Annotated in this window: 37 protein-coding genes and 3 pseudogenes (1 of these 40 running past the window's edge); 14 read left to right on the plus strand and 26 right to left on the minus strand. The window is 60.6% G+C overall.

Annotation, left to right across the window (positions count from 1 at the left end; all coding sequences use genetic code 11):
• Positions 1-487: 487 nt before the first annotated feature.
• From JMY28_RS24395 to JMY28_RS39005, 6 genes and pseudogenes are all read right to left on the minus strand, one after another.
• Positions 488-2,098: a choice-of-anchor tandem repeat GloVer-containing protein gene (locus JMY28_RS24395; protein WP_201698466.1), complete on the minus strand. Its 1,611-nt coding sequence runs from the start codon at positions 2,096-2,098 to the stop codon at positions 488-490.
• A 1,345-nt stretch (positions 2,099-3,443) separates the two neighbouring features.
• A complete protein-coding gene (locus tag JMY28_RS24400) occupies positions 3,444-6,461 on the minus strand; it encodes a CHAT domain-containing protein (protein ID WP_201698467.1) in 3,018 nt (1,005 codons plus the stop codon).
• Positions 6,462-6,622: 161 nt separating this feature from the next.
• Complete coding sequence (locus JMY28_RS24405; protein ID WP_201698468.1) at positions 6,623-9,526, minus strand: CHAT domain-containing protein; 2,904 nt, start codon at positions 9,524-9,526, stop codon at positions 6,623-6,625.
• Positions 9,527-10,112: 586 nt separating this feature from the next.
• A complete protein-coding gene (locus JMY28_RS24410) occupies positions 10,113-12,977 on the minus strand; it encodes a CHAT domain-containing protein (RefSeq protein WP_201698469.1) in 2,865 nt (954 codons plus the stop codon).
• A gap of 380 nt (positions 12,978-13,357) precedes the next feature.
• The gene (locus JMY28_RS24415; protein WP_201698470.1) at positions 13,358-13,879 is read right to left on the minus strand and encodes a hypothetical protein; all 522 of its coding nucleotides are present in this window, start codon (positions 13,877-13,879) and stop codon (positions 13,358-13,360) included.
• Positions 13,880-14,911: 1,032 nt separating this feature from the next.
• Positions 14,912-15,010: pseudogene (locus JMY28_RS39005) on the minus strand (IS5/IS1182 family transposase); the annotation flags it as partial.
• 37 nt (positions 15,011-15,047) lie between these two features.
• Here JMY28_RS39005 and JMY28_RS24420 point away from each other — a divergent pair.
• The 3 genes from JMY28_RS24420 to JMY28_RS24430 all read left to right on the plus strand — a co-directional run bounded on the left by JMY28_RS24420 (position 15,048) and on the right by JMY28_RS24430 (position 22,644).
• Positions 15,048-17,915: a CHAT domain-containing protein gene (locus tag JMY28_RS24420; protein WP_201698471.1), complete on the plus strand. Its 2,868-nt coding sequence runs from the start codon at positions 15,048-15,050 to the stop codon at positions 17,913-17,915.
• A gap of 231 nt (positions 17,916-18,146) precedes the next feature.
• The gene (locus JMY28_RS24425) at positions 18,147-20,960 is read left to right on the plus strand and encodes a CHAT domain-containing protein (protein ID WP_201698472.1); all 2,814 of its coding nucleotides are present in this window, start codon (positions 18,147-18,149) and stop codon (positions 20,958-20,960) included.
• 547 nt (positions 20,961-21,507) lie between these two features.
• Positions 21,508-22,644 carry an IS110 family RNA-guided transposase gene (locus tag JMY28_RS24430; protein ID WP_201698473.1) on the plus strand — a complete coding sequence of 379 codons (1,137 nt, stop codon included), beginning with the start codon at positions 21,508-21,510 and terminating at the stop codon, positions 22,642-22,644.
• A 637-nt stretch (positions 22,645-23,281) separates the two neighbouring features.
• Here the strand turns inward: JMY28_RS24430 and JMY28_RS24435 are convergent.
• The 9 genes and pseudogenes from JMY28_RS24435 to JMY28_RS24475 all read right to left on the minus strand — a co-directional run bounded on the left by JMY28_RS24435 (position 23,282) and on the right by JMY28_RS24475 (position 34,584).
• Entirely contained in the window at positions 23,282-23,764 is a 483-nt protein-coding gene (locus JMY28_RS24435; RefSeq protein WP_201698474.1) for a hypothetical protein, read from the minus strand.
• Positions 23,761-25,146 (minus strand): hypothetical protein, encoded by a 1,386-nt coding sequence (locus JMY28_RS24440; RefSeq protein WP_201698475.1) that lies wholly within the window; start codon positions 25,144-25,146, stop codon positions 23,761-23,763. The genes JMY28_RS24435 and JMY28_RS24440 overlap by 4 nt, the downstream gene beginning before the upstream one ends.
• Positions 25,147-25,796: 650 nt before the next feature.
• Positions 25,797-27,241 (minus strand): annotated as a pseudogene (locus JMY28_RS24445) (IS1182 family transposase).
• 647 nt (positions 27,242-27,888) lie between these two features.
• Entirely contained in the window at positions 27,889-29,112 is a 1,224-nt protein-coding gene (locus tag JMY28_RS24450) for a trans-sulfuration enzyme family protein (protein WP_201698476.1), read from the minus strand.
• Between the two features lie 3 nt (positions 29,113-29,115).
• On the minus strand, positions 29,116-30,570 hold the full coding sequence (locus JMY28_RS24455; RefSeq protein ID WP_201698477.1) for an aldehyde dehydrogenase family protein: 1,455 nt from the start codon (positions 30,568-30,570) through the stop codon (positions 29,116-29,118).
• A gap of 82 nt (positions 30,571-30,652) precedes the next feature.
• Positions 30,653-31,528: a PhzF family phenazine biosynthesis protein gene (locus tag JMY28_RS24460; protein ID WP_201698478.1), complete on the minus strand. Its 876-nt coding sequence runs from the start codon at positions 31,526-31,528 to the stop codon at positions 30,653-30,655.
• A 69-nt stretch (positions 31,529-31,597) separates the two neighbouring features.
• A complete protein-coding gene (locus JMY28_RS24465) occupies positions 31,598-32,323 on the minus strand; it encodes a transporter substrate-binding domain-containing protein (RefSeq protein WP_201698479.1) in 726 nt (241 codons plus the stop codon).
• A 129-nt stretch (positions 32,324-32,452) separates the two neighbouring features.
• Positions 32,453-33,325 (minus strand): fumarylacetoacetate hydrolase family protein, encoded by an 873-nt coding sequence (locus tag JMY28_RS24470; protein ID WP_201698480.1) that lies wholly within the window; start codon positions 33,323-33,325, stop codon positions 32,453-32,455.
• Positions 33,326-33,342: 17 nt separating this feature from the next.
• On the minus strand, positions 33,343-34,584 hold the full coding sequence (locus JMY28_RS24475) for a pyridoxal phosphate-dependent aminotransferase (protein WP_201698481.1): 1,242 nt from the start codon (positions 34,582-34,584) through the stop codon (positions 33,343-33,345).
• 156 nt (positions 34,585-34,740) lie between these two features.
• On the opposite strand from JMY28_RS24475, the gene JMY28_RS24480 reads away from it, so the two are divergent.
• Positions 34,741-36,195, plus strand: a complete 1,455-nt coding sequence (locus JMY28_RS24480) for an aminotransferase-like domain-containing protein (protein ID WP_201698482.1) — start codon at positions 34,741-34,743, stop codon at positions 36,193-36,195.
• A gap of 771 nt (positions 36,196-36,966) precedes the next feature.
• Here JMY28_RS24480 and JMY28_RS24485 read toward each other — a convergent pair.
• Positions 36,967-37,719, minus strand: a complete 753-nt coding sequence (locus JMY28_RS24485; RefSeq protein ID WP_201698483.1) for a hypothetical protein — start codon at positions 37,717-37,719, stop codon at positions 36,967-36,969.
• A 1,456-nt stretch (positions 37,720-39,175) separates the two neighbouring features.
• On the opposite strand from JMY28_RS24485, the gene JMY28_RS24490 reads away from it, so the two are divergent.
• A complete protein-coding gene (locus JMY28_RS24490; protein WP_201698484.1) occupies positions 39,176-42,457 on the plus strand; it encodes a WD40 repeat domain-containing protein in 3,282 nt (1,093 codons plus the stop codon).
• Between the two features lies 1 nt (position 42,458).
• Entirely contained in the window at positions 42,459-43,703 is a 1,245-nt protein-coding gene (locus JMY28_RS24495; protein WP_201698485.1) for an NACHT domain-containing protein, read from the plus strand.
• Between the two features lie 412 nt (positions 43,704-44,115).
• On the opposite strand, the gene JMY28_RS24500 is transcribed toward JMY28_RS24495, so the two are convergent.
• Together JMY28_RS24500 and JMY28_RS24505 are read right to left on the minus strand one after the other, a co-directional pair.
• Positions 44,116-44,592: an NUDIX hydrolase gene (locus tag JMY28_RS24500; RefSeq protein WP_201698486.1), complete on the minus strand. Its 477-nt coding sequence runs from the start codon at positions 44,590-44,592 to the stop codon at positions 44,116-44,118.
• A pseudogene (locus JMY28_RS24505) lies at positions 44,586-44,900 on the minus strand (GNAT family N-acetyltransferase); the annotation flags it as partial. The pseudogene JMY28_RS24505 and the gene JMY28_RS24500, both read right to left, overlap by 7 nt.
• Before the next feature lie 144 nt (positions 44,901-45,044).
• Here JMY28_RS24505 and JMY28_RS24510 point away from each other — a divergent pair.
• Positions 45,045-45,662, plus strand: coding sequence for a hypothetical protein (locus JMY28_RS24510; protein WP_201698487.1), 618 nt, complete (start codon positions 45,045-45,047; stop codon positions 45,660-45,662).
• Positions 45,663-46,502: 840 nt separating this feature from the next.
• Complete coding sequence (locus tag JMY28_RS24515; protein WP_201698488.1) at positions 46,503-47,474, plus strand: response regulator transcription factor; 972 nt, start codon at positions 46,503-46,505, stop codon at positions 47,472-47,474.
• Here the strand turns inward: JMY28_RS24515 and JMY28_RS24520 are convergent.
• Both JMY28_RS24520 and JMY28_RS24525 read right to left on the minus strand, forming a co-directional pair.
• Entirely contained in the window at positions 47,471-48,265 is a 795-nt protein-coding gene (locus JMY28_RS24520; protein WP_201698489.1) for an alpha/beta fold hydrolase, read from the minus strand. The two genes, JMY28_RS24515 and JMY28_RS24520, sit on opposite strands and share 4 nt — an antisense overlap.
• A 71-nt stretch (positions 48,266-48,336) precedes the next feature.
• Positions 48,337-48,615 carry a hypothetical protein gene (locus JMY28_RS24525; RefSeq protein ID WP_201698490.1) on the minus strand — a complete coding sequence of 93 codons (279 nt, stop codon included), beginning with the start codon at positions 48,613-48,615 and terminating at the stop codon, positions 48,337-48,339.
• Between the two features lie 848 nt (positions 48,616-49,463).
• Here JMY28_RS24525 and JMY28_RS24530 point away from each other — a divergent pair.
• Positions 49,464-50,351 carry a beta-propeller domain-containing protein gene (locus tag JMY28_RS24530; RefSeq protein ID WP_201698491.1) on the plus strand — a complete coding sequence of 296 codons (888 nt, stop codon included), beginning with the start codon at positions 49,464-49,466 and terminating at the stop codon, positions 50,349-50,351.
• A gap of 537 nt (positions 50,352-50,888) precedes the next feature.
• On the opposite strand, the gene JMY28_RS24535 is transcribed toward JMY28_RS24530, so the two are convergent.
• Positions 50,889-51,251: a hypothetical protein gene (locus JMY28_RS24535; RefSeq protein WP_201698492.1), complete on the minus strand. Its 363-nt coding sequence runs from the start codon at positions 51,249-51,251 to the stop codon at positions 50,889-50,891.
• A 249-nt stretch (positions 51,252-51,500) separates the two neighbouring features.
• Here JMY28_RS24535 and JMY28_RS24540 point away from each other — a divergent pair, with 249 nt between their 5' ends.
• Both JMY28_RS24540 and JMY28_RS24545 read left to right on the plus strand, forming a co-directional pair.
• Positions 51,501-51,737: a type II toxin-antitoxin system ParD family antitoxin gene (locus tag JMY28_RS24540; protein WP_201698493.1), complete on the plus strand. Its 237-nt coding sequence runs from the start codon at positions 51,501-51,503 to the stop codon at positions 51,735-51,737.
• Positions 51,734-52,072, plus strand: a complete 339-nt coding sequence (locus tag JMY28_RS24545) for a type II toxin-antitoxin system RelE/ParE family toxin (protein ID WP_201698494.1) — start codon at positions 51,734-51,736, stop codon at positions 52,070-52,072. Before JMY28_RS24540 ends, JMY28_RS24545 begins: the two co-directional genes overlap by 4 nt.
• A 188-nt stretch (positions 52,073-52,260) precedes the next feature.
• On the opposite strand, the gene JMY28_RS24550 is transcribed toward JMY28_RS24545, so the two are convergent.
• Positions 52,261-52,611 carry a hypothetical protein gene (locus JMY28_RS24550; protein WP_201698495.1) on the minus strand — a complete coding sequence of 117 codons (351 nt, stop codon included), beginning with the start codon at positions 52,609-52,611 and terminating at the stop codon, positions 52,261-52,263.
• Positions 52,612-53,144: 533 nt separating this feature from the next.
• On the opposite strand from JMY28_RS24550, the gene JMY28_RS24555 reads away from it, so the two are divergent.
• Positions 53,145-53,348, plus strand: a complete 204-nt coding sequence (locus JMY28_RS24555; RefSeq protein ID WP_042293433.1) for a cold-shock protein — start codon at positions 53,145-53,147, stop codon at positions 53,346-53,348.
• Here the strand turns inward: JMY28_RS24555 and JMY28_RS24560 are convergent.
• Positions 53,335-53,859 carry a hypothetical protein gene (locus JMY28_RS24560; RefSeq protein WP_201698496.1) on the minus strand — a complete coding sequence of 175 codons (525 nt, stop codon included), beginning with the start codon at positions 53,857-53,859 and terminating at the stop codon, positions 53,335-53,337. The two genes, JMY28_RS24555 and JMY28_RS24560, sit on opposite strands and share 14 nt — an antisense overlap.
• A 201-nt stretch (positions 53,860-54,060) precedes the next feature.
• Here JMY28_RS24560 and JMY28_RS24565 point away from each other — a divergent pair, with 201 nt between their 5' ends.
• Together JMY28_RS24565 and JMY28_RS24570 are read left to right on the plus strand one after the other, a co-directional pair.
• Complete coding sequence (locus tag JMY28_RS24565) at positions 54,061-54,363, plus strand: RNA-binding protein (protein ID WP_175198068.1); 303 nt, start codon at positions 54,061-54,063, stop codon at positions 54,361-54,363.
• 510 nt (positions 54,364-54,873) lie between these two features.
• Positions 54,874-56,241 (plus strand): hypothetical protein, encoded by a 1,368-nt coding sequence (locus tag JMY28_RS24570; RefSeq protein ID WP_201698497.1) that lies wholly within the window; start codon positions 54,874-54,876, stop codon positions 56,239-56,241.
• A gap of 247 nt (positions 56,242-56,488) precedes the next feature.
• Here JMY28_RS24570 and JMY28_RS24575 read toward each other — a convergent pair whose 3' ends face one another.
• The 3 genes from JMY28_RS24575 to JMY28_RS24585 all read right to left on the minus strand — a co-directional run.
• Complete coding sequence (locus JMY28_RS24575) at positions 56,489-56,809, minus strand: hypothetical protein (protein WP_201698498.1); 321 nt, start codon at positions 56,807-56,809, stop codon at positions 56,489-56,491.
• 187 nt (positions 56,810-56,996) lie between these two features.
• Positions 56,997-57,365, minus strand: coding sequence for an HVO_A0114 family putative DNA-binding protein (locus JMY28_RS24580; protein WP_201698499.1), 369 nt, complete (start codon positions 57,363-57,365; stop codon positions 56,997-56,999).
• A gap of 1 nt (position 57,366) precedes the next feature.
• Positions 57,367-57,671: the 3' portion of a toxin-antitoxin system TumE family protein gene (locus JMY28_RS24585; protein WP_236597016.1), read on the minus strand. 58 nt of this gene lie beyond the right edge of the window; 305 of the gene's 363 nt are visible here — the last part of the coding sequence; its start codon lies off the right edge, out of view; its stop codon occupies positions 57,367-57,369.

Below are 57,671 nucleotides of genomic sequence, written 5' to 3' on the forward strand. Positions count from 1 at the left end.
GATGGGCTCGTTGAAGGACCATAACCGCCACATCGTGGAGCAAGCACGCCTGTGGCTGGTAGCGACCACTGACGACCAACTCGTCGCTGTGCAAAGCCGCTTCGCTGCGGCCAGGAGTACCACGCCGGGCAATGCGAAGCCCTGACCGAAGTCGGCTGGGAAACTCGCAGTCGGCCGGGCGGACGAACATCGCGGTACGCCTCGCCCCAGGCGCAATCAGGCCGAGTACGGCCATGAAGCGACGGTTGCGTACTGCCGATCTATGACTCTTCGTTGGCTGACAGCAGACAGACGCGTCCAGGACAGGCGCTACAAAACCGGGAACTGCGCGCTCGCTTTTCAGATGGCCATCTGTTGCCCGCGATTCTCAGTTTGCGTATCACAACGGGCGTGGCGTCCTGCTGCACAGGCGGAATTAAGGCGGCCCTCTGCCGCCTCTGGTCCGCCCGCTCACCCGCTTCCGGCGCCTGTGCTGGCGCCAGAATGGTCAGTTCAGTTCGAACACCGTGCCCCAGCGGCCGCTGCCGCCGCCCACGGAGGTCGTGCCAAACAGGCTGCCCTGGCTGTTCATGAGGAGCGCCGCGTACGGGCCGGATCCCTCACCGGCGATGAAGGCATGCAACTGGGTCGCGAGCGCGGCGTACGTCCCCACGCCGGTGCTCTTCACCTCAAAGATCGTGCCAAGGCCGTTGCCGCCGCGCACGGTTGTGCCAAACAGATTGCCCTCGCGGTCCATGATCAGCCCCGCGAACGGAGTGCTTCCGCCACTGCCCGTCTGGAAGGCATACAGCGTGGTCAAGTTCGAAGCGTACGTACCCGCGCCCGTGGACTTCAGCTCGAAGACCGTACCACCGGTGTTCACGCTGCCGCCCCAGCTATTCGTTGTGCCAAGCAGGTTGCCCTGGCTGTCGATGATGAGTCCGCCGTTCGGGCTGTATCCGTCGCTGCCCCCCTGGAAGGAGTACAGCGTGGTCACGTTCGTTGCGTAAATGCCCGCTCCCGCGGACTTGAGCTCGAAGACCTTGCCATCGTCGATGCCGGACCCGGTGCTCGTCGTGCCAAAGAGGTTGCCCGCGCTATCCATGAAGAGTCCCCCGTTCGGGGAGGATCCGTCGCTGCCCCCCTGGAAGAAATACAGCACGGTCACGCTCGTTGCGTACGTGCCCGCTCCCGTGGACTTCAGCTCGAAGACCGCGCCGTAGCCGAGGCCCCCGCCCCCCGGGCCACCGATCCAGGTCGTACCAAACAAGTTGCCCGCGTTGTCGATAACGAGGTCCCCGTTCGGCATGCCTCCGTCGCTGCTCCCCCCGTGGAAGGAATACAACGTGGTCAGGTTCGATGCGTACGTGCCCGCTCCCGTGGACTTTAGTTCGAAGACCGTGCCACTACCGTATGCGCCCGCTAAGCTCGCCGAGCCAAACAGGTTGCCCTGGCTGTCCATGACGAGTCCGCCGCTCGGGAGGGATCCGTCGCTGCCCCCCAGGAACGTATACAGCACCGTCTTGGTGTACCCTCCGCTCGCATTAGGCGTCAACTCGAAGAGCGTACCGCTTCCGCCTGCGCCGCCGTCCTCGGTCGTGCCAAACAGGTTGCCCATGCTGTCCATGATGAGCCGCCCGCGCGGGTTGAATCCGTCACCGGTCGTGCCAACCACACTGCCTGTGAAGGCGTACAGCGTGGTCAGTTGCGGCGCCTGACAAGCGACGGCGACGTTGCTGACATTGGCCGATACCGTGCCCGAGCCGTTGCTCACCTGGCAGGACAGCGCACCGGTTCCGGCGGAGATGCTGCTTACCGTCACGGCATAGCTGCTGCCTGCCGACACCGGCGTACCGAAACTGAAGGGCACCGCACCCGTGCCTGAGGCCGGACCGTTGACTACCGTGGCTTGCCCTCCGTTAAGCGCCACCGTGACGCTCTGGCCCGTCGTGAGACCGGATACTGTGCCCCCGATCGCATACGTCGTCACGGGCGAAACAGAAGTGCCTGGCGTAGCTGGTTTGCCGTCGCCACCGCCACAGGCGGTCAGTGCGATGGAAAAGGTGGCCGTGCAAAGCAGTCGCGCCGCAAGGGCGGATCGGGTAATGATGTCAGGCATGGGGAAAGGTCTCAATGGCGTGCGTAATAATGATTCAGGCTGGACTGGGCCAGCTCTTTGTTCGAAGGACTATGAGTTCGCTTGTTGCGAGCGCATCTATCTACTTTTTTACGTACACGCGTCCACAGGACGAACCCCGCTAGTTCAGCTGGTTCGCGCATGACCATGCTTTCACGTTGTTGAAATAACAACTTGCACGTGAGCAGACTCGCGCCGAGCTAACGCGCAATTCGCGAGATCGTCGTCTTGAGCAACGAACGATGGGCTTCCAAAAGTGCATGAGGCGGCTTTTCTCATTCTTCTAGTCAGGCGACGTCATGCACTCATCACGAGAAAGGAGTTCGTGAGCGTGAAATCGGTTTGCCGAGGCTGCCCTCAGTCCGACGTGAACGATGGTCATATCTGGGTGCTTAATCAATCACGATGGAGGTGATTTTTAACTAGTTGCACAGTCCGCCGTCACATGCATGCGGCTCCCCGGACTGGTTGATTAACTGACGGCCTGATGGCGAGGTCATCCGTGCAACGGCGCGAATCTTGCCCGGGTAATCAAACTTCGATTTTGTCCAGGCTACATGGACTTGGCTTTGCCGTGCGTCTCAGAATTCGTGCGTTTCGCGCAACAGCGTCGCCTCGCGAGGTACTGTTGTATCCGTCGAATCTCGAAGGCACGCCGGCATTGGGTCCGATTCCGTCTCGCGCGACCTCGGCACAACACCCACTCTCGAATAAGAAGGGGGCGATCGGGTCATGACCGTCGAATGGCCGCAATGCAGCGACGTTGCGACCTTTGGGGAAGACCGCCGAAAGGCCGGTACGGGTCGATATGACCCATTCGCTCTCCCCTAAACGCGACATCGGCATTGCAACTGGAAACGTCCGCACCGACGCACTCACCAAGACGTTCGTCTAGCGAATCTCAACATTACAGCCCAACACTCGGCATGGAGAAGGCTCACTGTACCGTTCAGCCTTCCAAGGGACAATCCTGGGGAAAACTGTCGCCTGCCCAATGTATCGTCGCTGAAGAGGGTCGGACAGTGCCCAGCTCCGGTCGGGCCACGACAGTGAATTTAGCCACGATTCATCCTACTCGGCTCGACGCCTTGGTCGTTCGAGACGTCTCGCATGTCGTTCAATTGCCGAATCAAATCGCAACGGCACAACGGCTGCGCGTTGTTGAAGAACCGAACGTCGGTATCCGTTGCACCCGATAGTTGTGTCCGGAAAAACGACACGGTGAAAGGCAAGGAACTCGCTTACGCCGCTATCGGCGGAGCGTCGTCCATTTGGGCACTCGCGTCGATCACCTTCTTCGGCATGGGGCAGGTGCGGACAGCGGAACCTAACGTCTCCCGTCGCCTGCCAGGAAATACGCCCCCCAGAAATATGGATGCCGATAAAGCGAGCCATCCTTGCCCGCTGCCATCGCACGCTCGGCCTGTGCGAGCGCATCGGCTTTCGAGAGCGCCGGATCGCGCGCATAGGCCTCGAATAGACTGGTCGTGACAAGTGCGGCCGAGCGCGATTCAACGGCCCATTGCGTGACGAGCAGTGTGCGCGCACCCGCCGAGAAGAACGCGCGCGTCAGCGCCGAAACCGAGTCGCCGGCCCCTCCGGTCGCCAGCCCTGTGTTGCATGCTGAAAGCACGACCCAGTCAGCGTTCAGCCGCAGCGTGACGATATCGTCGGCGGTCAGGACCGAGTCGGGCAGTCCGCGGCCCTCATAGGCAAGTGCGAGGCCTGAATTACGCAAACCCGGCACCTCGCCCGGTAATACGCCGTGTGTGGCGAACAACACGACGCGCTCATTCGAGAGATCCTGCGCAAGCACGTGGCTGCGCGAGGCGGCCAGGCCCGAGATTACGCTGTCTTGCGATGCGCCCAGCGCCTTCGCGATCGCGTTGGCTTCGCCGAGCGTCTCCGGCAGGGGCGCGACGCGCCGATAATCGAACGAGAGCGTGCGCACATCGACGGGAAATGCACGCGCGCCAGCCGTCGCGACCGTGTCACTGTTCGCCACACCTGTTTGGGGCGCCGTCGCGCTACCGTCGAAGCTCGGATCGGCGAATGCGACGAGGGCGTCGCTCGCGTGCGCACCGCGCACGGCACGCGCGCTCACGAGCGCCGACGCACTCGGCACGCGCGCCGGCGTCGTGCTGTTAATCCACCAGTCGGCGCCGGCGAGATTCAACGCGGGGCGACGCAGCAGAACTTCATAGGGAATACTGGATAAAATCCCGCTCGTCGAAAGATAGACCGTCTTTGCCCCTTGCAGGTCCGATTCGATCGGCGCGATCAGTGCGCGATAAAGCTGCGCAGCGGCCACTAGGTCGAAGCCCGCGAGATCGCCGGGCTGCTCAGGCGGTGTGGCTGCATCGAACGCCGCGCGCAGCGCCGCGACCTGCCGCGCGATCGCCTCGCGCGTCACGGGCAAAACGACCGCATGCAGCGGCGCATCAGACCGCACCACAAATGCATAGCTCGCGTCACGCCCAGCGTAGAGATCGATGTAAGCTTCGTTCGTATGTAACACTCCGGCGACGTCTTCGGGTTTCGGGATCGCAGGCGCAATTAGTTGCTGATAGCGCGGAAACTCCGCAACGATCCGGGCATGCAACGCCCGCAGCTTGTCCTCCGTACCCGGCGACGGCGTCGCGCTCGTGGCGAGCTGGTAGCGCAACGTCGCTTCCTCCTCGACGAGCGCGCGCAATCCTGGCGTCTGCGCCGCGAGGCGCGCCGCCCCGTCGTTCATCGCACCCTGCGTCGCGTTCGAATGGAGCAGCTCGGCTACGCGGAACGCCAGCGCGCCGCCCTGCACGCCTTTGCTCATGAGGCGCGCCATCGAGAGCGCGAGCACGCCGTCATCGATGGTGCCACCACGTGTGTTGTCATCGTCCCAGTCGTCGTAGCTGTTGAACCAGGGATCGACGTAGTCGGCGATTTCGGCTGCGCTCACCCCGCCTCGCGGGTCTTCGAGGCGATAGAGCATCGCGAGCGCGGAGCGGAACTTTATCCCGGCACGGTTGGTGGCGGACCACGCGTTGTGTTTCTGTCTTCGGTAGCTCATCGAATTGCCAGAACTCATGTTGAGTTGCGGCTCTGCGGCTATGCTCCGTTGCGCGCCAGTCCAGTCACCATTCACAGCGAACGCGAGCGACCGGTCAATTACCACGCTGGTGGCTGTGCCTTCCAGCGGGTTGGCTGAGGCGGCTACTTGCAGGCCAGCCAGATCCGCGCGGTAATCGCCGATGCGTTCCATCGCAAGTGCGATTAACAGGCGCAGCCGCAACGACTCCGCATATTGCGTGGAGGCCGGCGTCAGCCCGGCCGCCCGAAAGCCCTCGATGGCTGAATTGATCGACGCGAGCGCGGCGTCGTAGTCGTCGAACGCGGTCAGCGCGATCGCCCGTGCGCGCGCGACCTCGGCGCGTTGCAACGGCGTGGAATGGGGTGAAGAGCCGTTGTCAAGATCCCAGCGTAGCTCGTCGACTTGGCTTAGTGCTTCCGCAGCCCGGTTCCAGCGGATCAGCATGCTGACTTCGCGCGGCGCGGCGCTGGTCAGCTCGTTGACGGCAGCCTCGCGGCGCGCGGGACTCAGCGCAGAATTGGCGAGATCCCGCCAGCCGAGGTCGGTCGCCTCGCGGCCCAGATGCAACGCGACGTCGTACTGACCGCGAAAGCGCCACGCGAGCTCCGCTTCAGCGTGTAGCGCCGCGAACGTAGGATCGAGGGGAAGATGTTCGCGCTCCGAGTCCTTGACTTCGTCCGCATATCGCTTTGCGTCATCGATCATGCGTCCACCGCGAGCTAACTCGCCTTCGGCCAGATAAAACTCAGCCAGCTCCGATGCCGCGAGCGAGCGACGTCCCGGTGAGATCGCGCCGTCGCTCTCAATCAGATCGAGCACGTGGTAATAATCGACCATGCGGCCCGCGCGCTCGTCCTCGCGCGCGACGCCGTCGAGTAGCGCGAAGCGTACCTCGCAATCAGGTGTCTGCGCCAGTTGCTGCCGTACGACGTGTTCGCCTGCCGCGTCGCGCGTCTCTTCGTGGTGGCTGCCGTTGCCGAGGTGATGGCCCTTGCGGCTGTGGGCGACGCTGTCAGCGTCGAGCGTCTGGCACGCGACACAGAGCAGCGCGAGCGCCAGCATCGCAAAGCCACGCGCGGCCAGTTGAGCACGCGGTCGATGGCGGGGCCTGATGGTGCTCCCCTCATCGCGCGATGTAATGAATGGCCGGTCGATCGAACAAAGGATCTGACGGTGTAAGGTCATCATAAACCCCACGGCTCGCATGCGGGCTGTCATGGATACCGAGTAAAGCAACGTAACCGGTGCCGGTCTACTGCGAAACCAAGCCAACGTCAACGCATTCGTCAGGAGGTTCGCTGTGTCGCCTGATTGACCGGCCAGGCACGACTGTGCGATGAGCCGTGCGTCCGTGAGCCAGTCCCCTGCGCTTAACCAAGTCGGAAAGCGCTTGCAATTGTCGACGCACTACAAACCACCGCGTCATCGACGTATTAGCGGCCAGCATCACCGACCAAGGCATATGCACCCCAGAAGTACGGATGCCGATAGAGGGGCCCTTCTTTGCCTGCGGCCATGTCACGCTCCGTACGTGCCAGTGCATCGGCCTTCGATAACGACGGATCGGCCGCGTAGGCGCGGAACACCCCGGTTGTCACTTCTGCCGCCGACTGCGACTCGACTGCCCATTGGGTAACGAGTACCGAACGCGCGCCCGCCGCGAAGAACGCGCGCGACAATTCAGAGACCGCGTCCCCCGCGCTCCCGCTGACGAGCCCCGTGTTGCACGCGGACAGTACCACCCAGTCGGCGTTCAGCCGCAGCATCACAATGTCATCTGCAGTTAGAATCGAATCGTCCAGGCCACTCCTCTCGTACGCCATCGCGAGGCCCGACTTGCGCCAACCGGGCACCTCCCCTGCGACGATGCCGTGCGTGGCGAACAACACCACTTGATCGGACGACAAATCCATTTTCATCGCTTCGGTACGCGAGGCGTGCGTCCCCGACACCACACTTTGTTCGGGCGATCCAAGCGCGTCGGCAATCGAGCGCGCCTCGCCAAGTGTTTCAGGCAGTGGCGCAACGCGATGATAGTCAAACGTGGGCGTGCCGTTGTCGACCGGGAAAGCACGCGCGGCGGGACCGACCGCTCGCACGTTGCTGTTTGCAGACCGCTCCCGGCCGTCAAAGCTCGGGTCGGCAAACGCGATAAACGGCTGGGCCGCGTGCGGCGCGGGATGACTGCGCGCGAACACGAGTGCAGAAGCACTCGGAATGCGCACGGGCGTGGCCGCGTTGATCCACCAGCTGGCGTCCGAGAGCATAGACGTCGGCTGCGTGACCCACACATCGAACGGAATGCTTGCAAGAATGCCGCTTGCGCTGATGTAGACCGTCGTTGCGCCGCGGATCTCATCCTGTATCGGTGCGATCAAGGCCTGGTACAAGCTTGCCGCCGCGCCCAGATCAAAGCCGGCAAGGTCCCCGGGATGCTGCGGGGGGATCCCCGCATCGAACCCGGCGCGCAAGGCGCGCACCTGTTTCGACAGGGCTGCTCGAGTCGCCGCCAGACGGACAGCGCGGAATGCGCCCCCAGAGTGCACCACGAACGCATAGCTCTCGCTGCGCCCCGCATAGAGGTCCAGGTAGACCTCGCCCTGGCGCAGCGCCGCGCCGAGCGTGGCGGGTGTCGGGATCGCCGGTGACACGAGTTGCCGGTAGACAGGAAACTGCGCCACGATCTGCCGGCGCAGGCTCGAGAGCTTGCCATCGATGGCCTCGACGGACTTCTTTTGCTGAGTGACGACCGTACTGGCGAGAAATTCCCTCGACTCAAACGGCCACGGTCCTTGCGACTGTTCCAGCTTTCTTGTTGCGCGCGCGAGTTCAACGTGTGCCGTGTTCTGCTCGTATCGCAGTGCCTGCTCCTGCTCTACAAGCGCACGCAGTTCTGGGGTCGATGCCGCAAGGCGCGCCGCGCCGTCAGTCATTGCACCTTGCGTCGCGTTCATGTGGAAAAGCTCGGCAATCCGAAAGGCGAGCACTTGCCCTTGCTCCCCCTCGTTCATTGCACGGCTCATCGACATGGCGAGTGCACCGTCCTCGTCGTAGGCGCCGCGGGTGCTCGAGTCGTTCCATTCGTCTTCGGTGCCGACGAGCGGCGTGACATACGCTGCAATGTCCGCCTCGCTCACCTGCCTCGCGGGATCTTCCAGCCGGTACAGCATCTGCATTCCTGCCTTGTATTTATAGAACGGACTCTCCGGTCCCTGATGGCGCAGATCCACCTTCATCTGCGCTGCAAGCCGACTCTCAGCTTCCGGCCAGCGACCGTGGGCGGCCTGAACCAGTGACTCGAGTTCGTTCATGCTCGGATTTTGCGCTACGACCGGATTGACGCTCGCCGCAGCTTCCCAGGCGTCCGCATCCGCCTGATAGTCGCCGATGCGCCCCAGCGCCAGGGCGACCATCAGGCGGTGGCGTAGCACTGAGCCCAGAAGCTCCGAGTGCGGAACGGTGTCGGCCTGCCGGAGGCCTGCAATGGCTGCGTCGATCGCCGCGAGCGCGCCGTCATAGTCGTCGTTGGAACACAACGCAATGGAGAGCCCTAAATCGACGTTCGCACGCTGCGTGAGGCTGGGCTTGAGGTCGGGCCGGTTGTCGATGTCCCAGCGCACTTCGTTTGCATAGCTCAGTGCCTCCGTGCGGCGATTGTTCTGGACCATCAGCCGTATCACCGACCCGAAGCTGTCCAAAATCTCATTGGCCGCGGCACGGTGGCGCTTTTCGCTGAGTGCCGGGTCGTTCAGGTCGCGCCATGCGAATTCCACGCCCTGCCTGCGCCGTTGAAGCGCAAGGTCGTGCCGGTTCAGGCCACCGCGATCGATCTCCGCCTCGGCGGCAAAGTACGCGTAAGACGGAACGCTGGGTAGCATCTCCAGTTCTTCCGGCGTGGTCTCACGCGCAAGCGTTCTGGCCTGGTCGATCAGGTGCTGGCTTCGCGAATAGTTGTAGGTAAGCGCGTAAGCAATGGCAAGGCTGGAGGCCGCCAGCGAGCGCCGACCTGCATTGATCTGCGTGTCATTGACGATTTCCTCGCGAACGCGCATCGAATCCGCGACCATGCCGACCTGAAAGTATTCCGATGCGAGGGTGTCATACAACGCGAAACGCGCTTCCTTATCCGTCGTGTCGCTTAACTGGCGGCGCACAACCTGCTCGCGTTCGATCACGGCCTGCTGTTCGGGAGAGCCGGCTGTCGACTGCGCGAGCGGCTGGGGAGACTGAATGTTCGCAGACGTCTTGACCTGCCCGAACGACAGAGATGGGAAACACGCCAAAATCAGAGCGATCAGCATTGCCAGCGAGGTCGGATAACGGCAGCACGTCTTCATGTGGCCCGTCTCCTTCAGTCCGTCGCACTTTCCTCAAAACGCCATTCATCGCCTTTCTGCGATTCTAAAAATTGAAGCAGGGCCGCGGACGGTATCCAAGGTGACTACCGTGGCAGATGTGTGGCAACGCACAGATGCGCAGCGCGAAGGGAGCGTCGTATCCGAAGCGAAGGGCATTTTTGCTCCGGCTGGCGCCTATCTATGACGGATCGGGCGCCATACCCTGAAAGCCGCCATCGCGCTCGCTCTGTGTTAGGCGGTGGCAATGGGTCGGCTCTGGTCGACCGCATCGGGCAGCAGTCGGCCAACTTTCATCCATCGAGCTTGCGAAGCAGCAGGACATCCATAAGCCCGTTTCTCATCAACAAGCCTTCATTCAACCACTGACCGTCGACGTCTATCGTTCGGCCATTGCTGACATTCGACAGTTACCCGTCATGCGTCTGCTGAACATCACCCGAGGTGCACGTCCCAGCTTGCGGCTGGGTCGAACGCGTCCTGTCGTCCCGTTTCTGCCTGTCGAGCCATCAGATTTGAAAATGCCGGTCGCAGCCGGAGGTTTCCACTGTGCCAGCATGACCGAAGATCAGCGGGCCGCGTCACCGGCGAGAACGTATGCGCCCCAGAAATACGGGTGACGGTAGAGTTCCCCATCCTTCCCGCTAGCCATGTCACGCTCGGTGTGCGCTAGTGCTTCGGCCTTTGATAGCGATGGATCGTTGGCATAAATCCGGAATACACCGGTCGTCACCTCCGTCGCCGATCGAGATTCGACAGCCCACTGGGTGAGGAGTATCGAGCGTGCCCCCGCCGCAAAAAAAGCGCGGGATAGTTCCGAAATTGCATCTCCCGCGTTACCGGTGACGAGTCCCGTGTTGCAGGCGGACAGTACCACCCAGTCGGCATTCAACCGCAAGGTCACGATGTCGTCCGCGGTGAGAACCGAATCTGGCAGCCCCCTTCCCTCATAGGCCAGTGCGAGTCCCGCCTTGCGCCAGCCTGGCACTTCGCCCGCCACGATGCCGTGCGTAGCGAACAGGACAACCCTATCGTTCGACAGATCCCGCTTCGTCACTTCGCTGCGCGACGCGTTCTTTCCCCACAGCACGCTGTGATCGGGGGCATCGAGCGTCTTCGCGATCGATGTCGCCTCGTCGAGCGTCTCGGGTAGCGGTGCGACGCGATGGTAGTCGAACGACGCAGCACCCCCATCAACCGGAAACGCGCGCGCGGGCGTTCTGTCCACAGGGTGGGCGGCGATCGTGGCTGGATCGCGGCCGTCGAAGCTCGGATCGGCGAACGCGATCAACGGCTCGGCAGCGTGCGTTGCCGGATGACTACGTGCAAGCACAAGCGCCGAGGCATTCGGAATACGCACCGGCATGGTCGTGGCGATCCACCAGTGCGCACTCGCAAGGTCCGTGGCGGGCGCCGTCATGAGCACATCGAACGGCAGGCTCGAGAGAATGCCGCTTGTGGCGATGTACACGGTTGTCGCCCCTTCGAGATCGGCCTGGATCGACGAGATCAACAAGCGATAGAGATCCGCTGCCGCTGTCATGTCGAACCCTGCCAGATCACCCGCCTTACGCGGCGGAACGCCCGCATCGAATGCATTGCGCAGCGTCAGGATCTGCTTTTTCAGGTCTGCGCGTGTTACGTTGAGCCGTGTCGCATGCAGCGAGCCTTTGGCGTTGACGACGAACGCGTAGGTCGCGTCGCGCCCGACGTAGAAGTCGACATACACCTCATCGGAATGCAGCGCCGCCCCTACCTGTTCCGGGGTGGGAACGGCGGGCGACACAAGCCCCCGGTACTCGGGAAACTGCTTGTTGATGCGGTCGTGCAGTGTGGCCAGATCCTCGGCCGAGGCATTCATGGCTTTCTCGGCATCTTCGACACTAGCGATCGCCCCTCCTTTATTTCCGGTATTTTCCGCGTCGACTTTGGCAAGGCGTGTGCTCAGCCCCGAGAGTCCCATGCGTTCGGTATCCTGGGCACGACGCGCCATCTGCTCCTGCTCAACCAGGCTGCGCAGTTCCGGTGTGACTGCCGCCAATCGCGCTGCACCATCGCTCATCGCGCCCTGGGTCGCATTCATGTGAAACAACTCGGCGATACGGAAGGCGAGTGCCTGACCTTCTGCGCCGTCGTCCATGAGGCGGCTCAGACACATGGCAAGCGCGCCGTCCTCGACAAAAGCCCCTGCGCTACCGGAAGCGTCCCAATCGTCGTTCTGACCAAGCATGGGCGTCACGTATCTGGAGATCTCGCTCTCGCTGACCTTTCTTTCGGAATCCTCAAGGCGATAGAGCATCAACATGGCAGACTGATACTTGACGAACGGACTCTGCGCCCCCTGGTCCTTAAGGTTGTACGCCAGCACGCGTGAGATGCTCGACTCGGCTTCTGGCCAGTTCCCCTGCGTCGCGAGTATCACAGACAGCCGCTCGTCCTTGCTCGGTGTTTTAGCCACGACAGGATTGATCGAAGCCGCGTATTGGAAACCCTCTGCATCGGCCTTGTAGTCGGCAAGGCGATTCGTCGCAAGCGCGATCATCAACCGAATGCGCAGCGCCTCCGCATAGGTGAACGCATAGGGGAGCACGCCGGCGTCCTGATACCCCTTGATGGCTTTATCGATCCAGAAGAGTGCGCCATCGTAGTCGTCGTTGGACATGAGCGCGATTGAGACTGCCACCTCGACGAGGGCGCGCTGGATGGCGTTAGGCTTGAGTCGCGGATCGTGGTCGATGTCCCAAAGCATCCCGTTCGCGTAGTTCAGCGCCTCGGTGCGTCGATTGTTCTGCGTTTGCAAACCCACGAGATGCTCGACTTCGTCGAGCAGCTGATTGGCGGCTTCTTCGTGACGATGTTCACTGAGCGACGGGTTGTCGAGATTTTTTCTTGCCAGATCGGCCGCCTCGCGCACCTTGCGCAACGCCGTGTCATGTTGATTCAAGGCGCGGCGCGCAAGCTCCGCCTCGGCAGAGAGATACTCGTAGGCAGGTTCTTCCGGAAGGGTTTCAAGCTCGGCGGGAGGCGTCTGGTCGGCCAGTTTCTTCGCCTGATTCACCAGTCTCTGGCTTCGCACGAAGTCGTTTTCCACTGCATACGCAAGGGCGAGTCCCGACGCCGTCAGCGAGCGTTGGCCGGTCGGGATCCGCCCGTCATCAACGATGCTTTCCATCACCCGCCTCGCGTCGGCAGGGTCATCCGCGTCGAAGTAATCCTGGACGAGCACAATCAGCAGCGCAAGCCGCGTATTTCCGTCCGAATTCTCGTCGAGTAGCTTGCGAATGGCCTTCTCTTCATCGACGACGGAGGGTTGTCCCGACGTCTTGTCGATTTTTGCCGCCGGCGCATTCACATCTTGAGGCTCACCTGCCAGCGAAGGCCGGAGCAACCCGCAAAACGATCCGACGATCACTGCCGCGAGGACAAACAGCATAGGCCTCAGACACCACCACACGACCTGTGATGCATTCTCGGATCGGATGACCATCTTTGCCTCCGGTTCACACGTCGTTGCGGGCCTCGCCAGGCTACGGCGCGCGCATAGCGCGTTTTCACAGTGCTGTCGGTCCGTACCGTGCGAGCGTAATCGCCATGCAGCGATGTTCCCGCGCGCTTCGTACTTCTGCGGCACGCCTCCACCGGCTATATCAACTACTATTGTTGGGTGCTCCCGGACAGCGGGATGGCCCTGAAGTGGGGACATACGTCCTCACGGGCGATGCCGCTAGGTGATTCCTACGATGGGGTCAGCCGATTCGGCATATGGAAGCCAGGTGCGCGCAGCCAGGCTGCTATCAGACCGCGCCGCCTCAACTATGTCTCCGGAACAAAAAACGCACTCGCCGGCATTTCAGACATTACTGCCGCCGTGCACGTTTTCAGGAGTCGGGAATTGGCGATCTTGTCGGGACTGGATATATCGATGTGGCGTTGTCGTTCAAGCGCCCGCAAAAAATCGGACTTCAACTCGTCGTCATAGGTTCCGCGCTGTTCGATTTTGCGGCGTATCGTTTCGAGGTCATACTCAAGGGCCTGATAGGCCGCGATCGTCATTTCGTAAGCTTTCAATGTTCTTCTGAACTGAATCGCCGGCCGGATGGCTGCGACGAAGGCGGAAAACGTCCCGAGGCCTTGCCAGATGTGCTTGCCCATATCCGTCTTGAAGAACCACAGGCCGGCGACTGCCGATGTCGGCGCCGCGATGACGAGCGCCAGGTCCATAGCCATATCCAAATGTTCGAGACGACGCAGTCGTTGACTGTAATATCGGACATTGAGCCGAGCAGTGCGGAGCATGTCATATACCGCCCAGACAGGATGGTTCTCGCGTTCCATGATTCCCCCGTACACGTGCGGAGAAAAACAATGAAAGCCAACAAACACAGCAGAGGCGTTCTCGTATTGCTGCCGGCGCTGTTGTGCTGGTCGACTCTCGCTAAGGCTGAAATGCCCGAATTGAACACTTCTGCCTCAGGCAACGTGAAAGCGCCGACAGATGCGAGCGTGAAGGTCCCTCCGCACGCTGCAAATGCACAGACCGCGGACGGAGCAAGCAGCGCCGCTTCGCACCCGGACAACAGAAGTGCGCCGTCCGGTACACGTAGCCTCGTTCCCGAAAGCCCCCATCCGAGCGTCGATCCTACGCAACCGTGGCCGCGTCACGGAGCCGTTGACGAATCCAAGTAGCGACTCGACAGGTGGCGGGGGCGACACGGCAATCCAGATTGTCTTGCGGACGATGCGGTTTTAACCCAGGAAAGGATACCTGCTGCTGCAACGCGGCGTGCCGTTACACTACCAGCTTCCCGCGTGCTGCCACCTTTACGAACTGCCGACATGTCGCGCGTCTTTGAAGGAGACGCTGGCGGTTGTTGGCATAATGAAAGCGCTCCTGCGTCACCGACCAGAGCATAGGACCCAGAAGCACGGGTGGCGCTGGTGCGGTCCACCCTTGCTGCCGAATCGTCGGCCTTTCCCAACGTTCGATCACCACCCGTGGTACGTCCGCTCGATACCTGTTCGAAAATTTTACGCCGTCGATCGACAATACGCAGCGGACAAGAAGCGAGCAAATCAATCGCGCAATGTGCGCTACCGCACTGTGCGGCAATGGACAAGCGTGATTAATTTTCTACGATTGAAGTGCTGAGACTGCTGACGCTGGCCGAATATATTAAGTGGAAGACCAATTAAAAGGATCTAAATTCGGCGTATCGTTTGAGTACGAAAAGCATGGAGATAATCGCGACCAATGCGCCGAGAAAATTGCCGGTCGCGTAATTGCAAAACGCGAACAAACCATTGTTGCCGGCCAGTTCCTGGAAATAGTGGCATACATGCGACCTGCCCATACTTCCTTAGAGGGTGTCAGGCACCTTTGTTGACGGCTGCAAAGTGAACCAGCATAAGCACGGAGAATACGACGCAGTGCAGGCCAGCCAAGGTTTCCGGCAATCGCTCGTATTCTACGGTGCCCCGAGGTATCAGCCGCCCTAGAAGAACGATGAAAATGGAGGCCGGTGTCATGCAGATCCGCTTACGTTGGCTAGTTCCGCGGCCTGTATCGCATCTCGCGCTGGCATTCGCCGCCCTCGCGGGCGTAGCGTGCTCCTCGACTCAAACATCTCGACCGCTTGAGACCGTTTCAGGTGGCGCGGCTCAAGTCGCCGTCGGCTCGCCGCAACTCCAGCTACAGCAGCAACTGCAAGCCATCGTCGAACGCGAGCATCAGGTCCAGCGTCAACTGGCCGACACAGCGGACGGCGAGCAGAGATTCGCATTGATCGATTCGCTCTCGTCCGCCTACTTTAATGTCGGCATGGTGATCGACTCCATGCGTGTACGTGAGCAGATCGTCGACGATCCGCGCATTCCCGCCGGCCGGCGCTCGCTCACGGCTTCCGATCTCGCAGCGGACTACGCGTTGGAGGACGACCATAGGCGCAGCGAACACCTCATTGACCGTGCGAAGTTGCTTGCTCAGGAAACGACGTCGACGGAACTCGAAACGCTGCCGCTAGAGCCCGCCTATGCGTACTATGCCGCCGAAGCGCAACTTGCGCTGCGCGACATGAATCGTCAAGAGGAGGCCCTGCTCAAGCGGCGCGAGATCGCAGACCTGGCGTGGCACAACCTCAATGACCCAACGCTCAGTGAAAACCGTCATCGCGCGGCGGCGAACGAACTATTGTCCATCACTGCGGAACTTGTCCAGTCTTTCGTCCAGAACAACCAGCGCGACGAGGCACTCAGCTATGCGAATGAAATCCGCTGGGACCTCGACAACTTGCCCCCCTTGAAGCCCACCACAGCCCAGCGGGCCACTGCCGCTGTGGCGCTGGCCTTGGCCCTTGCCTCGAACGACGACTACGAAGCCGCCCTCAAGGCGGTCGACGAGGCGGTCGACGGCTATCGTCGTGCCGGCGTCGAGCCGTGGTCGACCGAATATGCATTCGCACTGCGCATACGCCTGATAGTCGCTCTTGCGTTGGGCCGGATCGGCGACTACCGTGCCGATGCGGATGGCTACGAAATTGCGGCGGCAGTCAATCCTGTCGAAGCACATGCCGAACTGGCGAGTGAGAGGGAATCGCTCATCGCGGCCGCACGCGGGCAGTGGTCTTTCGCGGAAACAGACATCGCAGCCGCCAAGGCAGACGCGTTGCGCTGGCAGGGTCCGGAAAGCCCGATCTACAAGTACCGGTCGGCAATGCAGATGCTGTATCTGCTCGACGACCCATCTTCGAACGTGACCAACGCTGACATTGCCGCTTACGCCGGCCCCATCCTCGGAAATGATGAGGAAGGTAACGCCTCGCCAACGCGTGGAGCCTATGCGGAAGATGGCGCGTTAGGGGTGTCGATAGACCTGCTGATGCAGGGCAAAGCGCACAACGAGACGTTGGGGTTTCGCATCGCTGAACTTTTCCACATGAATGCGACGGGAGGGGCCATGAGCGATGGCGCTGCCCGGCTCGCGGCGACGACACCGCAACTGCGCGCGTTGGTCGAGCAGGAACGGCAACTCACTTATCAGGAGAACGACGCGCACCGAGCATTGGGACAACAGACGCCGCGCGGAACCGAAGACCAACTGCACGCGTTGCGCAAGCAGATCGCAGCGCAGTTCCCTGTCTACCGTCAACTCACGGCACCGGTGATCCCCACGCCCGACGCGCTCGGCGGCGTACTGCGTGAAGGGGAAATCTATCTCAACCTTTACGCGGGGCGCGACGCGAGCTATGTGTTCGTCGTCCACCCGGGCGGCGAACTCCATGCGGTGATGCTCACGGCGACGCGCGCTGACCTACGCAAAATGGTCGTAGCGTTGCGGGCAGGTTTTGATGCGGGACGCCCTCCAGATAAGCCTGGCGATCCCGCCGGTTTCGATCTCGCGGCTGCCTCGGGACTCTACCAGTCGCTGATCGCACCGATCGAGGACGATCTGCGGGGAGTGACGACCGTCTACATTGCAACCAGCGGCATCCTCGCAAGCGTACCGTTCGACGCGCTACTGACGAGCCCCGCCGACAATCTCGCTCAGGCTGCCTGGTGGATCGACAAGGTCACGCCCGTGCGCATCCCGAGCGCTTCGGCGCTCATGCTTGCGCGCAGCCTTACGGCCACGCACGCGAGCGAGCCGTTCATCGCATTCGCCGACCCGAGCTTCGATGGAGACGACACCCCTGCGTCCACGCTGCAAGCAGTTCCCAGCGCTGTGGTCGCGGCGCGCGCGTTTCCGCTCGATAAAACCACCCGCAGCCTCGATTATCACCGCGTCGCTCCGTTACCCGAGACCCTGGACGAGGCGCGCGCTATTGCGAGTGCGCTTGGTGCACCCGATCAGAGTGTGATCTGGGGTGCGCATGCTGCGCGCAGTACGGTGATGAAAACGGACCTCTCTAACGATCGCGTCGTGCTGTTCGCGACGCACGGCATTGTGCCGGGTGAGGTGCCGGGATGGCGCAAGGCGGGCCTTGCGCTCGCCTACGAAGGCAATGGTCTTGAGGACTCTGTTCTTACCGTCGATGACATCGTCACGCTGCGACTCAACGCGGATTGGGTGGTGCTTTCTGCATGTAAAACAGGGCTCGCGACGGGCAATGCGGGCGACGCGATTTCCGAGCTTTCGCGCGCGTTCTTCGCGAGCGGCGCACGCTCGATGCTGGTGACGCAATGGGCGGTCGAGTCGCGATCTGCGGCGGCAATCACAACGGGCGCCTTTAAGACTTACGCTGCCGATGCATCCCTGTCAAAAGCCGACGCCCTGGTCCATGCTGAACGCGACATGCTCCACGGAAAGTACGGTCTGTTATATCGCCATCCGTACTTCTGGGCAGCCTACATATTGACGGGGGATGCGGCACGCTAAACCGTTGCCAGTCGTCGAAGATCGCAGAGGCTGAGGCGATCTCGGCGGAGACAAGGGCCGGAAATGTCGTGGGCTATAGGTAGTCCGCCATGCTTTCCGTGATAGAGGTCACAGCTAACAGGTAGCTTCCAGTGGCGGCGGGACACGCACCCCGTCCGACGAACGCTTCAACATCGGCATTCAAAAACAAAGGGAGATGATCGTCGCCTGCCGTGAACGCTAGCCGAATGCATGGAGATAGCCATTATGCAGATGCATGGTCGTTGTTTGCCCTCTTTGGTCATGCTGATCGTGGTGTGCCTCCTCGTTATGTCATGCGGGACAACCCCGACGTCTCAATACTTCAAATCTTCCGCGTCATTCAGGCCGGCCGACGTCTCTGTTCCGAAACACGAGCAGGCGGTGCGTCGTCAACTGAGCAACACGCCAGACGGCGAAGCACGCTACGCGTTGCTCGATTCGCTCGCGGCGGACTATTTCAAGGCCGGCATGGTCGCCGATTCGATGCGCATACGCGAGCTAATCATCGATGACCGGCGCATTCCGCCTGGCCGGCGCTCACTCGAGGCTTCTTTGCTCGCAAGCGCGTACGCAAAAGACAACTACAACCGAACCCAGAGCCTGATCGAACGCGCCCGGACGCTCGCGCGAGAGACGACGCCGGCCGAACTTGAGACGCTACCATACGTGCCGTCGTGCGCGTATCTCTCAGCCGAATCGGATCTCGAAGGCCGTCAGGGCCGGCATGAACAGGCGCTGTTGAAGCGCCGCGAGCAGGCGGACCTTGCGTGGCACGACCTCTACAATCCGACGCTCAGTGAGCGGCGCCACCGGGCAGCGGCAAACGTGCTCCTCCAGGAGTCCCCCTGGCTGATCTCCTTAATGCAGATCCATCATCGCATCGAGGCGCTGAGCTACGCCAACGAGATGCGCTGGGACGCCGATAATCGGCCGGATATGAAACCGAGTCCAAGGCAGAGTGCGGAGGTCGATATGGGGCGGGCGTTCGCGCTGTCGTCGAACGACGACTACGACGGTGCGCTCACGGCGATTGACGCCGCGATCGATGGCTTTCAGAAAGCGAACGTCGAGCCGTACGTGCCGACGTACGCGGCGGCGCTGCGCCTTCGTCTGACGATCGCGCTCGCGCTGGGGCGCATCGGCGACTACCAGGCGGACGCGGCGGCGCTCGAATCCGCGGCGAGTATCAATCCGTTCGTCGCGCAATCCGGCGTGGACGAACGCGAATCGCTGATCTTCGCCGCACGCGGGCAATGGCGGGCCGCCGAAACACGCATCGCGGCGTCTATGGGGCCGCATCCTGAGCCGTGGAACTGGCCGTATCTGCCAAACCGGCTGCCGCCTCCAAGCCCGGAAGGCTCCTACTACAAATACACGGCCGCGCTGCAGATGATGTACCTTCTGGAAGATCCCACCGGTCAGGTCGGCTACGCAGAGATCGCCAGCTATGTCACGCCGCTGCTCGGCACGCAGGACCAATGGAACGACTCCAGCGCGTACAACGAGGACGGCGCGCTTGAGTTGTCGATGAGCCGCGCGACGAGCGAGGGTGATCAGGGGCAAGTCCTGGCATTCCAGATCGCAGAGCTTTTCCACATGAACGCCACGCAAGGCGCGATGGCCGACGGCGCTGCGCGCCTCGCAGCCTCGACGCCGGCGCTGCGCGCGCTCGTCGAGCAGGAACAGGCCCTGCGATACACACGGGATACATCTCACGCCGAACCCTTGACGAACTCCGTGGCCGACAAGAAGCTGGCCATTCTGCACAAGCAGATCGCTTCGGAATTTCCACTGTACCGGCAACTCATGTCTCCGGACGTGCCGACGCCCGTCGCCTTGGGCAAGGCATTGCAGGAAGGGGAAGTTTACCTGGACTTCTATGCGGGGCGTGACGCGATCTATGCGTTTGTGGTGCATCCAGGCGGCGCGTTTCACGCAATTGGTCTGGCGACGACGCGTGCCGCGATCACGAAGCAGGTGGTGGCGTTGCGTTCGAGCCTTGATGCGGGAATACCGCCGCGGCGACCTGGCGACCTCGCCGGCTTCGATCTGGCCGCCGCAGCAGGCCTTTACCAGGCATTGATCGCTCCGGTGCAGGAGGACATCAAAGCAGCGAGGACGGTGTACATTGGTACAAGCGGCATCCTCGCGAGCCTCCCCTTCAACGTGCTGTTGATCCGTCCGGCGTCGAGCCTCGCAGACGCGCAATGGTGGATCAGCACGGCAACGCCGGTGCGCATACCGAATGCGTCTGCCTTCGTGATCGCCCGTAGTCATCCTGCAACGCACGCTAGCGAGCCGCTCATCGCGTTCGCAGATCCGAGCTTCGACGGCCGCGAACCGTCCACGACCGCCGACGCTCAAATGGACAGAGCTACCGCGCGCGCGTTTCCGGTAGATGATCGTGCTGCCTCGTTCGACTACCATCGCGTCGCACCGCTCCCCGAGACGCTAGATGAGGCAACTTCAATTGCGAAGTCGCTCAATGCCACCGATCAAAGCGTGCTGTGGGGAACGAGCGCCTCGCGCAGCGAAGTGATGAAAAGGGACCTTTCGAACGACCGCGTGGTGCTGTTCGCGACACACGGCATCGTGGCGGGTGAAGTGCCAGGCTGGCGCAAGGCAGGACTCGCGTTGGCCTACGAGGGCAGCGGGCTGCCAGATTCGATTCTCACCGCGGACGACATAGTGACCTTGCGGCTGAATGCCGACTGGGTGGTGCTGTCCGCCTGCAACACGGGACTCGTCACGGGTAATGCGGGAGACGCGATGTCGGAACTGTCCCGCGCATTTTTCGCGGCGGGCGCACGGTCGGTACTCCTCACCCAGTGGGCGGTCGAATCTCGATCGGCGACGGAGGTGACAACCGGTGTGTTCCGGATTTATGCCAACGATCCAGCGCTATCAAAGGCCGAGGCACTAGCGCGCACCGAGCGCGATATGGCTAATGGCAAAGTCGGCGAACTCTATCGTCATCCGTATTTCTGGGGCGCATACGTTCTCGCCGGTGACGCGGCCCGCTGATCTTCGGTCATGCTTCCCCAGTGGAAACTACCGGCTGCGGTCGGCATTTTCAAATATGATAGCTCGACTGGAAGCAACGGGTCGACAGGACGCGTTCAACTCAGCCGCAAGCACGGGACGTGCACCTCGCGTGATGTCCAGGAGACGCAACTGTCGAATGACAGCACGACCGATCGATCGACGTCGACAGTCAGTAGCTAGATGACGGCTTGTTGATGTAAAGCAGACTTTTGGATGTCCGGCTGCGTCGCAAGTTCGATGGCTGAAAGTGGCCGATCGCGCGCGCTCACCGACTTCGCCGTTGGCTGTCGTTCAAAACATTCCCTGGCGCGAGCGGCAGCTTTGTGGCGCTAGGGCTCAGCGGGTGAAACCGGCCACAACCTGCCTTTCAGCGAGCGGGGCAACCTGCCGTTGGAACGGCTGCATTACTCCGGAACCTGACGGACGAGCTACGTGCACAATTCGGCCATAGATGCTATGTGGGACTACCGGAGAAAGGTCCGTTTAGCTAAAACGGAATTTCCAACTCTGTGCGAAGGAGACGGAAATGCCCACGAACCAAGCAGCCCCACAAGACGAGAATACGGCGATCGAGGTCGAGCTGTACATAAGCTTCGAGCTCGGCGACAAATCCTGGAAGATGACCGCCAGCGACGGGCGGCACGGCCCGAGCCGCTATAGTGTGCACGCGGGTGACACCACTGCCGTACTCGACTGTGCACGGCGGGCCAGGGAGCGTTGCCGCCTCGACCCGCAGGCCAGGGTTCACTCCTGCTATGAGGCCGGGCGTGACGGCTGGTGGCTGCACCGCTGGTTGACCGGGCAAGGCATCGACAACGTCGTGGTTGATGCTGCCAGCATCGAAGTAAACCGACGCGCAAGGCGGCCCAAGAACGACCGCCTCGATGGCGACAAGCTGCTCTCCATGCTCAGGCGCCATCACGCCGGTGAGCGCGTCTGGGCGGTGTTGCGCGAGCCCACACCCGCGCAGGAAGATGCTCGCCGCACGCACCGCGAACTCGCCCGGCTGACCCAGGAGCGCGTCGCCCACATGAATCGCATCCGCTCACTGCTCGTGCTGCACAATGTGCGTCCACCGGTCGTCATCGGCGGGCGCGACTGGTCACGCTGGTGGGCCAACCACCGGGAGCAGGTGCCACCCATCCTATGCGGCGAGATCGAGCGCGAGAGCGCGCGCCTGGCGCTGGTCAGGCAACAGATAAAGATGCTTGAATCCGCGCGACGCGACGAGCTGGCCGAAGGCAAGCACCCGCTGGTGGTCCAACTGGCGCGGCTGCGTGCGATCGGCTCCAAAAGCGCTTGGGTGCTGGTCAAGGAAGTGTTCGGCTGGCGACGATTCGCCAACCGGCGCGAGGTCGCTGGGTGTCTCGGGCTGACACCTACGCCCTACGACAGCGGAGATAGCCAGATCGAACAGGGCATCAGCAAGGCAGGCAATCACCGGGCGCGTACGATGCTCGTGGAACTCGCATGGCGCTGGCTGCGCCTCCAGCCAGGCAGTCTCCTGACTGAGTGGTTCAACCGGCGCTTTGCGGGCAACGGCAAGCGAATGCGACGGGTGGGCATCGTCGCGCTGGCACGGCGTCTTGCCATTGCGCTATGGCGCTACCTGGAACACGGCGAGATCCCGGCCGGGGCCTCGCTCAAACCTGTTGTCCCTTGAAGTGCCGGGTCAACATCGTTCGCCTGGTCTGGCAAGGAACACATCATGATGAGAGGTCGACGCGCCCGTACCGTCGGCGGGTCACCGCACGGTGACCGAAGCCAAAGATGGGGCGCGCCGGTAACTGGGGTTTGCCAGTGCGCCTTGCGCGCATGCTGCATGAGGTGCAGGCCATCTATGCACTGCACGGATAGAAGTTCGTTCCGGCACTGGCTGGAACGCTCGCCACACCCCGACCTCGGATCAAGATCGAACCACCGTGCGACACGACCGCTTCACATCACTCGCAAAACAAAGGTGCCGGGATGAAATCTGATCCATTTACCTGACGATCAAACACGGCTTGACAAACAAGTCCCCATAGAAGCCGACGGTCGGTGATGGGCGACGTGAGGCGGTTGCACATTCCTTTCCGGACATTCGCAAACCGGCGTCTACGAATGGCAACACTCATCACTGTCGAATGAGTCATGACGACCCGTTGCTGACCGTCGCCAGTTCAGGGCCATAGACAGCAAGGTGGCGGAAAGCAGCCAGTGCGCCCCGATGCGAGTTGGCGCACGTCCGCCAGCAATTGCTTCACCACAGACGACCCTGAACCCATTCCAGAGCACGTCAAGCGCGCCGGCACAACTCTTCAAGATGCCCTGACATACTTCCACAAACCGTCTCGAGCCTTCCGAGCCACGCCTCTGTTCGAAAGATCTCCAAGAGCCTTCACTACGGAATCACGCGGCAACGCGAGCAACATCGCTATACGGCCTTCATCGATCCCCGCCCGGCGATTGACATAGGCCTCAAAGAGCAACACGAGAGCGCGCTCGGCAACCGTCGCCTCCGAGTGACTTTCGGAGCTTTCATTGCTCAACCGGTCACGTGCCCACTTGAACAAGTCCGCCGCACTGGTGATCACCTTGGACGCCGCAGCCACTCCACCAAAGATTTCCGCCAAAGATTTAACGAAGTCCATGAACATGGACACCGTAAATGGATCGCCGAAGAAGTGCTCTTCGGAATGAGCCTGTTCGGCATCTTCCTTGATGACTAGCCGCAGGATCGTCGATTCGTTTGCGGCGGCAAACGAACGCACTTCCTGCTCATCCATAATTGAAAGCTTCATACTCTGTCCTCCGAAATCAGCCGCACGCCGACATCGCGCAAGCGTCTGCCCAGCTTCAAGATGATGGGCACGCCGTTTAGCTTGAATGTCCCAAAGAACCAACAATCTTCCTTCTGTCGTTCACTTACCGCCTTATCCCAGCCTATTTGTTCGGCTCGTGTAAGAAAGGGATCCATCACCTCCGCCTTCAGCTTGCTAAGCGCGCTGGGCGAGTACCGGACAGGCTGGCCCGTGAAAGTCCTCAAACGACCATCGTTGATATGTGGGCCGTCCTCGTCGAACGCATACCGCACGTATTCGACTCCATCGTCTAGCAGGCTTCTCATGTCGGCGGCCCATAACGATTGGTAGTGGATGTGCAACAAGCCGACAGCATGACTTTGCCAGTCAGGGACAAAGTCCAATGCAATGTGGTCTAGATGGTGAGCAAGCACATCCATCCGGACGTGATCTTGCGGGTGAGAAACACTCTCGATTTCACGTACTTCACTGATCGCCCTTACATAACGCTCTCGAGAACCTATGGCGAAGAGCACGAGCTGCCAGCATTCTATGGCGCTCGCCAACTGGTCCAGCGAGCCGCGTCCCGGTCGACCATCCGAGGATGTCAATACATGCGCATACGCAGCGAAGGCATCTGCGCTGAACTCATCGCGCCAATGCTCAAATACCGGATTAATAACCAGCATCCCCGTCGTTGTGCCGGGGATATCAAGCCTGTTATACAAAGTCCCGTCAGCGTGATACTTCAAGCTTTGCACGCTATCAGGATCAGCCAGTCCCTCCGGGAGCCCAAAAGAGAGTTTTAGATGCGGTCTGATGGTGCCTGTTGCTTCCCCGTACGAATGGCCGAGTTCGTGGAAAACCAAGAAGCTACTCGTCGCGACGAAAATGTCGTTCAAGACACGCTGTTTCTCACGACTTGTAGCCGCGAGCAGTTCACCCATAAATTCAATCGGTTCGGGGCGTGGGACAACGATTGAAAGTAGCATGAACGCCGACAGACACTGAGCAATCTGGTCATCTTCCCTGTCCAATCCCACGAGGTATATGAACGCGACGAGGCGTAAAAGAAGATCTGCGTCGATGAGCACGGCTATCTGCGACCCTTGCCGGACGGTGAAGAATTTTCCATCGGCGTCGCCGACAAATACATACGCTTCAACAGTCCACCTGGCATCGAGACACTTCGGTACTTCGCCACGAGCAAATCTTTGGTTGAGGTCGTGCACTCTGGAATTGAGAAGCAATGAGAGGCGCGCGCAGATTCCAGAGGTAACGTCACCAGCCTCCTCACCTTGCTGAAGATCTGCGATATATTCCGCGTATGCCGCCTTAACGTCGCCGAAGTCCTCCAAGTAGGAACGTACCTTGACTGTCATACAGGGATCCCTGTCGTGCTTGGTTGACGGGTCGAGACTGCGACACTATTCAGCACAAAGCTGCATCGGACGTCTTACGTCGAATGTTGCCTCATGGTATGCCATACAGGATTAGAGATGTGCCTTAATCGTCGTAATCTTGACCTGCGAACTATGTGGGGCGTCGCCGAGGTCAGGGCATGTGTCACGACGATTGGCTCTGTGTGCGTCTGTTCGCGGGGAAGTTAAGTGAGCATTGAACTTCTCTGTGGGGCAAAGACTTTCGAGACCGGTTCGCCGGACAGATATTTTCCGTAGGTCGTCAATTCCCGCCTCGAAGTCAGAGTCTCCTTCTTGATTCACAGCAGTCCATCGGCACATTTCGCCATACGACCGCTCCTGGCCGAGGCCGTGTGAAAACACAAGCCGAACGTGCCAGTCCAAAAGTTCGACCCTTCAGATCGCACTGTATCGGCTTCGCGGTCACTCGGGAAGGGTAAAGCGACAACCGAAAACCGGGTGGTTTCGCGTTTTCATACGGCCTCGGGCCGAGGGCGTGTGGAAACGCAATTTTCGCGGCTGAGGGCGAGGTTGGCGGTCGGGCTAATCAAGTTAGATGCGTCGAGCTTGCGCTATTCGAGCATCGCGGGCGCAAGAAGGCCCTCAGGGCCTCAGCTTCCAGCCGTCCTTATTGCCTTCATTGTCCTCGGAACCCCAAGTATATTTATGACTCGCTTGAGGTTGTAGGCCAGTACCTGAAGGCTCATTTCGGTACTCACTCGTCCGAGCGTCCGGGTCAGGAAGTGCGTGGCACCCATCCAATGCTTCAGCGTGCCGAAGACGTGTTCAACGGTGCTTCTTCGGATGGTCATTGCGTCAGGCTTCCGGTCGAGTCGACGCTGCATGGCTTCGAGTACGTGTTCGTGCTCCCATCGTCGGATGCGGCGATAGTCACTGGGCGAACATCGCTCCTTGAGATGGCAACGCGGGCATTCGCTGGGCCAGTACACGTTCAGATTCATGCCATTCTCAACGGTCTTGAATCGAAGAATTGAGCGCTCGCCAGCGGGGCATCGATACTCATCGTTCCTGGCAACGTAGATGAAGTCGCGTTTGGTAAAGAGCCCTTTCTTCCTCGACGCTGAGGTGAGCGGTTTCGGGACATACGTGGCGATCCCGGCCAGTTCACACACGCGGATGTCCGGACCGCTGAAGTAGCCGCGGTCAGCCAGCACCTTCAGCTTTAGCTTGCCCATCGCGTTCTTCGCCGATAGAGCCATCCTGCTGAGTTGGCCGTGGTCGCCTCCAATATTCGTCACCTCGTGCTCGACAATCAGATGATGCTTCGTATCCACGGCAGTCTGGACGTTGTAGCCGACGGTGCCGGTTCTCTTGCCACCGCTGGTCATGGAGCGGGAATCCGGGTCGGTAAGCGACAACTGTTTGTCCGGTTCTTTCTTCAGTTGCTCCCTGATCTGCTCGAGCTCACGCATCCGCTGACGCAGGAGCGCGATCTTCTCGTACAGGCGCATGGTCTTCACATCGAAACCTGTTGGACTGGTCCGGTCCGCAGTTTCAATCATGTCGAGGTATCGCTGGACGCTTTCCTCGATCTGTTGCTGGCGTTTGTCGATTTTGCCCGCAGTGAAGTTTCTGTCGCGGCTGTTCACAGCCTTGAACTTGCTGCCGTCGATGGCGACCATGTCGCTGGATAGCAGCTTCAGTCCCCGGCAAAGTTCGACGAAGCGACGGCATACGTTTCGAATGGCCGGTCCATTGTCACGGCGAAAGTCGGCGATTGTCTTGAAGTCTGGCGCCAGACGTCCTGTCAGCCACATCAATTCAACGTTGCGTTGGCATTCGCGCTCAAGCCGCCGGCTAGAGGTACGCGGTTCAGATATCCGTAGATATAGATCTTGAGCATCGCGCCTGGGTGGTAGGACGGGCGGCCCGTGAGCGCCGGCGTAGTACCGTTGAAGCCAAGTTCCGAAAGATCCAGCTCGTCGACGAAGGCATCTATTACCCTCACCGGATTGTCCTGTCCGATGTAGTCATCGACGCATTCGGGAAGTAGTGCGACCTGTTTGCGGTCATCGCCTTCGACGAATCGCTTCATGAGTCACCCAGTCTCAATGAGTTGATTCAGTTTAGGCGATGAGTGCGTTTTCACACACCCTCGGCCACAAGCAGCCGTTCACAGGTATCGCCTCCCGGACATTCAAACGTCGGGTTCGCGCCTATCAGGTGCCTCACAATGACCGACACTCCAACGTCATTGGCAATGGCCAATGGGCCTAAACCGTTCGCGCGGTATGGGGCTCCCTTCCGCCTCTGGCGGCGAATGACAGGTCGGCGACGCCGGTGCTTATGTTGGTGACTGAGGCAATCCACCTCGTTCTCCACCAGGAGCCCCGTCATGCCCCCCTCCGATCCGGCCATCAGCCCGCTGCGCCGCCGCATGGCTGATGACATGCGCACGCGCAAGTGCGCATCTAAGACCCAGTCCGGACATCTTCGTGCCGTACGCCCGTGCGCGAGGTTCCTCGGACCATTCACCCGATACTGCCTCCGTCGAGGACCTGCGGGACTAGTAGGTGCATCTGGTCGATCACGGTACCTCGCCGGTCTCGCTCAATGCCGCGATCAGCGCACTGAAGTTCTTACTCGACGTTACGCCCGGCCAGCCTGAACTGATACCCCGGATGCATCCGGTTCGTGTGCCCCGCAAGCTCCCGGCGGTACTGTACGGCAATGCCAGATCTATCAGGCGAACGTTTCGTCGAGCGCGGCCTCGATGTCCGCGATCAGATCGGCAGGGTCTTCCAGACCAATCGACATCCGGAGGTGACCGTACGTGCGAAATTCGGCTGGATAGTGCTCCGAGCCACCGCGTCCTGCCTTTCCGACGTGCACGATCAGCGACTCGTCATGACCAAGCGATACAGCCGAGGTAATGAGGCGCAGGTTGGCCACAAAGCGATTCTGTACCTCGGGCTCCCCTTTGACTGCGAACGCCATGACGGCGCCATACCCCATGCCGCCAAACTGACGTGAAGCAAGTTCATGCTGTGGATGAGATGGCAATCCGGGGAACGTGACGAAGGCTACGCGCGGATCCCGTTCGAGGACTTCTGCGACCATCAGCGCTGTTGACATATGCCTTGCCAGCCGCAGCGGCAAGGTCACCGAGCCCCGCGTGATCAGCCACGCGTTGAAAGGCGAAATCGAACCACCCACGTCGACGAGCGCATCGCTCTTCAACCGGCCGATCAGTTCTGCACGCCCGATGACGGCCCCACCCATCGCATCACCATGTCCGTTGATGTACTTCGTCAGGGAGTGAACAACAAGATCGACTCCGTGTTCAAGTCCCCGAAACATCGGCGGCGGCGTGAACGTCGCGTCGATCGATAGCATGGCGCTGGCGTTACGTGCGATTTCAGCAACTGCTCCGACGTCCGCCACTTTTGTGGTTGGATTTGCAATCGTCTCGGCGTGTATCAATTTCGTGTTCGGGCGAATGGCTTTGCGGACCGCGGAGAGGTCGCTGATGTCCACAAAGGTCGCTTCGATACCGTAACGCTGAGGAAGCAGTTCGCTAAAAAGGCGCCAGACGGCCTCGTACGTCACATCGCTGACGACGACATGATCGCCGCTCTTCAGAAACGTGAAGAAGATCGAATGCAACGCCGCGACACCCGTGCTAAAGACAACCGCATCTTCGGCGCGCTCCATGGCTGCCAGCTTGCGTTCAAGACAAAGCTGGTTGTAGCTCCGGTTGCGTGTATAAAACAGCGTTTGCGCATCCGACCAGTCGAGCGATGTCGGGTCATCTGGCAATCTGTACGAATTCGCCATGACAATAGGCGTACGGATTGCCCCTGCAGTGGTGTCGACAAGATTGCCGCCATGTACCGCCTGGCTGTCGAAGGATAGACTCGCCAGGTATGCCTTGTCAGGGCGTTGCTGAGTGTCTCTGGTTGTCATGGGCTACGTTCCTCCATCACTTCCCAATCCAGCTGCCTGGATTGACTCGACCGTTCTCCGGATGCAAACAACCTTCGGCTGGGTCATCTCTTCGTACGCGAAGCGCACGCCTTCCCGGCCGAGGCTGCCGTACTTGAATCCCCCGAACGGCATGGCGTCGAACCGGTAGTCCGACGAGTCGTTGATCATGACCCCGCCGGCCTCCAGGCAGTCGGCCGCCTTCAGGGCGGCATGCAGATTACTCGTGAAGATGCCCGCATGAAGGCTATACGCGGGAGCGTTGGCAAGCGTGAGCGCCTCTTCCAGCGTTTCGATCCGCTGAAGAACGACAACCGGACTGAAGATCTCCTGCGTCCAGAGTTCGCATTGGAAACTGACGTCCTCGAGCACAGTCGGCGCGTAGACCGAGCCGATGTAGGTATTTCCACACAGCAGTGTCGCGCCCTGCTCAACCGCCGCATCCACGATGCCTTTCGTCCGTAAAGCCGACTGTGCCGTGATCATCGGCCCGACGTCGGTGTCGGGCTGCGTGGGGTCCCCTGCCTTCAGTGCTTCAGTGCCGGCAACAAACCGCTCCTTGAATGCCTCGTAAATGGAAGACTGGACCAGGATCCGCTGGGTGCCGATACAGTTCTGGCCCGCAGCCCAGTAGGCTCCTGAAACACACGCTCTAACAGCGTCGTCGAGGTCGCAGTCAGCCAGAACGATGACGGGTGCGTTACCTCCCAGATCCATTGCCAGCTTTTTCAGCCCAGCGGATCTGGCAATTTTCTCGCCCGTCGAAAAGCCGCCGGTAAAGGAGACCATTCTTACGTCCCTGGACGAAACGAGTGCCTCCCCAAGTGCTGCGCGCCCCGTCGCAACCGACACGACGTTCGCCGGCATGCCCGCGGCCATGAGATAGTTGACGAGCTTGATCGTCGAAAGGGGTGTCAGCTCCGATGGCTTGATCACAACTGCGTTGCCACCGGCGATCGCTGGCCCCAGCTTGTGTGCTGCCAGGTTAAGCGGATCGTTATAGGGCGTGATGGCAACAATAATGCCGAGAGGTTCGCGGGTGAACCATCCCTGGCGCTTCTCCGATCCCGCATAGGCGTCGAACGGTACGACTTCACCGGCACTGCGACGCGCCTCGTCGGCGGACAGCTTGAGCGTGTTTACGCAGCGCAGCACTTCCTTTTTCGCCTGGCGGATCGTCTTGCCGGCTTCGGCGACGATGAGGTCGGCAAAATCGTCCTTGTCACGCTCCACCAGCGACGCGCAGTTCTCGAGCACGCGAGCCCGTTCATAACGGGACAGGTTCCTGCAAACACGCGCGCCCTCCCTCGCAGCCTCAATCAGCAACTGCGCGCCTTCCGGTGGAATGTTCGCGACGATCCCGACTTCGACACCGTCGAACGGATTGGTCACGGGAATAAAGCCATACGATGAGTCTGTGAGGAATGCAGGAACGTTCACGTCAAAGGGCCTCCGGCCGTATCTTTTAATGTCTGGAACATTGACGTCCGGCACACCGTCGCGGCACGGACACGTCGGTTTTCTAGAACGTCAGAGAACCTTCTATGCACGTCAAGCAAGCGCCGCCGACACGCACCTTGCCGCTCGCATCCACACTCACGTTGATGCGCCCGTCCCGACCGACGCAGCGGCCCTGGGTCGCCACATAATCCGTCCCACCGGGCGGTAACAGACCGCGCGCCCACTGGAACGCAGCTACGCTAGCGTTGCCACTCCCGCAGACTGGATCTTCTTCAACGCCGCAGGATGGCGCAAACGTACGCACTTCTATTGCCGGGTCACCATGCGCATGGGCGCCGAACACCGTTACGCCCGTGATGCCGAGGCGTCGCTCTAATTGAGCCAATCGCGTGAAATCGGGTCGAAGATCGAGCACCGAGCTTGCATCGTCCAACTGCGCAATCACCCAGACGGGGCCGACGTCAACGATGGCCGGGGCGCTTTGCACTGACACGCTGCAGCCAAGGATATCTTCCAGTTCCGCAATGTCATGCATTAGCAGCGGCCCCAACTTCGAAGAAGGAAGTCCGAAACTGAGCATCCGATCGCGGCCCTGCTCCTCTATCGTCAGTTCAACCAGGCCAAAGTCGCATTGCTGCACCAGCCTGCCGCCCGCACGAAGCGCGACCCGGTCCGCCTCGAGAAGGGCGTGAGCACTCCCCAATGTCGGATGCCCTGCGAAGGGAAGCTCGCTGCGCGGCGTAAAGATGCGTAGCTGATAGTCCGCTGCAGCTGTCGTGGGCGGGAGAACAAATGTCGTTTCAGAGAGATTCGTCCACCCGGCGATGGCCTGCATCTCATCGGCGCTCAACCCTTGCGCATCCAGTATCACAGCCACAGGATTACCTCGAAGGGGTCGTGACGCGAAGACGTCAACTACCTTGTAAGTTCGCTTCATGCTGGCCTCTGTTCAACATGCTCGCCGTCTTCGCGAGGCAGGCGAGCGCAGAAATGCAGCGGATAACCGCTATGAATCGCTGCCCGCCACCACACCGTCGATTTCGGTGTGGGTGATGCCGTACTTTTCCATGCGGGCGCGGTGATCAGCCGACCCGAGATACTTGCGCAGTTCGTCATTCACAGCCCGCAACAGACTGTGATTGCTCTTGCTAAACGAGAAAGCGCCAACGGGTGCGCGCCCAACCTTGTTAGCCTCATGTGCAACGGCTTCGAGTGCCTCGTTGGCGCTGGCCGCGGCGCGGTTGCCCACTGCCGTCGCCGCAAATGCGTCGACCTTTCCTGCGAGCAAAGCGGCGATCGCCTCGGGTTGATCGCTGAAGGTGACGATCTGGCTGTCGCTCACGCCTGCCGATTTGGCCGCGTCAAACTGTATTTGCCCTGGGATCAACCCCAGCCGCGCGTCGCTTCGGGCAGCCACCGCCACATAGCTGGTCAGCGCTTTCGGATTGCCGCGGCGCACGATGAATCCGTCTCCCAGTGTCCAGACCGGCACGCTGAACGCGACATGCCGCGCACGCTCGGCAGTCGCAAAAATGGGGACGTTCATATCCCAGCCGCCTTCCTGTACGCCAGACAGAAACTCGCCGAACGAGGTCAGCTGATATTCAATGGCCGAGACACCGATTGCCCGAAGCACGACTTCGGCAAGTTCGATGTCTGCACCTGTCGGAGCCCCGTCTTCACCGGTCCCGTAAAAGGGGGGTTCTTCGATATAAGCGACTCTAATTTTCATGGCTCTACTCCGCGTATCAAGGGGTGAAAGATCCGATCACCCACTGCCAGGTTGGTATTGCGTAGCCAGACCGGTGGATCGCTTTTGGGCAATGCCGCCTTCTTGCTGACGCCCACGTCTTGATCCCGTCTACGCGACTTTTTCGCCGCGTGTCCCACGGGGCGCTGCCCGCACGACGCAGCGCTGGTCACCGAGGCCGTCGATACCGCACGAAACGAGGTCGCCCTCTTTCAGGTAGTCCGGGTCCGGTTTGTTGTATGCAACGCCGTAAGGTGTTCCCGTCAACAGAAGATCACCTGGCAGCAGTGTCATGAATTCGCTCAAATGGGCAATGATCCGGTCGACGGCGAAAACCAGCTTGCTCGTTCGACTCTCCTGTCGCGGCTCGCCATTTTTCTCCAACCAGATCCGGAGATCGAGTGAGGGAGGCAACTCGTCAGGCGTGACGATCCAGGGTCCGAGGGGAGCGAACGTGTCTGCGCTCTTTGCCTTGCTCCACTGACCTCCACGGTCGAACTGCCACGTCCGCTCCGTAAGGTCGTTGGCGACTGCGAACCCGGCGACGAACGACATCGCCTCTTCACACGAAACGTTTCGTGCGACACCACCCATTACCACGGCAAGCTCAACTTCCCAATCGACCGCACTGGCCGTCTGCGGGATGACGATTGGATCGAAGGGGCCGCTCAGCGCCGTCGGAGACTTGAAGAAAACAAGCGGCTCCTGCGGCAAGTCGAACCCTGTCTCTGTCGCGTGATCGGCGTAGTTCAGTCCGACGCATACGATCTTGCCCGTTGCAGCCAGAGGGCAACCGAGACGAGCGCCCTTCTCCGCTTCCGGCAGCCTCAAAAGGTCGGACTTCGATACGTGCTTCAAAAAGCGGGCGCTCAACGAGTTTCCCGACCAGTCGTGAACTAGCTCGCTGGCGTCGCGCACCGTCCCAGCGGCATCGAGAATACCTGGCCGCTCCTCGCCGGGCGGCCCAAATCGAACCAGTTTCATTGCAACGCCCCCTGCGCTCAGGCTGCAACCGCGTCCAGCGCCGACGAGAGCGCAGATAGCGCGGAGCCCAGACGCTCGGGCGGCAGGTAACCAAAACCAAGCCGGAACACCCGACTGTTTTCACCAAACCATGCGCCCGATGCAAGCTGCAGGTCGTAATCAGGCAACACATCCCAGAACCGCGAGACGGCCACATCGTCGAACACATCGGACCGCAGACGCAGGCAGCACAACGCACCGGCGTCTGGCCGCACCCACTCGATGCGTTTGTGTTCGCCCGCGCACCAGGCCGCCAGTTCCTCAAGGGCGCCGGCGAGCAGCCGACGTCGCGGCGCGAGTACACCGTCCCGGCGGCGCAGCAGGACTGCGGCGAGCGTCTCATCGAGTACCGAACCCGAGATAACGGTATTCATCTTGGCGACCGTCAGACGTGCGCGAAGATCGGCATCTGCTACCGTGAGCCAGCCAGTCCTCAAACCCGGTGCACCGAGCGCCTTGGAGACCGATGCACCGGTGACGATGCGTGGATCGAGCGCGGCAAAACTGTCGAGCACGGCCTGTTCACCATAGGTGGCTTCGCGGTAGGTTTCGTCGATGAAAAGTATCGCTTCCGGGGAATGCTTTTTCATCAGGACAAGCAGCCCCTCAATATCCGCGCGAGTCACCTGAACTCCGCTCGGGTTCTGCGGTGACGCGAGACTGACCAGCCGCGTCTGCGGCGACAGGTTCGCCTCAATCTGCTCCAGGTCCAGCCGATAACCGTTCTCGAACGACAGGCGAACCTCGCGGACGTTGACGCCGACACCGAGCAGGCTGTCGCGACTCGGCGGAAAGCACGGCGTCGCGAGCACGGCCTCGTCACCCGGCCGGCAGACTTCGAACGCGAGAAGGAAGAGCGCGAGCGCGGTGCCCTGCGTCGTGATGATCTGCTCCACCGGGACCTTGCAGACGTCTGCAATGGCCTCACGGAGTTCAATCGCCCCTGCGGATCTGGAGTAACCGAGTTTCAGTTCCCGGATGCGCTCGAGTCCAGCGAGATCCAGGAGTTCGCCCACCGTCAGATCCCGCGAGGTGCTCTCCGCGAGATTAAGCGGTCGATTTACGTCGAGCAGCGAGATGATCTCGTTGTAGGGAAATCGGCCGCGCCACTCAGGAGCTTCCGATTCGCTGGAACCAGGCCGTGTCTCTTCGGGCGAGCGTCCCTGCAGTGTCTCGGTCGCGCTCGGGCCCGGGCGCAGGGAGCTATTAGGGGCAGACATCTGGACTCCTTCGGTCGGGACTGGAATACACGCATCGTAGCGCCCGACAACCGACCATAACAGCCACAATTTTCCGCTAGATGGACCATCACAGTTTTTCTTGGCGAACTGGAAGGTGCGGCTAGATAATGGCGTTCCAAGGTCACGAGTGCTCCCGTGGAAACGCATACGCCTTATCGTTACGAGCAGTTGGCCGAGCTTATCGTCGGCATGATCGACAATGGCGCACTGGCGCCAGGCATGCGCCTGCCCTCCGTGCGTACGGTCAGCGAGCAACATCACATCAGCATCTCGACGGCACTACAGGCGTATCGCCTGCTCGAAGATCGTGGTGTGCTTGTCGCGCGTCCTCAGTCGGGCTTCTACGTTGCGGCCGCGCGCCGCGGCGCCCTCGCGTTGCCTTCGGCCTCGCGGCCGCGCGCGAAGGCGTCGACCGTTTCGATCAGCGGAGCCGTTGCGGCGCTGCTCGAGCATGCATCGAACTCGACGCTCGTTCCTCTTGGCTGCGCTGTGCCCGACACCGCGCTGCTGCAATCGAAGCGGCTCGACCTCGCGCTCGCGCGCGCCGCACGGCAGCACGGTACGCGCTACAACACCTACTGCTCGCCGCACGGCGAGCCGCGTCTGCGCCGCGAGATCGCAAAGCGCGCGATGCGCGTCGGGCACGCACTCTCGCCCGACGACGTGCTTGTGACTTGTGGCTGCACTGAGGCGCTCGCGCTAGCGCTTTCGGCAGTCGCCAGTCGCGGCGACACAATCGCGATCGAGTCTCCAACGTACTTCGGATTCCTCCACACAATTGAAATGCTCGGTCTGAAGGCGTTCGAGCTGCCGACTCATCCGACACGCGGCATCGATGTCGGCGCGCTCACACGCCTGCTCGAAACAGAACCCGTGGCGGCCTGTTTGCTGTCATCGAGCTTCAACAATCCACTCGGCGCGACGATGGCCGAAGCCGACAAGCGTGCGCTCCTCGCCGTGCTCGCTCGACATGCCGTGCCGCTCATCGAAGACGACGTCTACGGCGACATTTACTTCGGTCGTGAGCGGCCGAAGCCGTTCATCGCGCTCGACGGCGGAGCCAATACGATCTACTGCAGCTCGTTCTCGAAGTCGCTTGCGCCCGGATATCGGGTCGGGTGGATTGCGGCGGGCGCGTACACCCAGCAAGTCATGGAGCGCAAGCTCGCGTTCAGCCTCTGCAGCCCGGTCTTGCCACAGATCGCGCTCGCGGACTTCCTGGAGAGCGGTGCATACGATTCACACCTTCGCGGCATCCGTAGAATCTTCGAAGAAAACCTTGCGCGCCTGACTCGAGCGATCGAGGAAAGCTTCCCCGCCGACACGAAAGTTAGCCGACCAGCGGGCGGCTTTGTACTCTGGCTCGAATTGCCGAGACGCTTCGATTCGCGCGCGCTCTTCGACGGGGCACTCGAGCAAGGTATTTGCTTCGCACCCGGCGATGTCTTTTCTGCGAGCAGGCGCTTTCGCAATTGCCTGCGCCTGAGCGCCGGGCATGCGTGGGACGAGCGCATGGAGGACGGAGTCCGCCGTCTGGGCCGGCTCGCCCGAGCACTTCTCGCTCGCCAACCGGCGTCGGTCAACGAATAGGTACGTGACGAAGACTCCGATTACTACCGCTCGAAGCTGGGAAACCATCCAAACCATTTCTTGAACCGGAGTTGACCATTCGAACGGTATCAAGGTGTCCCCTCCAGACGCTCCTGGCGCACGGCGAACCAGGGGCGAGACTCAACGAGTCTCGTTGGTTGTCGAAGGTCCGTTCCTGACCGGGAGCACCAGATATTCGATTCTGCACACACCGGGGGGTGACGCCGTCGAGGGCAGCTTTCGAGCGGTTTCCGTGAATGAGTACAGGTGGCCGATTCTGTTGAAAAACTCTGTGACCAAGCGTTCACTGGGGTTTTCAGATGTTCTCTTACCACTAGCCGATGCTCACGAGCGGTTTATGGGGCGATCTGAGAGGTCGATTTTTCGCGAGCCGGTCCTGTTGCGCAATGAAGAGAGTTTTTCAACACTATCGGCCATGAAGAGAAGTTCGTCGAAACTCTCTTTCGGACATTCGAACGTCAACTTCGTCGCAGGTAGCTGCCGTGCGAGCATATGTTGAAGTCAACACGTTTCGGCTCTGGGCTGCCTGAGCAAAGTGAACCAGTTGTTCGTGTTGCTATAACCCTGCTCGCATGCGTTCGCTGGGATGGCCCCCCCGCAACTGAGGGATGGTAGTAATGAGGTGCACAGGCCTCAAACCATCGGAGAAGCAGTGGAATTCACGTTGTAATTTCGCAATGCAGAACTGCACGGCGGTAGCTGCACAGAGCGCCGAGTGTTGCTTCTGGAGTGACCTGTTAGGTAATTCGTTCATTTTGCGTGAAACTGCCCAGTCCATTCACATTTAGACTGAGTGGGATCGTCGTCAAATTTTATCTTCGACGTCAAAATCAAGCTGCCGCGACTGCCCGAGAACAAAAACTGCTCGTTGAGATCCGCTGCTCCCCCGGCTTCCTTCTGACGAATTTTCTTGATCTTACCAAATGACTTCGCAACGTCATTCAAGAGATTCGTGAAGTTATCGCCCATACACAAGTGTTCGCCTGTGGCATTTATCACGAAAGTTGCGTCCCGGGTGACCCCGTCCGCAAGATTTTCGATGATTTTTGCGTCGTAACCAAACAACGGTTGAACGTAGGAAATTCGATTGTCCTCGATTGAGGCATCGGGGACTAGTTTCCCAACGTCACCGATTTTTGTATAAACCGGAACAACGAGGATATCGCTCAAAACTGGTTTCTGCGCGGGGGGCGGCGGAGCTTGCTGAGTGACCAGAGACTCGCTCGTATCGCTCGATGCCTGTTGACGCGTGACGACTGCCGGAGCTTGCTGTGCTATGGGTGACTCCTCACGTTTAACAGGTGATTCACAGTTCGGAAAACAGAGCCGCCATCCAGCTTCTGTGTACTGAATTGTGGCTCGGCCAGTCACAATCAACGCTAGCGCAGCGACCAAAACGACTACTAACATACCAAGGACGAACTTGTTCGCCAGTAGCCCCGCGATGACGTCCCACATGGTCCGCCCGATCACCTTGTTTCCGCCACTGTCTTCGGTCGCCATAGGAACCTCATCTTTCATGACCCTTGACTTAGTTTGACACCCGGCTTTCTGAGATTCAAGCGCGTGCTTCTCTTATAGCCTATACATCAAATATGCATTCCCAAACGCGCGGCCGATTCGCAGGCGGTCACAGCTGGTCGGCTTTCGGTTTCAGCCGCGAATGGCTGTTCCACTTCGTAAGCTCCCGTTTCATTCGCGTCGGGTCGAACGGTAGATGCAGTCCACAACCAGACGTTCGGCAACGCACCGTGCATCGTCGACAAAAGTTGGTAGCCTCGATGAGAAGGAAGAGGTCCGGCGAGCACTTAACCCAGCATTCTTCGATCCGAGATGGGACGCGTATCGCCGCCGAGAGGACAGTCGAAGCGACCAATCTTGCGAGACAAGCATGAATACAAAAAAACCGAAACGGCCAATTCTTGTATGGGTTGTCTTTCTTTACTATCTGGTGACTATTGTCCCTGCCGCCGGCGGACTTCTCCTCGTTTGGCACTCGGCGCCGTTTTCTGCGAAAGCACGGATGGCCGTCGAGTCGATGACGACGCTGGCTGGACACTCCTCGGGGTGACGTTGGCATTGGAGCTGGGTGGTGCGATCGCACTGTTCAAACTACGGCGTATTGCGTTCCCTCTGTTTGTTGGAGCGTTCGGCTGCACCCTCCTTCAGATGACAATGCACCATCAGGACAACACGGTTTCGGGACCTGGCAACCACTTTCCTGTGCTATGGCTGGTAATTGACCTTTTCGTATGCGCGTATGCCTGGCGTCTACGGTCTCGTTCTGCGCTCACCTGAATCGCAAGTGCCGGAAATGCCGAAGGTAAAAGACCTAAAGGGCCGCCATTCGGAATGTCCGCGGATCCCGGGTAAGATCACTTATGCTTTTTGCATGAAGCGCGCCGGGGCGATCGTCGCGCTCAGTCTTGGGACGCAGTGCGGCCACTAGCCGTCGTTCAAAAGCGTCGTCGGTCGGACGTTCAGGCGTCGGCTCCGTCCCGAAACCCGCCGACCGATTGTCAAAGACGACCGCTCCTTCACCGGTTGTTACTGTCGCTGGCGCGACCGTTGCCAAGCGGCGACGATGGTCAACTTTGCTGGCATCGGGCCCACGCTCGATTCGACAGGCAGTTGTGCTCTAGCTGCGAGAAAGCATGCGGTCCTAAGCCGCCCGCAAAGTCCGATAAGTCATGACCAGGCCAACTTCGTCCATTGTCCGGCGCGACCATCGAGTCATCCGGCGAACTAGGAACCTAGTGTTGCTACTGTTCGGCATCGCACTGATCATTCTCAAAGTGCCGTCAAAAATTGTCGCGAGTCAATGTGCGCCGTAGTCGAATGAAGTGGTCGATGCAGGATTCGAAACATCAGACGACCGTAAGAAAAACATTGGTTGGCCATGGATATAGCTCTGAGGCAAAGACGGAGATCGTCTGCGCTGATCCGGTCGCAAGGCGGAGTGGTCCGACGTCTGCAGGCGGTCCTGCTGATTACCTTGCTGGGCTGGATGGCGCTGCAATCGACGCATGCTACGCCACCAAGGCTCGAGCCCCAGCTAGCTCCCAGCGACAGCGCCGGTTTGTACGCCGCCCAGCGTGGGAAGGGCTATGTCGCAAACCTTGGGAACTCGGGCGAGGTTTCGCTCTGGCGGTGGGACGCGGACAGTAACCGCCTCGAACGAGTGCTGACCCTTCGTGACACCGCGTCCACGTTACGGCTTACAAATGACGGAGGCGCTGAGGAGCCGCTGCTGGCCGTCGGTACGTTCCACGGAGAGATCAAGCTTTACGACACAACAGGCCGGCTGCTGTGCCGTTCTCAACTGCCTCAATACGCTGACAGTTCTCAAGAGCCCCAAGACGCTGTCATCGTCCAGATCGAAGCGTCCGAGGCACAAAACGTCGTCGTCGCGGCCGATAACCGGGGTGCTGTCCACCTCTGGGACGCCCGGTGCAAAGAGCGCAAACTGAACGCATACAAGCACGACCTACCTGTGACGAGCCTCGTCCTGTCTAAGAACATTGCCATCACGGCTTCGAGCGACGGAACACTCGGCGCGATCGAATTGACCGGCGCCGAGCCACTGCCTCGGATGCGATTCTCCGAAGAGTTGTTTGGCATCAGGACGCTCGCCCTGGCGGAAGACGGCAGCCGCTTTGCTCTGGCCGTGCTCAGCGGCTTGTATCTGTTCGAGACGGGGCAGTTGGAGCAGATGTTCCGGTCCGGGCAAAAGCCGAAACTCCTCCGCAAACTGGAAGCATCAGCCCGGGCAGTCGCCTTATTGCGCCCCGGCGACCGGCTTCTTTACCAAGACTCATTCGCCGGGCTCATGCTGTGGGACCTGCGCACCGGCGAAACTAGGCAACTGCGGCAGGAGGTGTCCCAATTCTCGGTGGCCGCCGACGGTGCCACCGTCTACGTCGTGCCCAGCTATGCCCGGGACCTCCAGGTCTTCCGGCTCGGTTTCAGCCAAGCCGACCCTCCGGTTCGGTTGAGCTCAACCGAGGCCATAAGCGGCATTGCGATCGCGCAAGGCCGCATCGTGGCGGCGACGGCCCGAGGAAAAATCCGTTTTATCGATGCGGAGGGCATCGTGGAGCCTGTCGGAGTCGATACCGGCAAAGAGGTCTACACCTTCGCGATGTCGAAGGACGGCTCGGCCATCGCGCTGGCGAGCTCCGGCATCGGGATCGATGTTCTGGATGCCAAGACCCTGGCTTCCGAGAGCCACTATTACGGGGGGGTAGTATCCGAGCGTGCCTCGGGCAATTTGTCCGCCAACATGCAGACAACTGCGCTGGACTTCTTCCCCGACGGCAAGTCCTTCGCCGCAGTCTCCACATTCGGCGTCGTTAGCCTATGGGACAGGCACAAGGCCGGTCCGGTGCACGAATACACAGCCGATTCCGTGACACGGCTTCGCCTCTCGCCGGATGGCCAGCACGTCGCGCTCATGATTGACGACGACCTCGACGACAAGAAGGAGCAAATGATCATCATCGCTAACCTCAAGGACCGCGAGGACCGCGTCAAGATCCATGAGCCCCATGGCAGGAATCTCGTCACGTCAATCACCTTCTCGGCCAAAGGCGACCTGTTGGCGACGGTGGGTTCGGACGACCGCACCAAGGTGTGGGATGCCACGAGAGGCACGATGATTGAGGAATTCGCCATGGACGATCCCGTAGGTATCTACACGGCGGAGTTCATCGAGGGTGATCAGGCTCTTCTGCTGATCATGAAAGACGGTTCCGTGGCCGTGCTCGACCGCAAGGGCGGCGCCGCCCCCAAACTAAGGTACAGCTCGAATGCGAGCGCGTGGGCAGCGGGGCGACTGGAAGCGAGGGCAACGGCGGTCTCTCCGGACGGGGCGATAGCAGTGGTCGGAACCCGTGACGGTTCGGTGCTCGTCTGGCGCTATGGGTTGCAACTGCTCACCGAAGTGAGCTCCTCGAGCGTCAGTCTCTCCTCCATGGCGATTAGCTTCGCCTACCTGGTCTGCGGTTCCTCAAACAGTGTCCCCATGTGCTGGGATCTCCAGCGCGGCCTTTTGCCTGTGCCTGCGCAAGCGGAAAATGGCAGCGTGGAGTCGATCGCCGCGTCGCCCAGCGGACATGCGATCGCAGCGATCCGCCAGGTGGGGTATGTGACCGTCTGGCCGGCGGATTCGCCTAGGAAGGCCGTGACAGTCCCGACCGATGGCATTTCGGGGCAGTTGTGGTGGAGCCTAGACGGTTCCACGATCTACGTGGTGGGCGCAGATTACGGGAGCGACGTCGTCACGCGGCTGGCGGTGGATAGCGCAGGCGCGTCGGCGAAGGCCATGGCTCCCTGGAAGGCACCGGGACGCATCTCCGGTTTGTTCCCCTTGGAGGACGGAGGCATCGCCGTCATGGTCGGGCAGGAAATCCACGTGCTGCAACCATCGCTTCGAGAGACCGAACGCATCATCGTGCCCGAAAGCTGTGTGCAACACTTGCGGTTTCAGCCGGTGAGTTTCCTGTCCCGGGATCTTGTGGCCTACTCGTGCGATGAAAGTGTCCTCGTCATGAAGCGGGAGGGGAGTGGCTGGCGCCAAATATTGTCGCAGAAGACCTTCGGTATGCCGTCGGGATTCGGATTCGATCCCAAGCGAAAGCTTCTGGTGTCCGGCGACTCGCGAGGGGACCTAAATGTGTGGGACCTCCAGGCCGGCAAGCTGTTGGCAAGGCTCTCGGTCGGGCAGCCCATCCAAGCCGTGGGCATGCGTGGCGACATGCTCGTGGCCGGTACTGCCGACGGGCAGCTTCTCTTCTACCGCTTGAGCGACCAGGCCGAGCTCGGGCGGGCAATCCTCGACGCCGACGGGGCCATGGTGGCCAGCGCTGACGGCTGGTACGGCGTTTCCGGGCGCCCCGCACTTCAGTTGGCGGCCATTGAATCCTCGAAGGAAAGCGCATCGGAAACCATCTCTTCCCGCAATTCGATGGCCACGGTCAATGCGGTTCTGCTCGAACGCGATCAGTGGACCGTGAGGGTCAGGGAATTGCTGGCGAGGCAAATCTCTCTCGCCAGGGCCAGTTTCGTATCCTTGAGCTTCCTGGAGCAGTTGGGTGTCATCGCGGTCGCGCTCTACTCGGCGCTCGTCCTCGTGATGGCGGTGGCTTGGGTTTTCGCGCCGGCTAGGCTGTTTGTCTGGTCGTTGAAGCTGTCCAGCTCGTGGACGGCCAACAGCATGAGCCGACTCCAAGAGGGCGCCTGACATGGCCCTCGACATCGCGAAAGCCGTCAAATGGGTCGGCAAGACCGTGTTGCTGGTCGAAGCGTTCGGCCGCTCCGGCCGCCCGATCGCGGCCTGGCTGAACGGAAACCGCCAACACCTGGCGGCCACTGCCTTCGAGTCCCGTGAAGCCGTCCGCCAGCGCATTACCTACGTCGATCTCGGCGGCGAGGAGGTCATCCGAGACTCGCTCGAACAGCGCGGCGGCTTGCTGCTCTGGCTCTGGGGCGCGGGTGGCACCGGAAAAAGCACATTAGCTTTTGAGCTGGCCCGGCGCGCGAACGCGGCGGATTGCTTCATCCCAGTGCTGGTCGACTTTGGATGGCGCGGCTCGCTCGAGTCGTACGTCGCCACCTGCATCGGGGAGGTGGGCACGAGTGGCTTTTTGCCGGCGGAGGTAGTCTCTCGCATGCTGGCGTCTGGTGCGATTGGTCTTGTTGTGGACGGGCTCTCGGAACTGCAGCGCGCTGGTGCGGTTGAAGAACTGGAGGAGACCGCCCGATCAGGCAGGGTCAGGAACCTCGTGGTCACGAGCCGCAGCCCCTCACCGTCAGAACACTTCACCGCAAAGAAACTGGGCAATCTTGATCACGGCGCGTTGCGCGACTTGGCGGCCACCTATGTACCGGATCGGCCACAGCTGGAAGCCGCGCTCGATGCGATCGAGTCGTTCGCGCACCTCAGGGGGATCAGCCCACTGTTCGCGCGTATTGCACTGCGCCGATTCATGGAGGCAGGCCAACTGCCCTCCGGGCTGCTGGAATTGGCGCAGGAATACCTGCTGTCGCTGCGCAAACCCGCCGCCTCCGCGCCGACCGAAGAGGATCTGCTTCGAGCCTGCCGCATCGCGGCTTTCGCTTGCCTCGAAAGCTCGTTCACACCACATGCGGTGGATGAGCCCTACCTGCGCGGCTTGCTGGATTCCGAGGCATCGCGTTCTGCATTCGTTACCGACAACTACGAGAAGCTGACCGGTGCGCAGCTAATCCAGCAACTGGTCCAGTATGGGCTGCTTCATACGCGCGTGGTCAACGCCATGCACAGGATAGACTTCGTGCACCATCCGCTTGCCGAGCAGCTTGCAGCAGCTCACTATGCCAGCTTGCCCGAACGGGCTCGCGACGCCCTGCTGCAAGACATCGAGAAGTCAGATGCCGCACCGGGATTCAAGCAGGCATTGAGAGCGCTGGGGCTGCCTGGCGCTTGGCCCGAAGCATCGCTTCATTGATTTGCACAGAGCCCGAGCTCTGCGTTCGGCCCGGTGTGCGCTGATACCGCGGACGGCCAATAACGGGCAGCGTAAAGAAGGATCGCCGGCGCGACCAGATCCGGTTGCAAGCCAGCAGAAGCGGGTACTGCAGCGAAATTGCAGGCTGCAAACTGGCCACGTTCCGGTCCCCTCAACCTCCGGGAGTGCAATCAAATTCGGAGGTACTTCTGATTGTGTTGAAAGACTCGCTGCCTGTGGAATCGATCGTGGGCCCGATGTCAGTAAAGCCGACCATTGCCACCGCTTTTTATGGTCGCGCTGCGCGAATGGCCGTCCCAGTTTGGAAGCGGTCGTCGTGCTAACGCAGCCGCGTATGACCGGAGTGGGTCGAAATGCGCCCGCCGAGCGACGCACGGTTAGCGCGCCCACGCTAATCGACGAGCACTTCTTCGCCGGGTGTGTCTTTCGGCGGCCCATCGTTCAGATAGGACCGCATGATGGTCGCAAGGCTGAGGGGTGTCAGCTGCTCCGGTGTTTTCGCGAGATCGTCGACAGGCCACCAGCGAAAGCAATCCAGCACCTGCGCTTCGACGGGATCGGACATGACGGGATCGAAGCGGTTGACATGAACGATTCGGTACTCCTCGCGTTGGGAGATCCTTCTTGGTCCCCAGTCGAACGTGTGATGCCGCCGCCACACGAGCGGGCCGCATGCGAAGTCGGTGAGCCCGAGTTCTTCACGCAGTTCGCGCCGCAAGGCCCCTTCGACCGACTCCCCTTTCTCGATTCCGCCGCCGGGCGCGATCCAGAAGCACGCTGAGCCGTCCGGAGGACGGAGTCGCATGAGCAAGACTTCGTGGTCCGGCGTCAAAAGCAAAGCTCGAACACCTGTGCGATGAATCAACAAATCGGTTGCCCTGTGCGTTGCGTGGTTTCAACTACGGCGCTTTCGGGATCAAAGACCAGCGCCCATCGTTCATGGTCTCGCCATTCACCGTAGATTCGGAGGTAGTTCTGCGAAACTCCCTCCCTCTGAAATCCCTGGCGACGCACTAGGGCGATGGACGCCTGATTGCCTGGCTGAATGTTCGCCTCCAGCCGATGCAGTCCGAAATCGTGGAAAGCAAGGCCGATGGCGGTCCGCACCTCCTCGGTCATCAGCCCCTTCCTGGCGAAGTCACACATTCCATAGTAGGCGAGATAAGCACCCTGAAACGTGAATATCACTGAGATCGTGCTCGGTACGCACGCCGCGCGAATTTTTCCGGGCCGTCAGGGTGGCCCTGTAAATGTTTCCTATCGCGTGAGCAAACTGCCGCATATACTCCCCTGAACAACCTTTTGGCTGCGAGGCGCGGCATGAAGAAGAACAAGACGCAGGTCGCACTGGCCATGGTCAGTTTTGCGCTGGCCATTCACGGACAACTGGCGCTTGCCGATGGGCCCCAGGCGGCCTATGCCAATGGCGCGCCCGTTCAGGCTGCCGTGGACCCGAGCGTGTATCAGGTCAATGCGGATGGGGCGCAGGAAGACCCCAACCAGCGCATGAGCGACGTCGCGCGCGCCTACCGCAACGGCTACATTAACCGCGGCAAGGCCGACGACGAACGCATGGCGAAAGCACTCGCCGCGCAGCACGCTGCCGACATGGCCCAACTTCAGTCGTCGCATGATCCGCTGGGCTATCCCAGTGAGCCACCTCCACCGCCGCCGCCAGGCACCATCGCCGTCCCGCCTCCAGGCTTTGCCGGCGTGCCGCCGGACTATGTGCCGCCACCGCCGCGGGGCTATGCCGCGCCGCCCGCTGTCGTCCAGCAAGTCTACGCACCACCCGCGCAGTACGTGCCGGTCTATCCGTACGCGAGTTATGCCACCGTGCAGCCGGTGATTACGGTAGGGGCGTCGTATTACGGCGGTGGCTATCGCGGCTATGGTGGCTGGGGTGGTGGCTGGGGCGGTCGAGGTCGCTGGCACTAACCCAAAAACGCTATACCTCGCATTCCTTATTGGCTGCGAGGTATGTGTTGTCACCGACGCCGTTTTGATCCGGATGCCGAGATTCTCCTGAACCAGCCCATTGTATTCGCGAGGTCGCTGCCCGGATCATCGACGCGTCGTCAACCGGTTCAAAACGGCGTCGGCAGCAACACAACCGTCTCTTGTGGACTCCTCACCGGTCACTCGCTAGACTTGGCAACGAATGCCTGTTGAGGGTCGTCTACGGAAGGTCAAGGCCACGGCGCCTTCGATACTCGGATCCGCGCCCCCCTAATTCCGGGTTCGGCCATGAAGCGACAATCGCTCGCCGTGTAGTTCAGACCGTCAGGCGACCGATCCGCATCAGCAAACCGCCATTCAATACGCGGAAGGCATCCGGGCCAGCTACGGTTGAGCCCTTCCATCTCTCCTGTGAGCGCCATTGCATCGAACGCTGATCAACTCATGTGAACGCTGTTGACGCCGACGCCCAGTTGATCCACATGCCGAATTTCGCGTGATCTGCGGCGCCGCAAGTCGAATGGCTGCCCTGGGACGAGTTTGTCGGTAATGATGGTTCAGTGCGATCCCGGCATACGGGTCAAACAGACTTCGGCATCGACATGATCGGCACGCCTCGTTGACATCTCATATTGTTCTGACGGAAGTGCTGCCATGTCCTCTACTTCAGGATTCTGCGCACAGTTGTAAGATCGGGCGCCCAACAGTTTGGGGTTCGGTCAAATTTATGCTATCAACGTAAAGACCAACAACAAGAATCGATGCAGGTGTTTGCCGTTTTCAGCCGGGGGAAAGCTGGAATCAATAACGGAGGCACCCATGCACGAGCTCAATGATTTTCTCCTGTCGTTGCATTGCGCAGCCCGAGAGGTTCCCTTTGAGGACTTCCAGGCGCATGCGCTCGGCCTGCTCAAGCGTGTCGTGCCTTTTGACGCGGCGCGCTGGGGAACCACTCGCCATGATGAACGCGGAGCGGCGTACCACTCGCCCTATCTGTACAACGACTCACCGGACACGCTGAAAGACTACGACGCGGTGAGGGAAAATGACGAAGCGGCCACCTGGTGTCTCTCGCATCTCGACACGGTGACGAACTTTCAGCTGCATGACATGTGCGCCCGTAATCGTGATCCGGGCATGCTGAAATACGTCCGTGAGTATCGTCACATGCACGGGCTGATTGTTGTGTGCAGGACGGGCGAACACGGGTTACTTCAGGCCATCTCGCTCTACAGCGCGTACCTTGACAAGCCGTTTGATAAATCTCAGCGCAGCATGATGCAGATCGTGTTTCCGCATCTGCGGGAGGCACTGAACACGAGTCTTACCTTCCAGATGGAGCGCATTCGCCCGCGTGCCGGTGGGACCTTGTGGCATCTCGCGATCAGCGACTTCGCGGGGGATTTCCGGTTCGTGGAGCCCGGGTTTCGCGAGCTGCTGCGCCAGGAATGGCCGACGCTGATGCATCACGCCTTGCCGGCTGCGCTTGTGGGGCTGATCAATCCGCGCGCGCTGGCGCGGTTCCAGGGGCGCGCGGTGATTGCCTGGATCGATGTGCTGCACGACATGGTCTTTGTGCGGGCCCGGGCACGCATGCCCGTCGACGGACTTTCGCCCAGAGAGCTCGAAGTGGCGAAGCTCGTAGTCTCCGGTCTGACCTACAAGGACATCGCCAAAACCCTGGCACTTTCGCCCGCGACGGTTCGCAATCGTCTGCAGGCAATCCACGATCGCGTGGGTGTGCACAACAACGCAGAACTGACCGAAGAGTTTCGGCGAGCGGGTTTCTAGTTCAGCGTTGGGCTATGAGGCCACCAGCGGGCGGCCGGCATCTCCAGATGAACGAAGTGGCCGGCATCGACCTCGCTGTACTGCGCCCACGGAAAGAACTGCAGCCAGGTCTGGCGTTCGGCGTCAAGATCAATGAGCGGGTCCTGGCGCCCGAAGACGATTTGCACCGATTCCGGGCGGCTGGGCGAGGGTGGTGAGGGTTGTTGTGCGGCCCAGAAGTCCTGCACGATGACTTCGAACGCGCGCGAATCCACGACGTTCTGGTGCGCAACCAGGTCGAGGTACCACCGGCGACGCGCGTCGGCGGTGGGGCTCCAGTAAAGATCGAAGAAGTTTGCGAAGCTTGTGACCTGCGAGGCGAGCCGCGCAAAGCGCACGTGATCACTGCTCGCCTTGAACTCTTCGAGCGCGGCGAGCAGCGGTGCGGAGGTGGGTACGATCTCGAGCAGGCGTGTGCCGAGCCGCACGAACGCGTCGCCCAGGTCGTAGACGGGAGCCAGGAGCGAGAGGTTGCGGATGTGCTCCGGCGCGCGTGCCACCAGATGAAGTGCAAGATGCGCCCCGAAGGAATGCGCGATGACATCGACTGGGTGGCCTTGCGCCTCGGCGAGCGCGCGGACTTCGTCTTCGGCCGCTTCGACCAGCGCCGCGAAGGGCTGTGAGAACAGGACGACCGAGCGTGGCTGGTCCCACCAGTAGATCGGCAGCGTCCGGCCGTAGAGCTCACGCTCTGCGATCGAGGAGAGCCCCGGGCCGCCATGCAGGAACAGGGTGGAAGGGGATGAGTCCATGTTCGCTCCTGTGGGCTGCTCAAATTCGTCCTATCGCTGCGAGAGCCGGGTGTCGTCGGGGCATCTTCGCTTCAGTTCGGCCAGACGTTACCGGGATGAACGCCGCACATGCAGTGTGCACCGACATCCAGGCTCTGGTCTGCCAGACGACAGTTCCATCCGCGCGCGTGACAGGTCTTGGGGCCGCCGGCGCCGGGGGCTGCGGCGATCGGCGGGTCGGCGGCCGCCACCGGCGCGGGTCCGGCTTCGGCCTGTGCCGCCTGCTGCGCTGCGGGCTGTGCGGCGTTGTCCTGCGCCGAGGCGTTTGCGGCAACGAGCAGTGAGAGAAGTAAGGCAGTCAGGATCTTCATGGACGTCTCCAGAGACAGGCCTCGTGCTGCGGCAGCTTCGCGCGAGACGAGGCCGGGCAAGCGCCGAAGGGTGACGACCCTGGCGCCATGGAGAAATGGTGGAGCGTTCAGGCGGCGCGGGCAATGATGCAAATGCATCATGCTGCGGGGCAACTTCAGCGAGGTCATCGTTCGATTCACCCATCCGCGGACATCATCTTGATGTTTGCGGTGACCTCAGACTCAGGTAAATCCCGGCGACGGCGAAAGCAGATACGCGCGACTGCTTCGCGCGATTCAATATCGCCGCCAAAAAAGAATAGCAAGGATGCAAATGCACTATTGCTAATGCTAGATCCGCGTGGCTAATTGGCAATTCGGTGCGGTCTTTCGCGCCGGTCCAGGCGTACTTCCAACTGTTTGTGAATGCAACGTTTACTGCGCCCCGAGGCGCTGTACCACTTTTGTGTACAGCGGATGCCAATCAGGAGACCAAAATGTCTAACCACGGAAGGAGAGGATCAACTCGAGGATTCACGTGTCACTTCAATACCTTCGCTGGTGCGGCTGTCGTTGCTGTGCTGCTTGCTGCATGCGGAGGTGGTGGCGGAAGCGATCCGCCTGGCGCCACGTCCCAGAGCGCCTCGACGCCCGCCAATGACCCACCAGACCCATGGGCGAGCGCGCAGGCACAGGTGTCGAATTTTGGTGGCCCGGCCACCGTGGTCCAGCCTTCCGTCGTCGCGACCAATTCGGTCTGCAGCACCCTGGGAACCTGCGCGCCGGGGGGGGTCCGCCTTGACGAAAACTGCAGCGCTCAGGCGGTGGTATGCGGGCCTGCGGGGGTCGCAGTGGACGCGAGCGGGAACGTGTACGTCGCAGGCGGCAACGCAATCTACCGGTTCACGCCAGCGGGCGCGATGTCGATATTCGCAGGCGGTGTGAGCGCGGGGTATGCGGACGGCCAAGGCGCCTCGGCCCTGTTCGATGCGCCCCAGGGGATGGCGTTCGATGCGAACGGCAATCTGCTCATTGCGGACAGTGGCAACAACGTGATCCGGAAGATCACACCGGGTGGCACTGTCTCGACCGTTGCAGGGTCGTCCGCCGAAGGTAACGCTGATGGTACGGGCATGGCGGCAAGCTTTAGCGAGCCGGTTGACGTGGCGGTCGATGCGCGCGGCAACATCTTCGTTGCCGACGGCGGGAACAGCGCCATCCGCAAGATCTCCACGGCGGGTGCCGTTACCACGCTCGCTGGCGGCCAGAAGGCGTCGACGTTCACCTGGCCCACCGGCGTCGCGGTGGATCCGTCTGGAAACGTCATCGTGATGGACTTCGGCGCCCACAAGGTGCTGAAGGTTACGCAGGCCGGGACCGTTACGACGGTGGCCGGCACCGGTAGCGCGGGCTCGGCAGATGGAGCAGGCAACGTGGCGTCGTTTGGGTCTACGGGCCCGTACGACCCGCTTCACGCAGCGATCCAGTACGGCGCGGCGGGCATCGTCGTCGACAAGCTCGGCTACATGTTTGTTGTTGATCGGGGCAACAACGAGATCCGCATGATTACGCCTGCGGGTGTAGTATCTACGCTCGCCGGCCAGCCGGGTCAAACGTGGGGTACGGCCAACGGCCCCGGTTCGGGCGCGCTATTCGATACCCCAGCGCAGATTGCCATGGATGCCAACGCCAACCTGTACGTCACCGAGGACGGAAACAGTGATGTGCGCATGCTCACGCCGGTACAAGCACACTAAATGAGGTTCTTAAACTTCCAACGAAGCAGACTGATCTTGTCCTCCACTGTTGTGCACCTGACCAGCCGAATGCGTGGTGCCATGCGTGCGCTCGCACACCGACGCGCGCGCCACGCGCGTAGGGTTGCTCATGATATTCACCTATAACGAATGCTGGAAATGCCTCCACGCGCAATCCTGCCGGACAGCACGCATCGCGGGACCACCAACAGGAGACCATGATACACAATGCGGATCACGTCCCCGTGTTGACAGGGAAGGCGCGGTTTCACTCCAACAGTTTCGATGAGTCGCGGACCTGGTATCGTCGCCGGTCCTTTGCCTTCAAGAGCTTGGTGTCCGACATGTGCGCAATTTCCGCCGCTATGACGTCGGGCGCTGGATGACGGAAACGGGTCGAACTGGGACGGACAACCAGACTACGGCTTCAAGGGAAATTGTCCTGGCGGAACCAGAGCCCTGTTGAACTGGCTCGCCTGTCTGCTTGTCACTCATGTGAGCCGTGTTGCGCGTACATGGCATCCGTCCTTATCTGCTTCATTCCAGCAAGATAATCAGGACTCCTTTAGATATGCAGCGCACATGGAGCCGTTGTACGACAGGTGAACGGTAGTCCAGAAACCAACCGGTTCGTAGATTGAAGAGTCTGTGCAAATCCGCATCGTCTTTCGAGAAGGGTACCTCGCTTTCCTGCCTGGCGATCACCCGAGATGCCTCCACGAGCCTTGCCCGCTCCAGCCAGTCACATTCTGCGCCGTTCGAGGCCAGCCAGATCTGTGCCGATTCGATCAGATGATCGGTGCGCAGCCACACGCCCTCGCGGGCGAATGCAAAGAGCTGGCCGACCACAAGGAAGCACAGCAACTCGGTGCGTGCTTCGTCATCCAGAGGTCTCGCCACTTCCGTTCCGCCATGTAGGTCGCCCGCAGGGCCGATTGTCGGGGCTGGTTTCTCCTGATGCCGCAGCCGTACGGCCAGATCACTTTACCGCACCGATCGGCGGATCGCATGGGGACAGTTCATCGCCGCCCGCACGATTTCCCGGAAAGATTCGCCAGTTAAGGCTACTTGAACCGATCAGGCCACCCCTGAACATCCACCAGGAGATGAGTTTGGCAAAATTTGCCAAGGCCTGATAGACTGGTTCACATGAGCACGATGAACATCTCCCTCCCCGATTCGCTGAAGGAATATGTCGACGAGCAGGTCGGCGAGCGCGGCTACGGCACGAGCAGCGAATACGTCCGCGAACTAATCCGCAAGGATCAGGATCGCAAGCGCCTGCGGACAATGATCCTGCAGGGAGCGACTTCGGGCCTCGCAGATCCGGCCGACGCCGACTACTTCGAATCGCTGCGCGCCCGCGTACGTACTTCGCGCAAATGACGGCCAAGGCCGTCATCCCGACCCGGCTGGCCAGGCAGGACGTAGAAGACGAGCTGACACACTACCTCGTTGACGAAGGCTCGGAACAGGCAGCGCTCGGGTTCATTGCGGAAATCGAGCAGGCCTACGCGCATCTCGCCAAACACCCCAACATCGGCTCACTCCGTTACTCGTACGAACTGGACATACCGGGCCTGCGCTCATGGTCTCTCGATCGCTACCCGCACCTGATCTTTTACATTGAGCGCAAGGATCACGTCGAGGTCTGGCGCGTACTCAACGGCAAGCGTGATATTCCAGCTTGGCTGTTGAGCGATGACAGCGAGTTTCATTGACACAAACTGCACGGCACAAGGCCCGCGAGAAGCCATCTGGCTCGCGGGCTTCTTCATTTTCCGACCATGAGGCTCGAAAACCATTTGACGGCCGTGCCCCTTTCTACGCGCTTACGCTGAAGCCGCCTTTCGTTACACAGGTAGGGGGTTACCAGCCTTTTTTCCAGTCTTCTACGATCCGGTCCGCGTCACTTGCGACGTTCAGCGTCGGGACCCGGCACGGGGATAGTCCACTCAGCCACCACTTCCCCCGCTTCGGGTTCGCGCTCTCGCCGAAGCTCCAGGATGCGACCGTGAGCGACAACCACTTTCAGGTCAAGTCTCACGCCTTTCCGGAAGTGGAACAAATAAGCCGTGAAGGAGGCTGTGTTGCTGGCAAAGTAACCGTCACCCAGAAACTGTCGACGCGCGACAAGTCCATCGCTTGCCACCCAGTAATCGGCCATGGCGCAATCGAGTGACTTTGTCTGCCAGTCCTTTCTCGGCAGGTCTTCGAGGAACGGCTCGAAATCCTGAGAAAACTCGAATGTATCGTTCATCCTCGAGCGCGGCCTCGCTGGTGTTAGCGTCGACCAAGGGTAACATGGGCCTCCCCAGTCTCCGGGCGGGCACTGCAAAACTGGTTAGGGCCGCTTGCGCGCCACAGTTTGCTCGTCGCGGGAATGTGCGGGACGGGACCGCACAAAAATGGTGACGGAGACCGGGCTTTCGCGTGTGGCGACGGAGGAATCCGCAATGCGTCGATGTTTCTGCGACTCTTCTCAAGTGCCTTCCCTGCTCCATTTCAGAATCAGTCTTCGCGGCGCAGCCTGCAGGCTTCGCTGAGACTCCCGGTTGCAGGGTAGATCGCGATTGCCGCGCGGCAATCATACGGTGCCACCGTCAAGGGTTAGAACGACGAATGACTGCACCGGGCCCGGGCCTCTGAAAGCCGGACCCTGTGCCGTCCGTGGACCTGCTGATTGGCAGGTGTCATCCCGGCGTGGTAAAAAGTCGTCCCTTGCGGGTGATCGCCTCCATGCGATGCCGCATTCTCGCGATTTCAGGTTTCAACATCGACAGGATTCAAAAAATGGCAACTGGCACTGTGAAATGGTTCAACGATGCGAAAGGCTTTGGCTTCATCACCCCGGATGACGGCGGTGAAGACCTGTTCGCCCACTTTTCCGAGATCAAGACGGAAGGCTTCAAGTCGCTGCAGGAAAACCAGAAAGTAAGCTTCGATGTGAAGATGGGGCCGAAGGGCAAGCAGGCTGCAAATATCAAGCCAGCCTGACCTGCGCGCGTCGCATCCCGATGTGTGGCCCGCTCTGCGGGCCAGTTTTTCTTGCGCCCTGTGCATCAATCTCTAATGCAGCGATGGGCATCCGGCACATGTCCGCGCCATGCTGTTTGAGCGTCAACAGTAGTTTTGTGCGAAACACGATGTCCTGGTGCGCCCTCCTCGCGACATCGATCAATTCTCCGGATGATCGTTGACGAAGTGCAAGCGTTTCGCCACAGGCGTGAAGACGCAGGGCGAAGCGCGCGTTTGCGGTAGCGTTAATACCGCGCTTTCGACCACGCCGCCCGGATCCATCATCGCCCGGCAAAACAGCGGATATCCTGTGAAGGAAGACGGTTGAACTCCGCGGCAGCAATAACACGGTCCTCGACGAATCGACTTCCCCGACCAGAAGCACTACGATCAAAAACATGCCGGTCGCCATGGCAGGTGCTTGTCGCAGGATAATTTTCTGACGATTCGCACTCACCGTGCCAGACTGCCCACCGATGTGGTGGCCCATAGCGCCTCGCGACGCATGCGTAGTGAACCCGCGCGGTCCCGTGCATGATCGCGGCGACCGTGACGCAGTCCGCCGCGTAGATTGTTTGAATCAGGCGAGGAGGCAAGTGCCGGAAATGCGCGGCGCTATCCTCGGTGGGCGCCCGTCGATGCCACCACCCAGTGGATCGATGCCGGGAGCCGTGCTTTCAGGGGAATCGCCATGACGACGACTGAGTCACTTCTGACGTTGGCCGAGTATCTCGAGCTGTCCCTGAACTCCGGCGGAAGTGTGATCATGATGCAGAAATGCAATGACGTCTGTGCCATGTACGTTGGCGATGCCAGGAGAGATCAGGATCGCCTGAGATATCACGGGAACATTGCCGCAACCCAGGCCGAAGAGATTCTTGAGCAGACCCACGCTGGACGAAACCGGCTGGAGATCGGCGGACAGCTATACCGTTTCATCCGGAGCTTCAAACATTTTGAGGATCGCGGCGCGGTCGTTTTCGCGCCGTCGTGACACCGGAAGCATGACCATTTCGGGAAACCTAAATTTGACGTTGCCGGGTATGTTGTCCATTCCCAAATACTGAAAATCCTCATCAAGGACTTGTCAGGCGAAGTACGTTGCGCTCGAACAGGATCGAGTCGTCGAGTTGCCGGTCGACGGCGGCCAGCGTGATGAGCAGGTCATCAGAGCCCCCGCTCCATTCGCCGAAGCGCCGACTCTGTGAAATCAGAATGCCGCGCGTTGCCTTGAAAGGGTTATCGGCTTGCCGTCGGCACCGTTGACCAGTGCGCCGGGTTCATCGCGGATCCATGAATGATTACCTGAAATTCCTGCGGGACTTCATTCGTTATCCTCTACATTTCATATCCACTCTCAGGGAGCTGGTACTTCAAGGTGCCCGCCAGCCTCACCCGCGCGTACATTTACGCGTCATGGAGCGAATAACGTATCAAATACCAACATCGCCGCGTCTATAATAAACACCTGCCGGACACCAACGATCGCATGGAGCCCTACTTTATGAATCAAGCCCGCGGGCGATATGCGGGATCCCGCGACAGCGTCCAACGCCAACCTCGCCACGAAAAGAAATCTCAGCCCAACCGGCCGAAACAATCGTATGTGAAGGCGCCTGCGCAGGACTCCGCCCAGACCGCCTCCATTTTCAAGATACGGTCGTTCCAGTTTCTGGTCGATTCGGTAGGCGCAGAGAATATTGCCATCGCACTTGAATCCAGCATGACGCGCGTGGCCGAACTGTTGAAGGGCGAGAGGTTCACACCCGAGACCGCCTTTCATATGGAAACTACGCTCGGCCTGCCGCATGGCTTTTTTGACCAGCCCAATCCTGGGCTCACAGCCGAGACCATCGCCCGGCTGAAGTCGCCACTCGACCTTATTCAAGCCGACGATGGACCAGACGCGGCGCCCGAAGCACTTGAGCCGGCTTCTGCCCTGAGCGTCGACCCGCAACCATCTCTTAAAAACAGTTTGTCCGAGGAAGCACAAATGCCCAGGAAAGCAACTGGCGGTACGTCCAAAGCCGTCAAGAATACTCCGGGCGTAGCGGCCGGAACCCAGACGCAGCGAAAATCTTCGCGCGCAAAAGACAGGACGTCTCCTGAAACGGCCCAGCAGCAGTCGCTGGCTCTGAACGATGGCGCCGACGTAGAAAACATCCGACGCGCCAACCTCCACGTTCTCACGAGTCGCAACGGATCGAAAGCAAGACTGGGTGTGGTTATGGAGTTGAGTGGCTCCAACATGGCCCACCGGCTGCATGGCAAGAAGCGCCTGGACGCTGTCGAGGCAAACCGGTTCACGGAACGGCTTGGCTTGCCCGCTGGCTGGCTCGACACCCCGCGCTCTGAAGCCGATATTCCAGCGTCGGTGTCGCGCATGCTTGCGCCTGCTTCGCGCGGACGCGCAGCCGCTCGACTACCCGAACCAGTTGCGTCCGCAACAAACGATGACGTGGTAGTGAAACCCGCCGGCGCGAAGACGCGTACGCAGCGCACGCGGGCGGCCGATCCGGAAAGCAGGTCATCTGTTTCGGCGGATGTCGCCGCAGAAAAAGAGACGAACGTTGTCGGCCCGCAAGATCACGCAAATGGTTTTTCCGCCGACGTTACCGGTCACCGGCCTGAAGAAAGTAATGACGGGGCCCCGGCAGCTACACCGGCAACCCCAGAGTCGTTCGCCGCGTCCGCAGTACAGCAGCGAAACCCGGCGGCGCTCGCGCCCGCTTCCGCGACGAGCCTGGACAATCTTCACGGCATTGAGCCAATAGCGGAAGCGTTGCTCAAGACGCTGGCAGGCAAGGCACGCACGGGTCGCCTGGACGAACTGAAAGCGCTGGAACTGCTCCAGCAGGCGATCCTGCTATGAGCCGGTAGTAGCGCGCCAGGCCCCTCGCGCCATGACGCATAAAGCGCATCGAGGTGACCGGGTCCCGGTACGCAAAAAAATACGCCGTGTCAGGTCGACCTGCCACCGACCTGCATCGCCAGGTTGACCGGAGAGGTCAGTCACCTGACGCTGCCGGGATGGCGGAGACTGGATTTTCTCCCGGGTTTCCCTGGGCATACTGAACAGCGTGTGCCAGGCTATCCGCGGCGCGAAGTTCGCGTACCGTTCAATGGAGTCTGGACGTGTGACGACGGCGGGCAGTTGCCAGAAGCGGATTCTCGTCGGCTTCGGCGTCGCCCGATGGCGCACCGCCATCCGCAATGACGACGTGGACGTCCTGCGCGAAGGCATCTTCCAGACAGCTGCGCGCGCGTGCAACGCATTCATCAGCCGGCGCGTCGCCTGCACTCGCGGCGGCCTGGGCGGTCGCTTTCGCGGCCAGGCCAAACGCGGCGACTATCTCTTCCCATGTCAGTCCGGTCGTCATCGCTTCCTGCACGAGCTTGCCCGCGATAACGCCGATCCTTGCCTTCTGTTCATCGTCCATTGTTTTTTGCTCCCGCAATGCTTCCTGCTGCGCACCTGTGGCATTACGCGCCCCGTTTCCGCTGGTCAGGCGGGAGCGTCGCGCGCGGCTGAGGCTGACAGCACGGCTCTACCATCCGCTCACCTACCGTCGCCTCATTCCATTCTTCCCATGCCCGGTGAAGGAGGAAGTCAGCTGCCGCGTAGCACTACTGGAAGGACATCTCGAGCGATACGCCCGAGTAGTTGGCCCGCGGCGCCATCTGACGGCCGGGTCCCTTTTCAAAATGGATCAGCCCATACTGCTCAAGTGTCTTCAAGGTCCTCGACAGGTTCGACTTTGCCCTTCCCGTTCTGAGCGCGAGCTCGTTGACAGATTCGGGCTCCGTTTGCGCAATCAGCGCAAGGAGGGCACGGTTCTTCTCGGACAGGACCTGCGACAGGCTTTCGATGGACTGAAACCAGACCTTGGGTTCGTCCGCAGAGGGCTTGTATTCGCCTCGCGCGATCGCCATCGTCCTGGCCTTGTACTGCTCCAGCGACGCAATGCCGACTTTCAACGTGGTCGTGCTGGTCATCTTAATGGCTCCTTTCCTGCAGAAGGGCTTCAACTGCGGCCCAGAAATCTTCGAGCAACCCGGCGGCATCGAAATACTCGTAGAAGCGTATGCGCTCGCCCGAGTGTCGGTGATCGTACTCGATCCTTGTTCGTGCGCCTGGCCCCGATCCTTCCGTGACCGGGTGAGCATTGTCGAAGCCGAGAAGACGCTCGCCGTGCTCGTCATGCAAGGTCAGGGAGTATCTAAGTCCATGAGGGCGTTCAGGCGATACATCGACCTGTTTCACCTCAAACTTGACCCAGAACTTTCCTGCCCCGTCGACTA

It is taken from the genome of Paraburkholderia hiiakae, from assembly GCF_904848665.1.
Lineage (GTDB): Bacteria > Pseudomonadota > Gammaproteobacteria > Burkholderiales > Burkholderiaceae > Paraburkholderia > Paraburkholderia hiiakae.

What these genes read in the sequence shown, in the direction of transcription:
- JMY28_RS24525 (WP_201698490.1), bottom strand. Translation starts at nt 48,615, where the DNA reads ATGAAGATCCTGACTGCCTTACTTCTCTCACTGCTCGTTGCCGCAAAC.
- JMY28_RS24495 (WP_201698485.1), top strand. Translation starts at nt 42,459, where the DNA reads ATGGCCCTCGACATCGCGAAAGCCGTCAAATGGGTCGGCAAGACCGTG.
- JMY28_RS24520 (WP_201698489.1), bottom strand. Translation starts at nt 48,265, where the DNA reads ATGGACTCATCCCCTTCCACCCTGTTCCTGCATGGCGGCCCGGGGCTC.
- JMY28_RS24510 (WP_201698487.1), top strand. Translation starts at nt 45,045, where the DNA reads ATGAAGAAGAACAAGACGCAGGTCGCACTGGCCATGGTCAGTTTTGCG.
- JMY28_RS24430 (WP_201698473.1), top strand. Translation starts at nt 21,508, where the DNA reads ATGCCCACGAACCAAGCAGCCCCACAAGACGAGAATACGGCGATCGAG.
- JMY28_RS24575 (WP_201698498.1), bottom strand. Translation starts at nt 56,809, where the DNA reads ATGGACGATGAACAGAAGGCAAGGATCGGCGTTATCGCGGGCAAGCTC.
- JMY28_RS24540 (WP_201698493.1), top strand. Translation starts at nt 51,501, where the DNA reads ATGAGCACGATGAACATCTCCCTCCCCGATTCGCTGAAGGAATATGTC.
- JMY28_RS24560 (WP_201698496.1), bottom strand. Translation starts at nt 53,859, where the DNA reads ATGGGCCACCACATCGGTGGGCAGTCTGGCACGGTGAGTGCGAATCGT.
- JMY28_RS24550 (WP_201698495.1), bottom strand. Translation starts at nt 52,611, where the DNA reads ATGAACGATACATTCGAGTTTTCTCAGGATTTCGAGCCGTTCCTCGAA.
- JMY28_RS24485 (WP_201698483.1), bottom strand. Translation starts at nt 37,719, where the DNA reads ATGGCGACCGAAGACAGTGGCGGAAACAAGGTGATCGGGCGGACCATG.
- JMY28_RS24460 (WP_201698478.1), bottom strand. Translation starts at nt 31,528, where the DNA reads ATGAAGCGAACTTACAAGGTAGTTGACGTCTTCGCGTCACGACCCCTT.
- JMY28_RS24420 (WP_201698471.1), top strand. Translation starts at nt 15,048, where the DNA reads ATGAAAATGGAGGCCGGTGTCATGCAGATCCGCTTACGTTGGCTAGTT.
- JMY28_RS24415 (WP_201698470.1), bottom strand. Translation starts at nt 13,879, where the DNA reads ATGGAACGCGAGAACCATCCTGTCTGGGCGGTATATGACATGCTCCGC.
- JMY28_RS24475 (WP_201698481.1), bottom strand. Translation starts at nt 34,584, where the DNA reads ATGTCTGCCCCTAATAGCTCCCTGCGCCCGGGCCCGAGCGCGACCGAG.
- JMY28_RS24405 (WP_201698468.1), bottom strand. Translation starts at nt 9,526, where the DNA reads ATGAAGACGTGCTGCCGTTATCCGACCTCGCTGGCAATGCTGATCGCT.
- JMY28_RS24435 (WP_201698474.1), bottom strand. Translation starts at nt 23,764, where the DNA reads ATGAAGCTTTCAATTATGGATGAGCAGGAAGTGCGTTCGTTTGCCGCC.
- JMY28_RS24410 (WP_201698469.1), bottom strand. Translation starts at nt 12,977, where the DNA reads ATGCTGTTTGTCCTCGCGGCAGTGATCGTCGGATCGTTTTGCGGGTTG.
- JMY28_RS24470 (WP_201698480.1), bottom strand. Translation starts at nt 33,325, where the DNA reads ATGAAACTGGTTCGATTTGGGCCGCCCGGCGAGGAGCGGCCAGGTATT.
- JMY28_RS24515 (WP_201698488.1), top strand. Translation starts at nt 46,503, where the DNA reads ATGCACGAGCTCAATGATTTTCTCCTGTCGTTGCATTGCGCAGCCCGA.
- JMY28_RS24555 (WP_042293433.1), top strand. Translation starts at nt 53,145, where the DNA reads ATGGCAACTGGCACTGTGAAATGGTTCAACGATGCGAAAGGCTTTGGC.
- JMY28_RS24465 (WP_201698479.1), bottom strand. Translation starts at nt 32,323, where the DNA reads ATGAAAATTAGAGTCGCTTATATCGAAGAACCCCCCTTTTACGGGACC.
- JMY28_RS24425 (WP_201698472.1), top strand. Translation starts at nt 18,147, where the DNA reads ATGGAGATAGCCATTATGCAGATGCATGGTCGTTGTTTGCCCTCTTTG.
- JMY28_RS24545 (WP_201698494.1), top strand. Translation starts at nt 51,734, where the DNA reads ATGACGGCCAAGGCCGTCATCCCGACCCGGCTGGCCAGGCAGGACGTA.
- JMY28_RS24440 (WP_201698475.1), bottom strand. Translation starts at nt 25,146, where the DNA reads ATGACAGTCAAGGTACGTTCCTACTTGGAGGACTTCGGCGACGTTAAG.
- JMY28_RS24580 (WP_201698499.1), bottom strand. Translation starts at nt 57,365, where the DNA reads ATGACCAGCACGACCACGTTGAAAGTCGGCATTGCGTCGCTGGAGCAG.
- JMY28_RS24450 (WP_201698476.1), bottom strand. Translation starts at nt 29,112, where the DNA reads ATGACAACCAGAGACACTCAGCAACGCCCTGACAAGGCATACCTGGCG.
- JMY28_RS24395 (WP_201698466.1), bottom strand. Translation starts at nt 2,098, where the DNA reads ATGCCTGACATCATTACCCGATCCGCCCTTGCGGCGCGACTGCTTTGC.
- JMY28_RS24565 (WP_175198068.1), top strand. Translation starts at nt 54,061, where the DNA reads ATGACGACGACTGAGTCACTTCTGACGTTGGCCGAGTATCTCGAGCTG.
- JMY28_RS24570 (WP_201698497.1), top strand. Translation starts at nt 54,874, where the DNA reads ATGAATCAAGCCCGCGGGCGATATGCGGGATCCCGCGACAGCGTCCAA.